Origin of the sequence: Yersinia thracica (assembly GCF_902170565.1) — a bacterium.
Lineage (GTDB): Bacteria > Pseudomonadota > Gammaproteobacteria > Enterobacterales > Enterobacteriaceae > Yersinia > Yersinia thracica.
This window is the reverse complement of record NZ_CABHXX010000120.1, coordinates 1-50394: the sequence shown is the minus strand read 5'-3', so window position 1 is coordinate 50394 and position 50394 is coordinate 1. Positions and strand designations below refer to the sequence as shown.

Genomic DNA, 50394 nt, shown 5'->3' with positions numbered 1-50394 from the left:
CTCCCAGTGTAATTATCATCTTCATAAATAGTCACTTGAGTATCTGGTGGTAGCTTTATAGAACTAATACTGTCATTAAATGTATTAACAATATGATACCTCCGGTCGGCAGGGTCGCTGGCATGATAAAGATCTAAACTCTCATTACCGGACAAACAAAACGAGTTACCAGAAAACGCATCAAGTTCATAAAAACACGCGGCGCTTCTGACCTTAAAGGAACTAATATCATCATCTAAATCTGCCCAGCGTGGGGATGACAATGACTCTACATTATCTTTCAATGTATATGTTCTACCAGAAAAGTTAATATCTTTAAAAACAGAAACAACCAATCCATGAGAAACAGAAATTGATGAGATACGATCATTCCACTTAATAGGTAAATCATTAATAGCATTACCCTCTGTAGTACAAAGAGATTCACCCTGATAATATTCATCAATGAAAAAACAAACTTTTGGATTATCAGAAAACACATCAAAACTTAATATTGAAACTAACGAAAATAATGTGAGCGAGAATTTTTTTCTTATCATATTTCCTCCAACATTTTATTTATTATAATTAATGAATATCAACCAATTACAACAAACACTTTGATGAAATTAAACATATGATTATTTAAAAGTTTCATATGGAAGTAACTTCAAACATATTACAATAAAATAAAATTAGTCATTAATATAATTTTTATTACAAACATATTATTTTCGTAAAATAGATGGGAATAGATGAAATTAGATTATTATTTAACGTCATAGGTATAAGGCTAATCCAACCTAAATACCAAATTACTCACCTGCCCACTTTCATCTAATATATTAAGCTGATAACGGCCCGGTGTTGTTAATGTTTGTATCCACGACTGATTATTCTCTGTCACTGCCACCTGCTCCCCATTGAGGAACCACCATCTTTGTCCACGCCCACCTTGCGCTTCTAAGCGAAGGTCGAGACGATTTTGGCCCGGCAATCGCTTCACAACCGCACCATCACGTATACCTAAAACCAACAATGGTGCCGCCTCAATATCACCTTGTGGCGGACATTCACTGCTGGCCGCAGGGAGTCTTTGGCTACGGCGCTCTGCCAGCGGTAGCCAGGGTTCAAGCGGCAACGGCCAAAGCGTTAATTGTGCTGACTTAGCACCAGGGCAATCTGCCGCAACTCGTTTACCTTGAGGATTTAACCACACACGGAGTTGGCTACCCTGCATATTTTCCTGACCAGGTGCAGCCAGGGTTGGGGGCAAAGTGCCGTCAAGAACCCAGCTTTGCCGCCGCTGTCGACAGTTGCTATCACCCGCAGCGAGCGGTTGCCCACCCGGCCAGCAAATCTCTTCGCGGCTAACAGAAGATGGGCGGGGATCAAGAGGCAACTGGCGACCATTTTGCTGTAACCCCGTCATCAGTAAGTTATTGACCTGATTGAGAATAGGGATGGCAGTGGCGTAACCAAACTGCCCGGCAACCGGTGTGCCATCTGGCCGACCGACCCACACGCCAATAGTATAACGCGCGTTAATACCTATCGCCCAAGCATCACGATAGCCATAGCTGGTGCCAGTTTTCCATGCCAGCGGCACAGTGGCCGGTAAAATATCATCCGGTAATGGCCGGGCTTCCCCCGCCATGATTCGCCGAGTAATCCATGCCGCGCCCGCTGAAAATAACCGCCGTTCCTGCACCTGCTGTTGGGGTTCGAAGCGCAAACTGGCTGCCATTCCGCCGCGCGCAAAAGCACTGTATGCCGCGACCAACTGATCCAGCCGTGACCCCGTTCCTCCCAGAATCACCGCCAAACTGGGTTCACTGTGCAGCGGAAAACGTAAGTTCAAACCGCCATTACGCAAATTAGCCGTAAAACGTTTCGGGCCATAGGCTTCCAGTAATTGCACCGCCGGTAGATTTAATGAGCGCACTAATGCCTCACTGGCACTGACCGGGCCGTGGAATCCGGTATCAAAATTGCCGGGGCGATAATCACCAAAGCGGCGCGGCACATCTTGCAGCAATGATTCTGCATGGATCAGGCCATCATCCAAGGCCATCGCGTAGAGAAATGGCTTCAGTGTGGACCCCGGCGAGCGCCAGGCGCTGACCATATCCACATGGCCGAAGCGGCGGTCGTCTTGAAAATCGACCGAGCCGAGGTAAGCACGCACTTTCATGTTGCTGTGCTCCACCACCAGCAATCCCAATGACGTTTTCTCGGGAAGTTGATGACGCCAACCGGCGGCCATATCTTCCAATTGCCGCTGTAAACCGGCATCCACTGTGGTTTGAATCACTTCCCGCTGATTGCCCGTGGTCAAGCGCCGAGCCAATAATGGCGCTAATTGCGGCACCTGACGCGGGGCCAGCCAGATATCTTCTTGTTTTATATCAGCCACTTGTTTCGCCGACCACACCTGGTAATCCGCCAATCGGCTTAAGACTTTATCGCGTGCAACTTTAGCGCGCAGTGGATAGCGATCCGGGCGCAAACGGCTCGGTGCTTGCGGCAACGCGGCCAATAATGCCGCTTCTGCGGGGGTTAATTCAGAGGGCGGTTTGCCCAAATATGTCCAACTGGCCGCGCCAATTCCTTGCAGGGTGCCGCCGAAAGGGGCGCGATTAAGGTAGATTTCGAGAATTTGGTCTTTAGAAAAGTGCCATTCCAACTGAAATGTTCGCCAAACTTGGCGCAGTTTACCGGCTAACGTGCGGGGATGTGGGTCGATTAAGCGGGCAACTTGCATAGATACTGTGCTGCCGCCGGAAAGAATCTTACCTGCACGTAAATCCTGCCAGGCAGCGCGGGCCAGCGCCAATGGGTTCACACCCGGATGAGCATAAAACCAGCGGTCTTCAAAGGTCAGCAGCGCTTGCAGATAATAAGGAGAAACCTGTGGCAGTGTGACCGGATAGCGCCACACCCCGTCAGTATCGGCAAAGCGCCATAACGGCGTGCCATCTTCGGCGGTGACCACTCGCGCGATTTGTACTTCGGTCAGCGGAAGTGGCCAGCGTTTATCCGCCAGCCACAATAGGGCCGGAAACAGCACAACAATAAGCGCCAGCAGCCAAAATTTACGGCAATGACGGGAAAAGCCTGTTTTTAGCATCAAGACTATTTCGCTCCCCTTTTACCGGTGCCGCAAAAGGGGAGTAAGTGTTTACTTCACTATTTCGAGCTGCGACACCGTGCTGCCCAGCGCTCGCCAGTCCGGAACATACATAGATTCTACCTGTGGCGCAGGCACCTGATAGACTCCCGGTGTTACCGCTCGCGCCAGATATAGCAAGGTGGTGTGGCGGTATCCATCGACATTGACTGCAGCAACATAGCGGTCATCGCGGAATTCCTGATGTTTAATATCCGACTGCTGCATATCTTGCAGCAACTCCGTCACACTGCTGGCGCTCTCCCCCAGACTGGCACTGCTGTCGCCCAAGTTTTGGTTTTCCAATTCCAAACCGGCGGGCAGCAAATCGACCACCAGCGCATCTGGCACCCGTTTATCGGCCCAGACATCTAAATGCACCAAAACTAACTCGCCACTTTTCAACTGTGATAAGCGCAGCGGCTGACCATCAAGCCCCATATAACTGCGGGTGATATGTAAATTATTGCTGAATGGCGCGGGCGTTTGCTGCGGATATCCCACAATATCCACGCGGCTATACACAGCAACATCGCCACGGTTTTGTAACTGCATTCCGCTCGCCAGCTGTTGCGCCGACCAGTTTTGGTTCAATGCCGTGCTTTGCGTCAATGCCGCTACCTGCTCGATCGGCTCAACTTGCGGCGCTATCGCCACCTGCCACGGTGTTTCCGCCCCATTCATCAATGTGCGTCCCGCGAGGAATATAGCATTGCTCTCCTGCGTGGACAGGTAGTTGCGGCTGGTCAGCACATCAGACAGTGCCAATAGCCGGGTATCACGCGCTTCCGGCAGTAAATTATTGTCGGTTAACAGAGCTAAAATCAGCGCATCATCGCGCAGCGAACTGCCGTAGTCTTCCAGCCAATAATCTTTATCACTGCGGCTGGTGTTTAGCCCTTGGGTAATGGCCTCTTTAGCCCGTGGCATATCCCCCATCAGTTTCAGCGCCACGCCCAGTTGCACCAACGGCAAACCGGAGCGCGCATCATTGCTGCGGCTATACAATTGGCGCAAAGCCCCCAATGAGGCTTGCTGCTGTTGGGCCAATACCAAGCCCGCGTAGGCCTGAACCGCAAAACGAGTATGTTTAGTTTGTTCGCTGTAACGAATTTCAATTTGGCTCGGATCTTGTAAATAGCGCTGCAAACGATTATTCGCCGCAGTGAGCGCCGCCACCGGCACACTATAACCTTGCTGGCTGGCGCGATAGAGGAAGTCAGTGGCATAAGCCGTCAGCCAAAATTCTTCCGGGCTATTATTGCTCCATAAGCCGAAACCGCCGTTATAGCGCTGCATACTGAGCAGATGCTCGATACCGACATCAATACTTTTGCGCCGTTTTTCATCACTGTCGGCCTTAATACCCAGCGCCGTCAATTGAGCATAATTACTGTACAAAGAGGGATATAGCCCGCTGACTGTTTGTTCCAAACAGCCATAAGGGTAAGCATATAACTCGCTGATATAACGCGCTAAATTGAGCGGTGGCCGGCTGCTTATCAGCAATTTCCCTTGCAAGGTTTCAGCGGCCAGCCCGGCGGTGGCCTCTGCTGGCAAGTTCCAGCTATCACCACTGTGCAACACATTGGCGAAATGGCGAGTCTGAGCCGGATAGGCGGGCCGCACCCCAATTTTCCAATGATGCTGGTAATCCGGCCGTTTTTCATTCGGTAAAACCATTCCGGTGATGGTCAGGCCGATATCACCCTGCCCAAAGCCATTCAAGGCCCGCACCGGGATCAGCACTGTTTTGCGCTCACCATTGGCCAGCGAGATAGATTGGTTTTGTGCGCCATTGAGTGCCAATAAATCGCTGGCGGCCCATTGAAGTGACAAAGTTTGAGGTTGGCCGGATAAATTACTCACATCCAATGCCAGTTGGGTACTGTCCCCGCCAGCCAGGAAGCGCGGGGTGGCGAGTTGGGCAATCAGTGGGGCCGCGACCACCACTTTAGCTTCCGCTTTACCGAAATCTTCTTCGCTCCAGGCTTGTGCCATCAGGCGCAGTTCGCCGTTAAAATCAGGGATAGCCAGTTCAATGGTGCCCTCACCCTGTGCGTTTAAGGTCACCGGCTGGGCCTGTTGCGCTACAATAGTGACTTCCGTAATAGGCTTTTTACCACCACGGGAAAGCGCATCTTCGTCATCCCCATCCCCACCAAAACGCAGGCTCGCCAGCCGCCCCTGCCCTTCAATTAATTGCCCATAAACATCATATTGATCAGCACTGTAGCGTTTGCGGCCAAAGAAAGCGTCATAGGGATCTGGCGTAACGTAATCCGTGATATTGAGAATTCCGCTGTCAACCGCTGACAGCAACACTTGCACTTTTTCAGGTAACGGCGCACCGGTGCCGCTGGCTTTCACCTTGACCGTCAAGGTCTGATTCGGGCGAATACGCTCAGGTGATTCCAGCTCTAGCGCCAGTTTGCGGGTTTCATCCACCAGCGGCAGATGCAGCAAACCAATGGCGCGTTTTGGGGTCGCCTGCTGTGACTTATCACCGGGACGAATGACTGTCGCACTAAGATATAAATCATGGCGATTCCACTCTTTGTTAATCGGCACTTCAACCTCAGCGCCCCCCGCCGGAATGGTCACTTCCTGCCACCACAATGGGCCGTCACTGGATTCCACCAGCAAATAACCGTTACCGGCAGCCGGTGCTTCAATGTGTAATTTTACTTTTTCGCCCGGCCGATAAGCCGGTTTATCCAGTGTCAGCTTGACTTGATCGGGCCGAATCGCGCCACTGCCGCCGGTATTATCCTGCCAGCTATACCCTGCCCAGAAGCGGGAGCTACTGACTAATTCATTATCTGGATGACTCACCTCAATCCGATATGCGCCCCACTCCACTGGGAAGCTGACCTTGGCGCTGCCGTCGGCGGGAATATTCACCGACTGTTCTGCCAATGTCAGATCTTTTTTATCATACAATGACTGCCAGCCATCACTTTCCGACCACTGCCAATAGTAATCACGGCGCTCACGCACCAGTTTGACTTTCAAACCATTGACCGCCAGTTTTTCCCCCTCGGCATTGGCATAAACAATGTCGAAATCAGCGGTGGTGTCTTGATCAACCATGGCCTGCGATTTATAGCTGTCACTGCGGTAATCATAAACTTGCTGCTTGTTGAACAAGGGGCGAATCCCCACCAGCGCATCAGCTGGCCACAATGCTTGCTCAGCGCGCCGTGTGACGGGCCGCCCGCCGGATTCCAGCAAACTGGCCTGTAAAATCAGTTTCAGCGGCGATTGTGCATTCTGCCAACTGTTATCGACTTCAATGTCAGTTTGGCCATCACTGTCGAGTGTGGTATCAAACTCATCCAAGGTGCGCGAGAGATTTTCTTCAATAACTGAACCGAATTCAAAACCGGGCAATGATGCTACCGCTTCCCGCAGTGGGCGCAGGAATAATTGCCCTTGCAGCCGGTTACCGGATGCCGGAGCGCCATAAAGATAGCGGCCAGTGATGGCAAAGCTCGCTTCGCTGTCGGTGGCAATGGGTTCTTTATGGGTGGCAATCTCAAGTGCCATGCGCTCTGGCAGGAAATCTTCGACTTTAAATTTATACAGGCGCGGCTGGTTATCGCCCAGATTCATGCGCAGTGACCATTCACCGGTGGGGCCGCCTTGTGGAATGGCGTATTGATATTGATACAAACCGGCTTGCGGCTGCCAGACAAAGCTGCGCACCACTTGATTATCGGGCTTGAGAATATCGACTTTAACCGGCTGGGTGGTCAGAGGTTTACCATCAGCATCACGCAGTAACCCATTGACAATTAACGTTTCTCCGGGGCGATAAAGGTCTCGCGGACCAAAAGCAAAAAACTGCTTCTGGAAACCTTCCGGCCCGGCGATATCAAACTCGGCCAGATCCAGCGCCGGTGTATTGAGGTCAATCAAGCTGGTTTGGCCGTTTTGCGAAGCCAGCAGCAACTTGGCCTTAGCATTCTTCTCCAACTGCGCATGGCCCTGGACGTCAGTTTCAACCTGCCCCAGCACTTGGCCTTTTTCATCCAGCAATTGCAGTTGCACCCCTTTCAAGGCCGCCCCGCCTGCTAATGCTTGGGTAAAGACATCCATCCGGTCATGGTAGCTGTGCAGCGAAACACCAATATCACTCAGGGTAAATAAGGTGGCGGCATTGGTGTAGCTGTAACGCCCGGCTTGTTGCATCACCGCCAAATAAACACCGGATTCTTGCAGCGGCTTGATTTCGGCTAATGGAAGCATCAGCTTTTCGCGGGTATTGGCAGCAGGATTGAGGTCAAAACGGCCGGTATAGACTAGATCGGCCATTTTCAGTAATTCGTCCGATTCCCAATTCGACAGCGCGCTGCGGTATTGCCATGCGGCGAGGAAATTAGCCAGGCTACTTTGCTTAATGCGGAAAAAGTTAACATCAATGCTATCAACATTGAGCGCCATCACCGGCAAGCCCTGTGCCAATTTACCCGGCAATAAAGAACCTTTACTGGCAAACCCGACACTCGGCTTGATATCGCGGGTGGTGATTTGCTGTTGCTGTTGTTTGCCCAGCTCAGTACCGCCAATCCCTTTCAAGCTGCTGTCGACAGTCAGTAGCAATTTACGCTCAGGTTTAAGATGGCGTAAGCGCAGCTCCATCAGGTTATCAGACAGCTCCCAGGCCCCGTCGATTTTGCCGCTAACAGTATCAACCAAATGCACCAAAGAGGAGAAATCTTGCTTGGGATCCAATGGCTGCGAGAAAGTCAGCACCATAGCACTGGCACCATCGAGTTGTAACTCAGAGGCGTCCAGTAAGGTTAGCGGCTGACCCACATGCTGTTTTGTCAGCTCCGCCAACTTATTGGCATCATCTAGTTTGCTCACCGCAGCTTTGGCTGCCGGTCCACGGGTCTGTGTGGTGACCGGAGCCGATGGAGCGGCAACATCTTTATTTTTGTCCCCGTCATCACAGCCCGCTAATAGCAGCACGCCACTTAAGAACAGGGCACTGCCCAATAAAGCCGCCTGACACTGTTTGATTCCCGACATTAACCGCTGCAAACCGTTGTGATTCATATCTCTCTCCCTGGTTGATAGCCAGATTATAGCATTCACCTGAAAGGGAATATAGACAGATAAACCGACCGCTTTTATATAGGAAATATTCTCTGTTTTTATAGAATATGTTTTAGATAAAAATAAGAAAATAAGCGCAAATGAACAAAAACCCTATTTAATACTTTTTTAATAAAAAATTAAATAAATAAAAACACCAAACAACCACCCGAGAAATGAAATATTTTATCACTTATAAAACAATATGTTATCAGTAGCTCACCCGAAAATAAATAAAACACCAAATGAAATAAATATAAAAAAATGAATTTAATATTTTAATAAATAGGCAGAACCCCTTCAGATCATTATATTTCAGCCAACATTTTGTCGTTATTAAAAAGCTTTAGTACGTATCTGTAAAAATTAACCTATAAATAGGAACTTATAAAACCATGAGTCATCACAACACACTTAATACGCGTTTATTACCATTATCGATTTTGATTTCTTCGCTGGTGTCAGGTGGGGCAGTAGCCGCATCAACAACAGAATTTACGCCCGGTGCAACTCCAGGTATCGCGAATGGCGGGAGTTTTCTGGTAACAGATAACATCGTCGTCGGCGCACCTGAAGAAAAAAGTATCTTTGCAAAACTAAGTGACTACCTGACAGCTGGTTTCATTACTCAGGAGCAGAAAGAAAAGTGGCAAGAAAATTTAGAAAAGTTGGACGAGAAGAAAACAGCGGCGGCAAATGCGCAAAAGGCCGTTGATTTAGCAACAGAGGCAAATAAAAAAGCGATTCAAAACGTTGCTGATGTGGAGAAACTAAAAGCGGCTGTCGACAAAGATGTCGCTGCAAAAGCAACAGCGATACAAAATCTAGAGAGCACTTTATCTACAAAAAACAGTGAAAAAACCAGCGCCATTACTGCTTTGGGGTTAGTACCTGACGATGCAGATATTGCAACACAAGTCACTGATCGGGTTACTAAGTCAGAAAAAGAGCTTGAAGAAAAAAATAACGTTCTAATCGAGAAAACAACAGCGGCTGAAGCAGCGGATGAAGAAAAAACGCAGCATGAAGCAAAAATTAAAAAATTTGATGAGCAGATTACTAAGCTAGATAAAGAATTAACTGATGCTAATGACAATAAAACCAATGTTTTAGTAGCCGCTGTTAATGCTGCCAAGGACAATAAAGACACCGCAGAAGCTGATAAGAATGCAGACATTGGTAAAGCCAAGGAGAAGCATGAGAGCACCAAAGGTAACCTTAGCAACTCAGATGACTCAATAAAAAACACAGCAATAGCGGATCAAAAAGCCTATAACGATTTAGCCAAAGCCTTTGAGGATGCGATTGCGGCGGCTGAGAAAGCAGTTGCAGATAAAGATGTTGAAATAAACGGTCTAACCACTCAAAAAACGACTGTTGAGGCTGAAAAATCCATCGTTAATAATGAGAAATCGGCTCTAGCAGATGCAGTCGCCCAAGCAACAAAAGCTAAAAATGATGCACAAGGTGCAGCTGCTACTGCAAAGGATGCTGTCACTAAAGCCGAAGCAGCAGATAAAGCTATCAAGGCGGCTGAAGCTGCTCAACAAGCGGTAACTGAAGCACAGGCTGAGAAGCAGAAGTTAACTGAGCAGTTTGATCTTATTGTGACAACTCTTCCTAAGGCAGAACAGGCCAAAATCGACGCGGACACTGACCTGACAGCCAAAAACAATGAATTGGCTACCGCCCAAGACGCGGTTAAAGATCTAGTCGATAATACCCTTGCTACTGAGCTGCCAGCTGTCGATAAAACTATCGCCCAAAGTGAATCAGGTACTGTTGCTGCAAAGACTCTCGCGATCAATACCAAAGTAGCCGGCGGTACGCAAGATGTGGAAAAAGATGGCAAGATCATTGGCAGCATGGTTAGCGAAGACGGCAGCGTAAACCTGGTTGTTGGCGCACAAGCTCACGATACTGTGGTCAATAAAGGCACCATTAACAACAATGGTGGTGAAGATTTCGGTTCAATCATCAATGATGGCGGCCAGCTGATACTGGCAGGGACAACGACAAAAGATGCAAATGGCGCTGATGTCATAAATATCGCTGTATCCCAAGACGCGAAAATCCTTGAAGGCGGTACTGTAACGGTTGGCAAAGATGCCGAAATTAATAATCTTAGCAGCACAAAAGGGACGGTTGCGCTGAAAGACGGCGCTAAAGCCTTTAAAACCGCTATTGATGGTGGCACGCTGACTATCGAAAAAGGGGCTAATGCGCAATATACTTCACTGATTGATGCCCATCTGGAGTTGATCGAGGGAGCAACGGCTGACAACACAAATGTGGGTGTGGATGCCGAATTTGTTCTTAAAGACGGTGCACAAACCAAGAGCACTAAGGTAGAAGGTGACGGTAAATTTACACTTGAAGATGGCTCGTCAGCCACCGGTACTATGGTATTCAATGGCACAGTAACTGTTAACGACAATGCCAAGATCGACAATACACTGCTTAGTACCCATGATGCGATCCTGGATCTTAAAGCAGGTGCCATAGCCACTAACACCCAGTTAACAGAGGCGACATTAGACTTAATCGCCGGTGCAACAGCGGATAATACCAAACTGACGGAGTTCTCAACCTTTACCCTGCAAGATGGTGCAGAAACCAAAGGTACTCTGATTAATTCAAATAGTCAGTTTATTGTTAATGACAATGCAACGGCCAGCAGCACTACCTTGAATTCCGGTGAATTTAGGGTTAATGGCACAGGCGCTGCCAAAGACACCACCGTGGATGGCGGCAAATTTATTGTTAATGGCACAGCCAATAACACCACCGTGACAGGCGGTAAATTTGCAGTTAATAAAGGTGCAACGGCCAACGCTACCACCTTGAATTCTGGCGAATTTAGTGTTGCTGGCACAGCCAAAGACTCCACCGTTAATGGCGGCAAATTTGTAGTTAATAAAGATGCAATCGCCGACATCACCACCTTGAATTCCGGCGACTTTATTGTTAATGGCACAGCCAATAACACCACCGTTAAAGGCGGCAAATTTGCAGTTAATAAAGATGCAATGGCCGACATCACCATCTTGAATTCCGGCGACTTTATTGTTAATGGCACAGCCAAAGACACCACGGTTAAAGGCGGCAAATTTAATCTGATGGCGCGTGCACAAGCACATAAGCTGATGGTTGAAAATGGTAGCGCCCTAATTTCAGGTCATTTGGTGGATGCGACATTCAATGGCGGCACCGTCATTTTTGATAAAAACGCAAACATTGGCGGCACCGTCATTTTTGATAAAAACGCAAACATTGGCGGCACCGTCATTTTTGATAAAAACGCAAACATTGACGGTACTATTAATGCCAATAAAGACAGCATTATCAACCTGCATGAGGGTGTGAAAACCGCAAAAGCAGACCTGATCCTGGCGGGCAAAATGGAACTGATTGCCGCAGATATCGCACAAATTACCGCTAAATCAGCAGGCCGTGCCGCCTTTGCCGGCAGTGCTGGACAACCGGCTCAATTCGCCTTTAAAAATGTGAAATTGGCGGGTGGTAACATTGATATGAGCAAGTCTAATGCTCAACTGACCATGGCATCGCTAGCGGGCAAAGGTAGCTTTAAGCTGGGTTCAACACTCAATAACCATGCGGATGCGCCACTGAAAGTTAGCGGCAATGCTGATGGTAGTTTTGATATTCAAATCGATGCCAGCGGTACTCAACCAGCCAACCTAAATGTCGTTGATGTTAAAGGGCAAAATACTGCCAAATTCGCTCTGTCCAATGGGCCGGTAGACTTGGGTAACTATAAGCATTCACTGGTCAGTGATGGCAAAGGTGGCTTTAAACTGGCTGCGGATAAAATAGCCCCGACACCAAGTACTGCCGGTATTATGGCCGTCGCCAATACCATGCCGGTTATCTTTAACGCAGAATTGAGTTCTATTCAGAATCGTTTGGATAAACAAACAACTGCGGCTAACGAAAGTGGTGTGTGGTTAACTTACCTGAATGACAGTTACGATGTGAAAGGCACCGCAACTGACTTCAATCAGAAGTTAAGCGGCGTGACTTTAGGTGGCGACAAAGCCATTGAATTGGGTAACGCGGTGTTGAGTATGGGTGGGTTCGCCAGCCATACTAGCTCTAATATCAAATCTGATTACCAGAGCAGCGGCAGTGTGGAAAGTAATTCATTGGGTGCTTATGCTCAACTTCTGTCCAATAGCGGTTATTACTTTAACAGCGTATTGAAAACTAACCAGTTTAAACAGAATCTGAGTGTGACTTCGCAAGGCAAGAGTGCCACTGGCGCAGCTAACTTCTCCGGTATGGGGCTGGCAGTAAAAGCGGGTAAACATATCACTTTTGATACGATGTATGTTTCCCCTTATGTGGCCCTGAACACCTTTAGCTCGGGTAAAAACCAATACAAATTGTCTAACGGCATGGAAGCACAAAGCCAAGGCACACGTTCTACCACCGGTACTTTGGGTATGAACACCGGCTATCGTTTTGTGTTGAATAACGGTGCAGAAATCAAGCCTTATGCAATTTTCTCGGTAGACCATGACCTGATGGCAAGTAACAAGGTGATGATTAACAAAGAGATATTTGATAATAGCCTGAAAGGGACTCGTGCTAACGCTGGTGTTGGTGTCAATGTGAATCTGACATCTAACCTGTCTATCGGCTCAGAAGTTAAAGTTTCTAAAGGTAAAAACATTGCCACCCCAATGACCATTAATATGGGCGTTGCTTACACTTTCTAAATGGCGCAGTAGTTTCTTCATGTAGCAATGATGATTATCTGTCATAAAAAGGGAGCCAAATTGGCTCCCTTTTCTTATTAATGGCTGGTCGAAGGAATGATATTCCTTAGCCAACTGCCCCATCTGCGCTGGTAAAATGCTTGGGTATGTGTCATCAGGTAATGGCTTACCCCCCGCTCCTTCTCATTCACCACGCAAAAATCTACCGGGCCATCATCCGGCGCATGGTCACTGGCAACATTACCGGCCTCTTGAATCAGTTGGTCAATCTCATCATCTGTGCCATCCACTTCCAGCCCAACCAATAAGTTAGGTTTATCATCCACACTCTTATCATGCATCAGCGCCAAGAAAGCACGCCGCACGGGTTTACGCTGGCTAAACAGCTGGATCAGGGCATCTACCATCGCCGCAGGATATTCTTCCGGCTGCCCCAACAGAATTTGGCTCTCTTTATCCACCACCATTTCGGCTGGTTGGGCTAAACCGCCATTTTCCAGTAGCATCGCCACTTCTTGTGGCCAAAACTCTTTACCGTGCTCTGATTTTGGGTTCAAAAACAGGTGTGCGCCTTGGGTCATTTCAAATAACACCCGCGCTGGCATGGCGACAAAAGGCTGTTTGGGGTGATTAACTGACAGTTTTTCACTGTCAATCGGTTGATCTTCGGCGATATCCAGCGCTTGCTGGAGCACCTCTACCGAGGTAAAGAAGGGAATGACCGATTCGCCATCCTGCTTTTCCCAATGCAGAATATTCACCCCATCGCCTGTTGTGAAGGCCATCTCACCCTCTTCATCGCCCTGCTCTGACCCGTCCACCAGCACCAAAACTGTGGCATCCAACAGTGTGCGGAAAAAAGCGGTACGATGAATTGATTCCGTCGCCGCCAGTTTCAGCAAAGACTCCAGACTTTGGTCTTCATCATGATGGTGGTTTCCGTGGCTATCAACAGCAGGGGGTTGTGGCAAACTCATGCTCTACTCCAAAAAACATCTTGCTAGGATAAATGGGAGGGTGGATAGGTAGAAGAGTAAAGTGTCCGCGCCAGGGATGGCGCGGAACAAGCCCCCAGGGAAGGGTTTACGGCGGCTTTACGATCTGCCTATTCTCACTCCTCGGCACATCAACTTCTTATTTTGCTTTCGCCAACAGCAAGTTAGCAATAGTACGAACACCCAGACCTGTAGCACCGGCAGACCACTGATCAACCGCACCTTTACGGTAAGTCGCAGAGCAGTCAATGTGCAGCCAACCTTGCTGATAGTCTTTCACGAAATGCGACAAAAATGCTGCGGCAGTGCTGGCACCCGCACTGTAGGCTGCCCCCGCGACATTATTCAACTCAGCAAAGTTGGATGGCAGTTGGCTGCGATGGAATTCAGCTAATGGCAAGCGCCAGAAAGGCTCATGCTCACTTTGCGCACTGCTCAACAACTCTTGGGCCAATTCATCATCAAAACTAAATAGCGCATGGTAATCATTACCCAGCGCCGTTTTTGCCGCGCCGGTCAAAGTGGCAGCATCAATAATCAGCGGTGCATTCTGCTCTGAAGCATCAATCAGACCATCAGCCAACACTAAACGCCCTTCAGCATCAGTATTCATGATTTCGACGGTCTTGCCATTGCGATAGCGAATGATATCACCCAGCTTAAAGGCATTACCGCTAACCATATTATCCGCACAACACAAATACAGTTTCACCCGCTGTTTCAAACCACGGGCTGCTGCTAATGCCAATGCGCCCGTGACTGTCGCGGCACCGCCCATATCGGACTTCATAGAGTCCATAAATGCGCTCTGTTTCAGGCTGTAACCGCCTGAATCAAAAGTAATACCTTTGCCAACCAAACACGCCATCACTGGCGCATCTGGATTACCGGTTGGGTTATAGTCCAAAGCCAGCAATACCGGCGCACGATCAGAGCCACGACCAACAGTGTAAATCCCAGCATAGCCCTGCTCGCGCAGATCTTCGCCTTTGGTAATGCGGTAGCTGACAGCATCGCATGATACTGCGCACAGTAAATCAATCGCGTTTTTAGCCAGTTGTTCTGGCCCTAAATCTTCTGCTGGCGCATTAATCGTATCGCGCACCCAATCAATAATTTTTAGCCGTTGTTTCAGCTCGGTTTTTTCGTTCTCTGGCAGTTCTGCCCACGCCACACTGCGCTGCCCTTTTGGCCCACGGAAACCTTGCCAAAATGCCCAGCTTTGCTCCAGACCCCAGCCCTCACCGGCTAGTTTTACCTGTTTGATACCTTGCCCATCTATTTTGCGAGCGGCACGTTGAATGGTACCTAATTTGCCATTACCGGTCAGATGAATCGTTATCCCCTCAGCATCGGTGCTGAGTAACGCTTTCTCACCCCAGCGTGCGTCAGCTGGGTTATTTGATAGGGATACTTGCATTATTTCTGTCATGACAACCTCTTCATTATTATTTTTTGCTGTTATTCAGCTAGTTATACGCGGCCCTGTGTTAGCCACGGCGGATCAAAACGTTCTACTCTAAAAAATACGGTCTGCTATACAGTAACAGATAGAAAAAAGGGCCGCTCGTGCGACCCTCAGGTATTTATTCAAACTCATCTAACCAGACCAGCAGGATGGCTTCCAGCACTTTTTCATTTGATCCTTGCGGATCGTCATCGAAATCTTCTAAGTCACAGATCCATTGGTGCATATCGGTGAAACGCACTGTTTTCGGATCCGTGTCCGGGAACTGGTCGTAAAGCGCTTCGCCAATCTCGCGAGTATCTTGCCACGTTAAGCTCATTATCAGTGTTCCCGTGCATGGTTAATGGTATAACGCGGGATCTCGACCACCAGATCTTCGTCCGTCACTGTCGCCTGACAGCTCAGACGGCTTTCCGGCTCCAGGCCCCAAGCTTTATCCAGCATATCATCTTCCAGCTCACTGCTTTCCGGCAGCGAATCAAACCCTTCGCGCACAATACAGTGACAAGTGGTGCAAGCGCAGGATTTCTCACAGGCATGCTCGATGTCGATTCCATTGCGCAAGGCGACGTCCAGTATGGTCTCACCTTGGATTGCTTCCAGTACTGCACCATCCGGGCAAAGGTCTTTATGGGGCAGAAATACTATTTTGGGCATGATTAAACCTCATCCACTGAATGGCCAGCCAAAGCACGGCGAATAGAAGCATCCATCCGGCGCGCGGCAAAATCTTGCGTTTGTGCATCTAACGCTTTTATCGCAGCTTCGATTGCGTGCGGGTCAGTGCCCTGCATCTGCTGCTGTAATGCCGCCATCGCCTGAGCGATAGCAGTACTTTCTTGCTCACTGAGTAGTGCTGCGTCTTGTGCCAATGCGCCTTGTAAACTTTCCAACACGCGGGAGGCTTCGACCTGTTGTTCCGCCAGCTTACGTGCGCCAATATCACTGTGCGCGTTCGCCATCGAATCTTTAATCATATTGGCAATTTCATCATCAGACAGCCCATAAGAGGGCTTCACCTGAATCGATGCCTCCACGCCAGTGGATTTTTCCATCGCCGTGACACTCAATAAACCGTCCGCATCCACCTGGAAAGTCACACGAATATGCGCGCCCCCCGCTGGCAGCGGCGGTAAACCACGTAAACTAAAGCGGGCGAGAGAACGGCAATCTTGCACCAGTTCACGTTCACCTTGCAGCACGTGAATCATCATCCCGCTTTGGCCGTCTTTAAAGGTGGTGAATTCTTGCGCGCGGGCGACTGGAATGGTGGTATTGCGCGGAATGATTTTCTCCACTAAACCGCCCATAGTTTCCAGCCCTAATGACAGCGGGATAACATCAAGCAGCAGCATGTCACTGTCGGGTTTATTTCCCACCAGAATGTCTGCTTGGATCGCCGCGCCAATGGCGACCACTTTATCCGGGTCAATTGAAGTCAGTGGCGTGCGGCCAAAAAATTGCCCAACCTGCTCGCGCACCAAAGGTACACGGGTCGAACCACCGACCATCACCACTTCCAACACTTCATCGGCCGTGACGCCTGCATCTTTTAGCGCACGGCGACAGGCCATCAATGTGCGTTTAACTAATGACGCTATCAGGGACTCAAACTGCTGACGGGTGATTTGCCCTTGCCAGCCAGCCACAGAGACATCAGCAACCTCAGCATCACTCAAGGCAATCTTAGCCGCGATGGCCGCATCCAATAATTGCCGCTGGACACCATGGTCATCACGGGAATCAATACTAGCTTGCTCACGCAGCCAATCTGCTAATAGGTGGTCAAAGTCATCGCCCCCCAGTGCCGAGTCACCGCCAGTGGCCAGCACTTCAAACACACCGCGGCTCAAGCGCAAGATAGAGATATCAAATGTCCCACCGCCCAAGTCATAAACGGCGATCACCCCTTCCTGACCTGAATCCAGACCATAGGCGATAGCCGCAGCGGTCGGCTCATTAAGCAAACGCAACACATGCAACCCCGCCAGACGAGCTGCGTCTTTGGTGCCCTGCCGCTGAGCATCATCAAAATAAGCGGGGACAGTAATGACCACGCCGTCCAACTCCCCTTCCAAGACCGCCTGTGCCCGTTGCGCCAACGTTTTGAGAATATCCGCAGACACTTGCACCGGATTAACCAACCCGCTAGCAGTCTGGATCATCGGCAAACCGTTCTCACTGGATTGGAATTGGTAAGGCAGATTAGGGTAGCGCTGCACAATATCGGCCAAAGAACGGCCCATCATGCGTTTAATTGAACTGATGGTATTGACCGGGTCCAATGCGGCTAAATTGCGCGCATTCCAGCCGACATCAATACCATTTTGTTGATAGTGAACCACTGAGGGCAAAAGATCCCGCAGTTGTTCATCTGCCAGCGTTTGCGCTTTACCGCTGCGCACTGTCGCTACCAGTGAGTTGGTGGTGCCTAAATCTATCCCTGCGGCCAACCGACGTTGATGCGGTGCAGCGGTTAAACCAGGCTCACTAATTTGTAATAAGGCCATGTTGAGCTTCCATCAATCTATAAAACTTTAGCGACACACTCTAATAAGAAGTAGCTAGGCATTGCAGTCATCAATACATTGATTTTTTTATTTATTATTATCAATTAGATACAATTTTATTGCCCTATTAGGTTCTCAGGAAAAGTCATCAAACAGGCGATCTTCTAGCTGTTCAACCTGCTGTCCTAACTTATCCAGAAAACGTAATTTTCTAACCGTATCAGCGGTTTGTTCCCACTGTTGTTGATCCAATTGCTCGACCATCAGTTGGCTGCGTGTTTTCGTCATCAGTGCCAAACGGCGACTGAATGCAGCAAGTTGCGCCTCAGCCTCCGGGTGGCGCTCGATAGCATCAAGCTCTTCCCGCAGCTCCAATTGCTCCATCAGAAACGCGGTATCGCGCATAGTATGCTGTTCGTTGCCTAAATCAAAACCCTGCAAAGATAGCATATACTCAGCCCGTTTTAACGGGTGCTTGAGGGTTTGGTAGGCATCATTGATGGTCGCGGCTTGTTGCAATGAGGCCAAACGCTCGCGTTCAGGCTGATTTGCAAAACGGTCAGGATGGAATTGGCGTTGCAATTCTTGATAGCGGGTTGTGAGTTGGTTGCCGTCAATCAGGTACTGAGCCGGCAGCCCGAATAATGTGAAGTAATCCATAGCATGCTCTGGAAGTTGTCGTCATGGCTGGGCTGAGATCGAATATAGCTCCCTTTAAAATAAGCGCTATATCAAGCATCAAGTTCCTGAGACAGGAACAAAAACTGGGGTCAGACGTTAAAGCTTTCACCACATCCGCACTCATTGGAGACATTCGGATTGTTGAATTTAAAGCCTTCGTTCAGACCTTCTTTGACGAAATCCAGCTCGGTGCCGTCAAGATAGACCATGCTTTTGCCGTCGATGATCACTTTCACACCTTTGTCTTCAAAAACGATATCGTCATCGTTCATTTCATCAACAAATTCCAGGACATATGCCATACCGGAGCAGCCCGACGTCCGTACGCCTAAGCGCAGACCTAAGCCCTTACCACGGTGATTTAAAAAGGCGCTGACCCGTTGTGCAGCACTGTCGCTGATTGATATCGACATACAACAACCTCAAATCAAAGAACCAGCCGGCACTAAAGTTTGCACCAAAGTGAAAGACAAGCTGGTTATTAATAACCTATTTTACAACTACTTGGCAGTATGTTTGCTTTTGTAGTCGGCGATAGCTGCTTTAATGGCATCTTCAGCCAAAATTGAGCAGTGAATTTTGACTGGCGGTAACTCCAGCTCTTCTGCGATCTGAGTATTCTTGATCGCTTCAGCTTGCTCGAGAGACTTACCTTTCATCCATTCAGTTACCAGAGAGCTGGAGGCAATAGCAGAGCCGCAGCCATAAGTTTTGAAACGCGCATCTTCAATAATGCCAGCGTCGTTAACTTTAATCTGCAACTTCATGACATCACCACAAGCGGGTGCGCCAACCATTCCGCTACCAATGGTAGGATCTGCGTTGTCGAATGACCCGACGTTACGTGGGTTTTCGTAGTGATCGATTACTTTTTCGCTGTAAGCCATGTGATTACTCCTGAGTCTTAAAGTCTGGAATTAATGGTGAGACCATTCAATGCTGCTGATATCCACGCCCTGCTTGAACATATCCCACAACGGAGACAAGTCACGCAGACGACCAATGGATTTACGCACCAGCGCAATGGCGTAGTCGATCTCTTCTTCGGTGGTGAAACGCCCCAGAGAGAAACGAATTGAACTGTGAGCCAGTTCGTCGTTCATCCCAAGCGCACGCAACACGTAAGAAGGTTCCAGACTCGCGGAAGTACAGGCTGAACCCGATGAAACAGCCAAATCTTTCAGTGCCATGATGAGCGACTCACCTTCAACATAGTTGAAACTGATGTTCAGAATGCCAGGTGCGCCATTCTCTAAATCGCCATTCAGGTAAACTTCTTCGATATCTTTGAGACCATTCCACAACCGCAGACGCAGTGAACGCAGCCGCGCAGCTTCGCTTTCCATCTCTTCTTTGGCGATACGGTAAGCTTCACCCATACCCGCTATCTGATGAACGGGTAAAGTCCCTGAACGCATACCGCGTTCATGACCGCCACCGTGCTGCTGTGCTTCAATGCGAATACGGGGTTTACGACGAACAAATAGTGCGCCAATGCCCATCGGACCATAAACTTTATGGGCAGAGAAAGACATTAAATCGACTTTCAGTTTGCTCAGATCGATAGGTAATTTACCGACGCTTTGTGTCGCATCAACATGGAAAATGATCCCGCGACTACGGCACATTTCGCCGATTGCCGCGATATCCTGCACCACACCGATTTCATTATTCACGTGCATGATAGAAACCAGAATGGTGTCTTCACGCATGGCGGCTTCAAGCTGATTCAGGTCGATAATACCGTTAGACTGCGGTGCCAGATAAGTCACTTCGAAGCCTTCACGCTCCAACTGCCGACATGTATCCAACACAGCTTTATGTTCGGTCTTACAGGTGATGATGTGCTTGCCTTTCTTCTGGTAGAAATTAGCAGCACCTTTAATCGCAAGGTTATCGGACTCAGTTGCACCGGAGGTGAAGACTATCTCGCGAGGGTCAGCACCTACCAATGCAGCAATATCATTACGTGCAATATCAACAGCTTCTTCTGCTTGCCAGCCAAACTTATGAGAACGAGAGGCGGGGTTACCAAAAATACCGTCCAGAGTCAGATACTGCATCATTTTTTCAGCGACACGAGGGTCTACTGGGGTCGTTGCTGCATAATCCAGATAGATCGGTGTCTTTATTTTTGATTCGGTCATTGCTCTTATGCTCCGTACATCACTTCCAAAACGTAAAATTCCGCAGATTCTGCTTATGCGCGCAGATTGACGTTAATCGTCTCTTGCGGTCGGCCATTGGCCGTACGGCGCGTATCGTTATTTTGACGATCCGCAACCTCAAGAATATCTTGGTTATTAACCAGTTCTGCCAATGTGATGTTGTTGAGGAAGCTGCTAATGCGCTCGCTCAAATCACGCCACAAAGTATGAGTCAGGCAACGATCACCACCCTGACAACCTTCTTTACCCTGGCAGCGGGTGGCATCGACAGATTCGTCAACGGCAGTGATAACCGCACCGACCGCGATTGCTGATGCATCTTTACCCAGCAGGTAACCGCCACCTGGACCACGAACGCTGGCGACTAAGCCATTTTTGCGTAACCGTGAAAAAAGCTGTTCCAAGTAGGATAATGAAATCCCCTGACGTTCAGAAATGTCGGCCAGAGGAACTGGCCCGTCATGGGAATGTAATGCTACATCAAGCATAGCGGTCACGGCATAACGGCCTTTGGATGTCAGTCTCATAGCTAAAATTACCTGTTGGTGAGAACAAGCCAGAACTTTGACATACCCGAGTGTTTCAGTCAACTATTTAACCTAGTAAATCGCTCAAGTATTATTTAACAATTCCATTTTCAATAATATGGAACAGTTTCTATAATAACCGATTGATATAAGGCATTAATTTTTGTTGTTATGCTCGCTGACATCAGCACCACGCTGTGGGTATTTATCTTGTTTCTCAATGGATGTCAGCATCCCACGCAGAATATTCAGCTCTTGAGCTTCCGGGCGCGCACGGGTAAACAGGCGACGCAACTTGCTCATAATCTGCCCCGGATGGGCCTGGCGAATAAAGCCAGTATGAGACAAAACCTGCTCCAGATGCAGATAGAAACGCTCCAGATCATCCACTAATGGATAAGGAGCTTCCTCTTCTTCTACTATTGGTGCTGCTGCTTGCTGGCGGTCAAGAAAAGCCACTCGTACTTCATAAGCTAAAATTTGCACCGCCATGGCCAGATTCAATGAACTGTATTCTGGGTTCGCCGGGATTGCCACATGATAATGGCACTTTTGTAGCTCATCATTCGTCAAGCCTACCCGCTCACGGCCAAACACCAGTGCTACCGGCGCATGTTCAGCTTCACGTGCGCTGCGCACGCCACATTCACGCGGCTCTAGCATAGGCCAAGGCAAGGTGCGCGAACGGGCGCTAGTACCGACCACCAAGTTGCATCCCGCCAGCGCTTCATCCAGGGTTTCCACGATGGTGGCATTGCCAATCACATCACTGGCACCCGCAGACAATGCAATGGCCTGCGAATCCGGTTTGACCAAAGGATTGACCAGATACAAATTGGTTAATCCCATTGTTTTCATGGCCCTGGCTGTCGAACCCATATTGCCGGTGTGTGAGGTTTCAACCAAAACGATACGAATATTGTGTAACATACAAACTCTGAAGATAACGGGGAATCGGCATATCTTAACACAGACATATACCCAAGCTACTTTGAGATTCAGGTAGGCGGCAACTGAGTGAATCCCCAGGAACTTAGATAACTAAGTGACTGGGGTGAGCAAGGGCAGCCAACACCCCTGCATCTTGAAGTGCGGCGGGTATAGGCATTTATCCGATCCCCTGCTATACTACGCGCCGTTTCTCGTTCTTTAACATCCTAGTGGAAGATACCCATGCATCCGATGCTGACTATCGCCATACGCGCTGCGCGTAAGGCCGGTAACCTGATTGCCAAAAATTATGAAACTCCGGACGCTGTCGAAGCGAGCCAGAAAGGCAGTAATGACTTTGTTACCAATGTTGACCGCGATTCAGAGAGTCTGATCGTTGACGTTATCCGTAAATCTTACCCAAAACACACCATTATTGGTGAAGAATGCGGTGAGTTGCTCGGCGAAGACTATGATGTACAATGGGTTATTGATCCACTGGATGGCACTACCAACTTCATCAAGCGTCTCCCTCACTTCGCAGTATCTATCGCCGTACGCATCAAAGGCCGTACCGAAGTTGCCGTGGTTTATGACCCAATGCGTAACGAACTGTTTACAGCTACCCGTGGTCAAGGCGCTCAGTTAAACGGCTACCGTCTGCGTGGCACCAATGCCAAAGATTTAGACGGCACTATTCTGGCAACCGGCTTCCCATTCAAAGTGAAACAACATGCTCCCGCTTATCTGCGCGTTGTGGGTAAACTGTTTGAACAGTGTGCTGATTTTCGTCGCACCGGTTCAGCGGCACTGGACTTGGCTTATGTCGCCGCAGGCCGTGTTGATGGTTTCTTTGAAATTGGCTTGAAGCCTTGGGATTTTGCTGGCGGCGAACTGTTAGTCCGTGAGTCTGGCGGTGTGGTAACTGACTTTGCAGGCGGCCATAACCACTTCAGCTCCGGCAATATCGTGGCCGGTAATCCGCGCGTGGTAAAAGGTATTCTTCAGTCTATAGTTCAGGCCGAAGTGAGTGATGCCCTGAAGCGTTAACTTAACAATTGTCTATACCCGAAGTTATTGGCGTTACAGCCAGGCGGCAAGCAAACGAATCCCGATGAGCTTACATAAGTAAGTGATTCGGGTGAATGAGCGCAGCCAACAAAGCTGTAGCATCAAGAACGAAGGGAATTAGCGCCCGAATGGCCTGACTCCGCCGATAAAGTCCGGTTGGCTGGAAAGATAAAGCAGAGCACCGGCAAACAGCAGAATAATTCCGCCGGTTAATGCCAAGGTCGCCCAAGCTATCGCCCCCCATGCTGCGGGTGCCCGCTTGCGGCTTAAATGCACCGCCAGCCGCCGCGCATAGTGAACAAATAGCGCCAGTAACGAGATGGTCAATGAGGTGCCGATGGCCATCGCAATAGCTGACAAAATACCCCACCAGTAAACGCCAATGACTTTAGCAAACAACAACACCATAATTGCACCGGAGCATGGCCGCATGCCCATCGCCAAAACAATCGCCAGACGAGTGCGCCAATCATTACCCGCTTGCAGTTCTTGAGAACTGGGCATATGGCGATGCCCACAGCCGCAATTATCGCTATGAACATGGTCAGCGCTCAATGGCTGTAGGCGCTGAATCCTGATTTTCTGCGGCCTTAATAATTTCACTTGATGATAAAGCCGCTTTATTGCACGGAAACACAATAAAACGCCGAGCGCGATAACCAACAGAAAACTACCTTTCTCCAGCCAAAAACTGCTTTGGTGCAAATAGCGGGAGGAGAGTTGCAATATGCCCAACAGCACAGTAACCAGCAAGATAGCGACGCCGCCTTGCAATATCGACGCCGCAAATGTCAGTTTCAAACTGTTTTTAAGTTGTGCCGGGTGGGTGGCAAGATAAGTCACTATCACCACTTTGCCATGCCCCGGCCCTACAGCATGTAGCACGCCGTAAATCAGGCTGAACATCATCAGCGCTAAACCGGCCTGATGCGGATTGGCTTTCACCTGTTGCAGTAACTGGGCCATCTGCTGATGCATACTTTTTTGCCAACCTACTGTTTTAAATAGCAGTTCCGGCCAATAAAACCATGCCACCTGCGCGGCAGCGGCCAGCAACACTAAAAACAGCACCAGTGGCCATAAATTTATTAGCCAATGTTTTGGCCGCGACACAGTGGCGAGACCTACTGGCATTGCACGGTGACCCGTTGGGCGAATTGTTTACCAAGTTCCATATCTTCTCCTGGTGAATCACTTTTATCCAAAGACAGTGCGTAAGCTTGTAATGATGCATTGGGATTGGGCGTGAATAAGGTCAATTTGCAGCTTTTTGCCATTTCAGCCGACAACCTTACCGCCTTATTGCCGTCATAAGTCATATCCACAAAATAAGTAGGGTCGTAAGTCGAGATAATAAAAGGCTTTCCGACCAGCGGCTGCGGTTCGGCCAAGGGCAAAATAAATTCTAAAACCGCCTGATGGCCCTTGCGCGACAAATGATATTCTGTCGGTAAATTTTTATATTTCACCGGCTTACCATCACGGTAGATATCAGTGAAATAGTGCTGCCCCAGCACATTCGCCATCACTTCAGCCGCCAGTTTCTTCCAGATTTCTGAGTCACTTTTGGCATTTTCTGCGTCATATAACAGATCCGCGGAAGTTATTTCATCCATCGTCCATACCATTTTTATTCCCACCAACGCCTGTTTTTCACTGACGAAACTGGCATCCATATCGATAAAACTATGAGGATGGGCCAGAGCCAGTTGGCTGTAAATCAGAGCGCCCCCCGTTAACAGCAAGGTAATCAGTCGGTTAACTACGCCAAGTTTGTTATAACATAACATATACTGCATTCATCAATCCTTGGAAATCCCACGATAACTGTAATGTAAGTTGTAAGTCGATGTAAAAGCTCCCAGCCCTAACCCACTGAATGAATCTCTTTTGCTATGCTTAAGCATGATGAATAACAACACATCCATCACGGAAGGTTATATGCACTTGGACACGTCTTCTGTGCCGCTGTTATCCAGTCAACCACTGTCCGGGCAACAACGCCGCTGCCATATGTTACTGATGCTCTTCATGCCCGCAAGCAGGGTACAACTGGAGGCTATCAGCCAACTCAACGGCGTCGAGCAGCCCACTACCCGGCAAGATATAGCCGAGGTTACCCATGAAATCCAGTGTTTCTACCATTTGCAACTGAGGGCCAATGCCGATGACAGCTGTTTGATTCAGGGCAGTCGGCTCGACAAAAGGCTGTGTTTAATCCACTGGCTGCGCCGAGGTGTTCGCTATTGCCCTGAGTTTATTGAGCACTATTTTGCCCCTAGTTTATATCATGCCCTCTCATGGGATAATCGGCTGATTTCAGAGGATTTACCCAACATAATCGCCCAATGTGAACCCTATCTGAACCGCCATATCAATGAAAAAGATCGCCAGTTTTTGCAACTGTATTTAGCTTATTGTGCTTGGGAAAATCGACAGCATGCCCTGCCAGAGTTATCCCCCACCCAGCAACAGTGGCTAGCACGTAAACCCGCGCTGGCAGCTGCTGACAGCTTATTTCATTCATTTAATCCGCTGCTGGGCGACCCGCTCAATAAAATCGAACGCGACGTGCTGATCCTGATGCTGACCATGATTAAGGCGCACAATTATCATGGTTCTCAATCAGCGGAAGATTCACGTCTGAATAAGGCCATCGACCAGTTAGTCATGCATTTTCAACAATTTTCCGGTATGACACTGAGCAGCAATGAGCTGTTGATGAGCCAGCTTTTTGCCCATCTCGCCCCAGCTATTGAGCGCTGTTATTTCAATATCGGCATTGATAATTCATCACTGGAAGAAGTTAACCGCCAATATCCCCGGCTGCTACGAACCACTCAGCAAGCGTTGGTGGCGTTCGAGCAAGAATATCAGATTCAATTCTCTGCCGACGAGGTGGCCCTGATAGCCATTAGTTTTGGTGCCTGGTTGATGCAGGGAAATGCATTACAGGAAAAGCAGATTTTGTTACTGACGCGGAATAATTCAGAGTTAGAACAACAAGTTGAACAGCAAATTCGCGAGTTAACTCTGTTGCCTTTGCATATTAAGTATTTGCCCTATGATGTGTACTTACGATCCGGTGCTCCCGCCGGGACTGCGGTGGTGCTGACCCCTTATGCCGTGGGACGGCCTGAATCAACCCCTCCGCTGATTCAGGTATTATTACCCATGAGCGCGCAACAAAATCAGCAGTTACGCCGCCTATTAGATTTATCCTAACGGGCGAGATCTTCCGGGTTTGCCACCACCCGAGGGCGAATAAACAGTACCGGAATCACTATCAATGCCATCACCCAGAAAACACCGCCCTGATAATGTTCGAACAGGAAACCCGAGATAATAGTCATCACCGCAATTCCCCCGCCCATCGCCAGTGCAGAATAAACCGACTGCAAACGAATCACATCCGCCCCGCGCCGGGCGGCAATAAAGCGCATCGCCGCCAAATGGCAAACAGTAAATGAGCCACAATGCAGGATTTGAATCAGAATAAGCCACGACAAATCCGTGGTGGAAGCCATTAGGCTCCAGCGGATAATGCCACTCACAGCGGAAAGCAATAACAGGCTACGGACAGTCCAGCGACGGAAAAGGACATTACTGAATGCAAATACCAGGATTTCGGCCACCACCCCCAAAGACCATAAATAGCCAATGGTTGCGGCAGAATAACCGGCCTCTTGCCAGTAAATAGAACTGAAACTGTAATATCCGGCATGGGCGCCTTGCAAGAGAGTCACACACAGCAAAAAACGCCATACCTGCGGCTCAGAGAGCAACACTTTCCAGTCGGTGGCGGCCACATTGCGGTGTTTAACCTCGCCCTGCGGCATCACACTCGGTTTCAGCAATGCTCCCAGTAACATGGCTGAAATGCCAAACAGCAAGCTGTAAAGAATCGCCGGATGACCCCAAACCGAGACCAACTTGCCGGTCAATGCGGAACCAATAACAAAAGCCAGTGACCCCCATAGCCGGACTTTGCCATAATCCATGGTTATCTGTTTTTGCCAGGTCGCCGCCAGCGCATCGGTCAGTGGCACTAATGGGCCAAAAAATAGGTTAAAACCGGCAATAATCACCATTAGCCAAGCCCAGCCATTGCCAAACCAAAAACCCACGGCGAAAGCCAATGTCAGAAGCGCCAGAATGCGGATTGCAGTCACCAGATGGGATGGGTCTTTAACACTGGGGGCAATAATCAAGCTGCCGAGAAAGCGCGAAATTAATCCAGCGCCCAGCAAAATACCAATGGTTTCAGGCGGTATCCCTTCCCCTTGTAACCAAATGCCCCAGAAAGGCAGGAAAATCCCATAAGAAAAGAAATAAGTGAAATAACTGAGCGACAGCCAACGTGTTGATTGCAATACCATGAATCCCTCCGAGGTCAGCCGGTCACTGTGACAGAGGCCCCGCCTGCTAGCAACTTTGTCATTAGGTAAACATGTAATTTGAGATTAGGTTCACATTTACGTGATGTTAATAACAAAAAACCCGCATTACGCGGGTTTTTATTAGAAAAATTTAATCGGCCGAAATTATGCGTAAACCGGGAAACGGGCGCAGATAGCCAAAACTTTCTGTTTGATACGTTCGATAGTGGCTTCATCGGTGATGTTATCCAACACATCACACATCCAGCCAGCCAGCTCGCGAGATTCTTCTTCTTTGAAACCACGGCGCGTAATAGCCGGGCTGCCGATACGCACACCGGAAGTGACAAACGGGCTTTTCGGATCGTTTGGCACGCTGTTTTTGTTCACGGTGATATTGGCACGACCCAAAGCAGCATCGGCATCTTTACCGGTGATGTCTTTATCTACCAAATCAAGCAAGAACAGGTGGTTATCTGTGCCGCCAGAAACCACTTTGTAACCGCGTTCCAGGAAGACCGCCACCATAGCTTTCGCGTTCTTAGCCACTTGTTGCTGATAAACCTTGAACTCAGGTTCCATAGCTTCTTTCAGCGCAACCGCTTTGCCCGCAATAACGTGCATCAGTGGGCCGCCCTGGTTCGCTGGGAATACAGACGAGTTCAATTTTTTATACAGATCTTCATCACCGCCTTTCGCCAAAATCAAACCGCCGCGTGGGCCAGCCAGTGTTTTGTGCGTAGTGGTGGTCACGACGTGTGCATGTGGAACGGGGTTAGGATAAACACCCGCAGCCACCAAACCAGCGACGTGCGCCATATCGACAAAGAACCATGCGCCGATGCTATCAGCGATTTCGCGCATTTTTGCCCAATCAACAATACCGGAATAGGCAGAGAAGCCGCCGATGATCATTTTTGGTTTATGAATTTCGGCCTGACGCGCCATATCTTCATAATCAATTTTGCCAGATTCGTCGATACCATAAGGAACGATATTGTACAGTTTACCGGAGAAGTTAACCGGTGAACCGTGGGTCAAGTGGCCGCCGTGTGCCAGATTCATCCCCAGAACAGTGTCGCCGGGTTGCAGCAATGCAGAGTAAACCGCGACGTTCGCCTGAGAACCAGAATGCGGCTGCACGTTGGCGTAATCAGCACCAAACAACTCTTTGGCACGATCAATCGCCAGTTGCTCAACAATATCGACATACTCACAGCCACCGTAGTAACGCTTGCCCGGATAGCCTTCAGCATATTTATTCGTCAACTGAGAACCTTGTGCTTGCATAACACGCGGGCTGGTGTAGTTCTCAGAGGCAATCAGCTCGATGTGCTCTTCCTGGCGCACCACTTCTTGCTCCATTGCACGCCATAGATCTGCATCATAATCGGCAATGTTCATTTCACGCTTTAACATCCGGCTCTCCTGACTTAGCTAACAAAATAGACCTGGTGGACTGCCCTTCTGGGCTTTATGACACAGTGTAAACTGTTTCCCCCCCGTTAAGATAGGTCTTGACAGAGGTTTTTACGCAAACGATTGGCTCCAGACTGCGTAAGGCTTTGACCTGTTCAGACTTCATTCAATGCAACGGAATTATACTCATATTCATTATGTGATTTTTTCACATTCTGTGAACTGACACTACGGAGTCATCTCTGATAAGGGCAATGTGCATTTACAAATTACAGGGCATTCTATAAGATGCATTTAAAATACATGTATTGATTTACACACTAATAACACCCAAGTCATCGGCATTTCAGTCAGGACGCAGGGGATAAATCTTTAAGGAGCACCGCATGCTGGATAACCACACTATCGCCACTGTTAAATCCACCATTCCATTACTGGCCGCCACCGGCCCCAAGCTCACGGCACATTTCTATGACCGTATGTTCGAGCATAATCCTGAACTCAAGCACATTTTCAATATGAGCAATCAGTTTAATGGCGATCAACGCGAAGCCCTGTTCAACGCCATTTGCGCTTATGCGGCAAATCTTGACAATCTGGCCGCTTTATTGCCCGCAGTTGAACGTATTGCCCAGAAACACACCAGTCTAAACATTCAGCCCGAGCATTATTCAATAGTCGGCCATCATCTTATAAACACACTGGATGAGCTGCTCTCACCGGGCCAGGAAGTGTTAGATGCCTGGGGTAAAGCTTATGGGGTGCTGGCTGAGGTGTTTATTACGCGGGAAAGCCAGATTTATCAACAGGGTGAGTCTGCAACCGGTGGCTGGCGAACCTTGCGCCGTTTCCGCATCATCAAAAAAGAGATGCAGAGCGACGTGATTTGCAGCTTTTTATTAGCACCAGAAGACGGTGGCCGGGTGCTGGATTTCAAACCGGGCCAATATTTGGGAGTCTATATCGAAGATGAGTGGCTTGAATATCAGGAAATCCGCCAATATTCCCTGACTGCTGCCCCTAACGGAAAAACCTACCGCATTGCGGTAAAACGCGAAGAGCAAGGAACGGTTTCAAACTATTTGCACCGTGAATTGAATGAAGGAGACAGTGTTCGCATCGCCCCTCCTCGTGGTGATTTTTTCCTGGATATTACGCCGGAGACACCTGTGGCGCTGATTTCTGCCGGTGTGGGCCAAACCCCAATGTTAAGTATGCTCAATACCCTGCATAAACAGCAGCATTCCGCGCCGATACATTGGTTACATGCGGCTGAAAATGGGCGAGTTCATGCTTTTGCCGAGGAAGTCGCCGCGATAGCAGAAAATATGCCCAATATCAGCCGCCATGTGTGGTATCGCGAACCAACGGAGCAGGATAAGCACGGGGAAAATTATCACAGCGAAGGGTTGATGGATCTCAGTTCACACCAGTGGCTGGCAGCCGATCCTAACCGACATTATTACTTCTGCGGCCCACTCGCTTTTATGCAATTCGCCGGCCGCCAACTATTAGCGCAAGGGGTGGCATCCGAGCACATTCATTATGAGTGTTTTGGCCCGCATAAAGTTATTTAAACATTGAATTTTATTTAATTTCACAGGGGATGCTCTCAGTGATCCCCTGTATATCCGTTATAAAAAAAACCTCTATACCCGTCATCTTTCAAGCTGCATGCGCGTTGGCTACGTTCAATCACCCGAATCACTCCTTGAGGCTCACCCTGCGGGCCAGCGCAAGCGCTGTTCAAAATGGTTTACAACCAATTTGTCTCTCGTTTGCCGCCTTCCTGCAACTCGAATTATTTAGGGTATACTTATCGATTTTAAATGTGGTAGAACGTGATTTAGATCTCATATATCCTAATTTAATATTGCCACGATGAGACATTCGGATGAATGTCTAAATATTCATATAACTGAAAATTAATAGTGTGGCTAACTTTGTCCCTCACTATTCATTGCCCTGTCATTCGGGGTGAATTAAGGCTGAATTGATCTACCATGAGCAAGAAATTCATAAAAAAAGAAGGATTGGCATTGGTATCCATGGCGCGCTATCTAATTGGTGAGTGCCCTGGCAATCGGCTTAAAACTATTGATGAGTTATCCGATAATTTCGGTATCTCCGTCGGCGTAGTACAGCATGCCTTAAAAGTGCTGGAAGCGGATGGCGCTATTATTGTTGAACGCCGTGGCCGTAATGGAACCTTACTGGTTGATCTGAATATGCCGCTGTTACTGCAACAAGCGGATCTGGGCAATATGGTGTGCGCCATGCCACTGCCTTACACCAAGCTTTATGAAGGTTTGGCCAGTGGTTTAAGAGAGCAATTTACCTTACTTCCCCTTTATTTTGCCCATATGCGTGGGGCAGAAGTGCGAATTGAATGCCTGATAGACGGCATTTATGACATGGCGGTGGTTTCGCATCTGGCAGCTAAAAGTTATCTCGATCAAGGAAAAGTCGCACTGGCGTTGAATTTGGGCAATGGTTCTTATGTGGATGGTCACCAACTTATTTGCCGCCGTGGTGAGCAGCATAAAATTCGTAGAGTCGGGTTAGATCCGCGTTCACCTGACCAATGTTTGCTGACTGAAATTAAATTTGCCGGGCAACCTATCGAATTAGTCGAATTACCTTATAGCGACTGTATCGCACATATAAATCGTGGTGATATTGACGCCGCCATTTGGAATCTGGCAGATAATATTCCCCATGAGGATTTACAGGCAATAAAGCTGCAAGGCGATGAGCGCTATATTCAAGCCTCGCAAGCCGTTATTCTTATCCGGCCCGATAATCACCCCATCAAATTACTGCTGGAAAAAGGGATTAATGAAACATTGCTGCTTAACCACCAGCGAGCTGTACAGCACGGCGAGATAGTACCTCGCTACTAATCATATCAATCTGGCAGAAAGCCAAGCTATTTTCAGGAGGCCACTCTTTGAAGATTTGTATTGATGCACGTCTTAATATTTTGTGTCAGTCCGGGGTTATTGATAGTGACATTGGCCAAGGATTAGACCAGGTTATCAACCGCTTAGAGTATTTTTGGCAATTGCCAGTGCAGAGTGAGCAAGGTGTTATGGCGATCACTCATATGGCGAATGCATTAATGCGTACCCGCCATGGTGAAGAGATCCACCCGCTGGATCCTGCAATATTAGCGGAAATTATCCAAAGTGAAGAAATTCACTATATCCGGGAGATAAATCAGGATTTGTTGGCCTATTTTTCCCTAAAACCCGCAGAAAATGAAATTGGATATTTACTCGCTAACCTTTACGGTTTATATCTTTCTAGTGACACGCCCCTGCTGCGTTAAAGCATATTGGTGGGGGTGATGTGCGGAAATACAACACCAGGGTCTTTTTCATTATAAATATTCAAAATAATAATAATTTAACAGCCATCATTATGCAGGGCGATCCAAAGAGGAACATAAAAAAACCCATTAAAACAATATGATAGACTCATTTATACGGCTATTTCATTCTGGCACCAGGGAAAATTTCAGCCCAATAGTCATTGTTATCGAGGTGGAACAAACTAAAGCCAATAACTTTGGCTTTAGAGATAAAAAAAGCCCGTATCGTTTTGTGACGATCGGGCTTTCTTATTAGATAACTGACTGAAGTTAAATAGCTTCTTCGTCTTGTTCGCCGGTACGAATACGCACTACACGGGAGACATCAAAGACAAAAATTTTGCCGTCGCCAATCTTACCGGTCTGAGCCGTTTGCATAATGGCTTCTACGCAGGTATCCACGATATCGTCAGCAACAACAATTTCGATTTTTACTTTTGGCAAGAAATCCACCATATATTCAGCGCCACGGTACAACTCGGTATGCCCTTTCTGGCGGCCAAAACCTTTTACTTCTGTCACCGTCATCCCGGTAATACCGACTTCAGCCAGTGCCTCACGGACATCATCGAGTTTGAATGGCTTAATAATCGCGTCAATTTTTTTCATGGTGAATCCCTGTTTTACCAATTCTTGCGGCCAAAGCCTGATGTAATCGGATAACGTCTATCTTTACCAAAGTTGCGGGCAGTAATACGCGGCCCGACAGCAGACTGACGCCGTTTATATTCGTTGATATCTACCAGGCGGATGACTTTACGCACGATAGTTTCATCAAAACCGTCAGCAACCAAATCGGCAACTGACTTATCTTGCTCGACATACCCTTCGAGAATGGCGTCCAAAATATCATAAGGTGGCAGGCTATCCTCATCTTTCTGATCAGGTGCCAGCTCCGCTGACGGCGGCCGGGTAATCACCCGCTGCGGAATCACGTATGAAACGGTATTACGATATTCGGATAATTTAAATACCAGCGTTTTGGGCACATCTTTCAGCACATCAAAACCGCCCGCCATATCACCGTACAATGTGGCGTAACCGACCGCCATTTCGCTTTTGTTACCGGTAGTTAACACGATGCTGCGGCGTTTGTTTGACAAGGCCATTAGTACCACCCCACGGCAGCGCGCCTGAAGATTCTCTTCAGTTGTATCGCGCTTGCTGCCAGCAAACATCGGTGACAATTGTCCCATAAAAGCATCGAACATCGGCTCGATAGAGAGCACATCAAATTCGATACCCAAAATTTCGGCTTCTTCTTTGGCATCAGCAATACTGATATCGGCGGTGTAACGGAACGGCATCATCAATGCCTGAACCTTATCTTTGCCCAGCGCGTCCACAGCAATCGCCAGTGTTAATGCTGAGTCAATCCCGCCCGATAGGCCGAGAACCGCGCCATTGAAACCGTTTTTATTCACGTAATCACGCACCGCCAAAACCAATGCCTCATAGACCTGGGCCAATGGCGGTAACTCTGCGGCAGGTGCGGTCATCGGCACCACTTCGCACTCATTGAACTGCAATAAAGTGGTTTGCTCAGCAAATGCCGCCAAACGGTGGGTCATATTGCCGGCGGCATCGAACACCTTGGAACAGCCATCAAAAATCAGTTCATCCTGACCACCGATTTGGTTGAGATACACCAGTGGTAAACCAGTGCGCTGGCAGTGAGCCGCCATCAGCGTTTTGCGGATATAGGGTTTTTCCCGGTTGTACGGAGAGGCATTGATAGACAACACAATTTCTGCACCCGCGGCTTTAACCGCATCGACCGGGCCATCAAACCATAAATCTTCACAAATCAGCAGGCCAAGACGATAGCCTTTCAGCTCCACGACACAACTTTGATGACCGGCTGAAAAATAGCGTTTTTCGTCGAAGACACCGTAGTTGGGTAATTGCTGTTTGAAATAGCGCCCCTGCAATTTACCGTCAGCGAACAGTGATAGCGCGTTATACAGCTCACCCTGTTCGCGCCATGGGTGCCCAACCAACACCGCCGTCTGCTGCGTTGCCGCCTGCAAGCGATTTAATTGCGCTTCACAGCGTTGGTAGAAATCATCACGATACAGCAGATCTTCTGGCGGATAACCGGACAAAGCCAGCTCGGAGAACATGACTAAATCAGCTCCCGCCTTTTGCTGCTCATGTAAAGTCTGCAACATGCGTTCAGTATTGCCTTCGATATCGCCGACCAGCCAATTTAACTGGGCTAATGCAATGGAAAGTGATCTGCTCATTAGGATTTAAACTCGGTTGTCAGTGTTGTCATTGATTAACAACAGTTATTCTTTAAAATCGTTGGCATCCAGCTCATGGCGTGACAACAATTTATAAAACTCGGTACGGTTACGCCCCGCCATCCTTGCAGCCTGAGTTACATTACCTTTAGTGATTTGTAGCAGTTTACGCAAATAATTCAATTCGAATTGATTGCGAGCCTCAACAAAGGTTGGTAACGCCGTGTTTTCGCCTTCCAATGCCTGTTCAACCAGCGCCTCACTGATAACAGGCGCAGAGGTTAATGCCACGCATTGCTCAATCACGTTGACCAACTGGCGCACATTACCCGGCCAACTGGCGGTCATGAGCCGTTTCATAGCATCGGTTGAGAAGCTACGAACAAAGGGTTTATGGCGTTTCGCTGATTCACGTAACAAATGGTTAGCTAACAGCGGAATATCTTCTGAGCGCTCATGCAGCGCGGGGATCTTGAGATTCACTACATTCAAACGATAGTAGAGATCTTCACGAAATTCATTTTTTGCCATTGCTTTGGGCAAATCACGGTGAGTCGCTGAAATGATCCGCACATCAATACTTAAATCACGGTTACTGCCCAATGGGCGCACTTTGCGCTCCTGCAAGACTCGCAGCAATTTCACCTGCAAAGACAGCGGCATATCGCCGATTTCATCTAAGAACAGTGTCCCGCCTTCAGCGGCCTGAAATAGCCCTTCGCGGCTACTGACTGCACCAGTAAACGCGCCTTTGGCATGGCCGAATAACTCGGATTCCAGTAACTGCTCTGGCAATGCACCACAGTTGATGGCGATAAAAGCCTTTTTCGCCCGTGGGCTGGCAGCATGAATAGCTTGCGCCAAGACTTCTTTACCGGTGCCGCTTTGCCCATTGATCAACACACTGACATCCGATTGCGCCACCATTTTGGCTTGCTCTAGCAAGCGCAACATCACTGGGCTGCGGGTGACTATCTCTTCACGCCAGGTATCATCACCGGCAGGAATAGAAAGTTCTAGCGCTGCATCAATTGCTTTATATAAAGCATCGCGATCAACCGGCTTGGTCAGGAAGCTGAACACTCCCTGCTGAGTGGCGGCCACAGCATCAGGAATGGAACCGTGGGCGGTCAGAATAATCACCGGCATACCCGGTTGATGCTTCTGAATTTCAGCAAATAGCGCCATACCATCCATTTCGTCCATGCGCAAATCACTGATAACCAAATCAATTTTCTCACGCATTAACAAACGCAATGCTTCCTGCCCGCTTTCGGCGGTGGTGACATTAAAACCTTCACTGGTTAAACGCATCCCCAACAACTTCAGTAAGCTGGGGTCGTCATCAACCAGCAGTAGATTGGCCGGTTTGCGTGGCGTCATGAGATTCCTTATTCGTCGCAGGTGGAACGTCAGTTGGGGGGACAACTGGCGGTGTATAAGTATCAGCCGGTTTTTCTCCCGGTTGCGGCGCAGGTTTATTGTCTGCTGGTGACTCTGTTGGCTTGTTTTCAACCGGGCCAGGCGCAGCTGGCTTAGTTTCAGACGGTTTAGCTTCAACTGGCTTAGTTTCAGCCGGCTTGGCTTCAGCCGGTTTAACTTCAGTCGGCTTGGCTTCAGTCGGCTTGGTTTTGGCCGGTTTAACGTCCGTAGGCTTAGTTTCAACCGGTTTGACTGGCTCTACTTTTGGCTGAGAATCAGCCTCGGCTGGCTTAAGTGCCGCTGCGGCGGCAGCTTTGCTATCCGCATCAGTTTCCGGGATCTCATTTTGCATTTGCTTACGTGATGAAAGCTGCCGTTCAATATCGGTTAGATTTTCCAGTTTGCGGGTGGTATCCAATAAATTATATTGCAACCGAACCTGGCTTTCTCTCAGACGGTCAATTTGCGCGTCGGACTCCTCTTGCAAGCGCTGATAACGCGTGCGCTCTTCAGCCAGAGAAATGCGCAGCACCTGCTGCTCTCGCCACAATTGAATTAGTGGGCGCACAGCGCCGGGGAAGCTTTGAGTATAACTGTTTAAGCGCTCAACCACCTGACGGCGCTCAGCAATTGAAGGCTCAGAGCTGCTCACCAAAATACCCTGCTTAAAGGCGGCTGACCACGTGACGACCGGTAAAGACGCGGCTAATGCTCGTGCTTGAGTTGACCCCAAGCGCTCAGCACAATCCATCGCCCGCAGCCAATAAAGGGAGTTTTCCAGTGTCTCTTTATCATCAAAACTCCACAGCACATCGCAGGGTAGAGTTCGATAATCAATGATTTTCGTTTCCGGTATCACCATCTGAACGGCTTGGGAAAAACGGCCAACGGTCGAATTATCAGTACATCCCGTGAGTAATAGCGGGGCCAGCAACAAAGCTCGCCAAAAAATACCCGAGCCAGATTTACCCACCAGCTTGTTGGCAGTAGTTGATGTCTGACATGACAAAAAGACGGTCTTTTTCATTATGTTGCGCATAGACCATTTGTACATTATTTATTCATTCTCGGCGGTTAATGGCAATTCAACACGGAAGCAGACTGCTGCGTAATCCACTGACACCAATTGCAAGTCACCCTGCATACGTTTGATGCAGTCCTGAGCAATACTCAACCCCAGCCCGCTGCCTTTGACAGCCCCTTTTCGCTGATGGCTTCCCTGGAAAAAAGGCTCAAATATCATTGTTTCTTCAGATACCGGGATCGAGGCCCCAGTATTGGCAATATCAATTTGCACGCGGTTATTCACCTGACGGCTACGAATCCAAATGGTACCGGATTCCTCACCATAGTGCACCGCATTGGAGTAGAGATTATCTAATACCCGCATCAATAGTGTTGGGTCTGCCCAACAAATGTCCGCTTTCAGATCCGTCTCAGTGCGAATCATCTTAGCTCGTGCCGGTAAGCTATGGGCCGAAATTACATCTTCGACCATTTCTACCAGTTCAACATTTTCAAGCTCACCAGGGCCATCGGCCAGTTTACGGTTATAGTCCAATAATTGTTCAATTAATAATTGTAAATGGCGGCTACTATTATCAAGGATAGCCACCACTTCTTTCTGATCTTGAGTCAGCGGGCCTGCAACCTCATCAGCTAACAATTCGGTACCTTCGCGCATACTGGCCAGCGGCGTTTTCAACTCATGGGAGATATGGCGTAAAAACTCATGGCGTTGTGATTCAAGCCAGGCTAAACGTTCGCTGAGCCAAATAATACGCTGTGCCAGAGAGCGCAACTCGCGCGGCCCCTTAAACAGCGCGGTATTGCCCAGTGGCCGCCCTTCCCCCAGCCGATTAATCATTCGCTCGATGCCCTTAACCGGCCCGATAATCATGCGGGTGAATAACACCACTAACAGCACACTGACTAAAAACAGTAGCAGGGATTGCCAACCAAAAAATTGGCCGCGTTCGGCAATATCTTTTTGTAACTGCTGCCCACGGGAGAAGATTACATCCCGGGTCGCCTGCACCATTTCGGCATTCGATCGGGAGAATTGCTCTAATAAAGTTGAAGCATTTTGCTCTGGGCCGCTATTTTTACATTGGATATCAGAAAGTTGGGTCAGCAACCCACGCAACGTCTGGTAATAGCGGGCATCGGGCAGAATCGGGGCGTGGGTATCCAGCATTTGAGCGTACTGTTTACGCTGATGCTGATAAAGCTTAGCTAGCGTTGCATCATCTAACACGCAGTATTGACGATAGCTGCGCTCCATTTCGAGCGCCACACTAGTCATCGCTTCACTGCGGCGAGCATCAGCCAACGTAGTGCGATTAATGTCAGCCGCTTGGGTGCTCAGATGGTCAAGACTTTGATAAGCCTGATATGCCAGCACCAATAAAGGGAGCAGCACCAACAGAAATGCCATGAGTACCAATTGCCGTAAAGAACGGGGGAACAAACGCCATCTTTTCAACGAAATCATCTCATTACCTATCATTCTGTTGTGATGCTAACTGACTCAGCCAGGATTACAATGCCTGTGGCCCAATTTATGCGGGCATGTCCGCAACTTATCCGTTTGGTTGGAACTTGTTCGCTTGATTAAAGTAAAAAAAAAGCACTTAGCGTGAGCAAAGTGCTTTTAATTAAGGCTGCTTATCTATTATCGTCAAAATCATCATCAGGCCTGCTTTTATCGTCAGTTGCCGTGAAAACGGGAAGCTTTACCGTATCTTTGACCCTAATATGCCCTAAATAATTCGAGTTGCAGGAAGGCGGCCAATACACATGCAGCTTGCAGTATGACGGGTATAGATGTGACAACGGGGCAATAAATTGCCCCGTTGCAGAATATGTGGATGCCCTTAAACATCGTCTCCAGTTTGATGAAGCCGAGGCAATCATCGGGAGGATGAGACGAATAGCATCCAGACATGTCCAATATTGATGAACTACTCATCACAGTAGGACATAGGCGGCGCCTCACTCAACGTGTCGTCCGATGTTTGATATGTGCATTCACACAATATCGGTGTAGGTGGACGATAGGCACCAGTCTTTGGCATCATTCGGTGGCTTATGAAGTGCATATTCCGCTTTACGGCGGGACTATCATAAAGAGGTGAATGAGCAACTGATATTAACAATGCAGCTTGCGTGCCAGGTTTTTTAAAATAATATTAACTTATTGATATAATTTATAAAAAAATTTAAACATCAACTTATCGTCCTACTATTGCTAATCAAATCGAGTGATTCAATCGCGTTTTGTCGCTATTACCCGACACTTAATCTACACATAAATAAAAATCATATAAATCAATATGATAAATGTCTCCTTTTTGAGACAGGATCCAGGGCCATTGTCGCGATTTGCCGACATTATTTATTAAATCATTAGTAATCAATCAGTTAATTATTTTAGACACCCAGTAATATTATTTATTTCTCCGTTCAATCCCAGCCGTTCACCACAACTCTGCAAACTGCGGCATAAAATCACCATGGAGTTATAAATTATGAGATTTAATCACCGAAATGAATGAGTCACGCTAATGCTCTGGCTCTGGTATCTAATGAGAAGATCGCCAAAGTACAGAAGACAAAAATACCGGTAGCAGCTCATACCTATATAAGGGCTTCACAGGCACTGACTGCGAAGTTTTACTGATCTTTCATTAGAAAGGTACTCACATGAAAATTATCCCTACCACATTCACTAGCGCCATGGGCTTCATAATAATTTGCTTGAATGCTAACGCCATCAAGCCACCACTTGAGGTTATGAATGTAACAACAAAATTAATTAAACCGGCGAGTAGTTTCATGATGGCTGGATATATGTCCCCCCCCACCTTTGAAGTCAATAATATAAAAGATAGCTATACATTGTTGGAAGGAAAAGCAAAAGTTAAATTCAATATAAGCACAAATGAATATATCAATTACTCCGCTCATATTAGAAAAGGCAATATTTTATATGGTGAAACCTCCGGATACATTAACCATTCATCAGAAAATATTACCCTTTTAACGGATGAGGTTAATAGTGGATATTACGAATTAGTTGTAGAGGCTTATAATAATGCCCAAGATTCATCACAACAAATATTTAATATTAGATTAGAGTAATAAGATAAAAATTTGCATTGTATAAAAGTAAAAAAGGGCATCAACCTGATGCCCTTTTCTATTAAGTCAATTTAGCCCAATTGCTTACGAGCATTACGGAACATACGCATCCATGGGCTATCTTCACCCCACTCTTGTGGATGCCATGAGTTACTGACAGTGCGGAAGACGCGTTCTGGATGCGGCATCATGACGGTGGCCCGCCCACTGATACTGGTTACCGCCGTAATACCATGCGCTGAACCATTAGGGTTAGCCGGATACTGCTCGGTGACCGCACCTTGGTTGTTCACAAAGCGTAATGCCACCAAATTGCTCTGTTCCAATAGGGCCAGATGCGCAGCATCACGCACTTCAACCCGCCCTTCACCGTGTGAAACCGCGATTGGCATGCGAGAGCCGGCCATATCCTGCATAAACAGGGATGGGCTATTTGCTACTTCAACCAGACTGAATCGCGCTTCAAAACGGTCCGATAAGTTGCGAACAAACCGTGGCCAGTGCGCAGCGCCCGGAATAAGTTCACGCAGATTAGACATCATCTGGCAGCCGTTACACACCCCCAGCGCCAGTGTTTCTGGGCGATGGAAGAAAGCTTCGAACTCATCACGCACGCGGTCATTGAACAGAATGGACTTCGCCCAACCTTCGCCTGCGCCCAATACATCGCCGTAAGAGAAACCGCCACAAGCGACTAAAGTCTGGAAAGATTGCAAATCAGTGCGTCCCGCCAGTAAATCACTCATATGCACGTCAACAGCATCAAAACCGGCACGGTGGAAAGCAGCGGCCATCTCAACGTGGGAGTTAACCCCCTGCTCACGCAGCACCGCAACTTTTGGTCGCGTCTGTTTGATAATATAAGGTGCGGCGATATCTTCAGCGGGATCAAAGGTCAGTTTCACATTCAGGCCAGGGTCGTGCTCATCCTGTTTAGCTTGATGCTCTTGATCGGCGCAATCTGGGTTATCGCGCAGGCGCTGCATCTGCCAAGTGGTTTCAGCCCACCACAAGCGCAGGGTGCTGCGTTTTTCGCTGTAAACCACTTCAGTAGCGCGGTGGATGTCAAAAACATCCCCCTCAACAGCACGGCCCAGATAATGGACACAGTTTGTCAGGCCATGGTCTGCCAGCACTTTCTCCACTGCGACTTTCTGCTCGGCACACACCTGAATCACCGCCCCCAACTCCTCGTTAAACAAGGCGGCCAGCGCATCGTCACCCAAGGATTGAATATCAACTTGCACACCACAATGACCGGCAAAGGCCATTTCGGCTAATGTCACTAACAGGCCGCCGTCAGAGCGGTCGTGATAAGCCAACAATGCTTGATCGGCGACCAAACGCTGCATCGCGTTGAAGAAGCCCGCCAGTTGTTGCACATCACGGACATCCGCCGGTTTATCCCCTAACTGACGATAAACCTGAGTCAACGCCGTGGCCCCCAGTGCATTATGTCCCGCGCCCAAATCAATCAGCAGCAGCGCATTGTCACCTTGGTCAGTCCGCAACTGCGGAGTCACTGTGTGACGGACATCTTCGACACGAGCAAAAGCAGTAATCACCAATGATAGCGGCGAAGTCATTTCGCGCTGTTCATCCCCTTCCTGCCAGCGAGTTTTCATCGACATAGAGTCTTTGCCCACCGGGATGGTAATTTCCAGCGCCGGGCATAACTCTTCACCCACGGCGCGCACCGCTTCATACAAACCGGCATCTTCACCGGGGTGACCGGCGGCGGACATCCAGTTAGCTGACAGTTTAATGCGCTTGAGTTCGCCAATTTGGGTCGCGGCAATATTGGTCAATGCTTCGCCAACCGCTAAGCGGGCAGAAGCGGCAAAATCCAGCAAAGCCACTGGCGCACGTTCGCCCAGTGACATCGCCTCGCCATAGTAGCTGTCCAGACTGGCGCTGGTTACTGCACAATCAGCCACCGGAATCTGCCACGGGCCGACCATCTGATCACGGGTGACCATGCCGGTCACGGTGCGGTCGCCAATGGTGATCAGGAAGGTTTTCTCTGCTACCGCCGGTAAATGCATCACACGTTTTACCGCATCAGCAATGCTGATTTCAGCCCGTTGCAAAGCCTCACCCTGCGCCTGTAGGCGGGTGACATCACGCAGCATTTTCGGTGTGTTACCTAACAGCACATCCAACGGCATATCAATGGGTTGATTATCGAAATGGCGGTCATTCAAAGTCAGATGTTTTTCTTCAGTCGCTTCGCCGATGACAGCATATGGCGCGCGTTCACGGCGGCAGATTTCATCAAACTGTGCCATCTGCGCAGGAGCAATGGCCATGACATAGCGCTCCTGAGATTCATTACACCACACTTCCAGCGGGCTCATGCCCGGCTCGTCGTTAAGAATGTCACGCAGTTCAAAGCGGCCACCACGGCCACCGTCACTCACCAGTTCTGGCATGGCGTTGGACAAACCACCGGCACCGACGTCATGAATAAACAGGATGGGGTTGTGGTCGCCCAACTGCCAGCAGCGGTCGATCACTTCCTGACAGCGGCGTTCCATTTCTGGGTTATCGCGCTGTACCGAAGCAAAATCCAGATCCGCATCAGATTGACCAGAGGCCATGGAGGACGCAGCACCTCCGCCCAAACCGATATTCATTGCTGGGCCACCAAGCACCACCAGCTTAGCACCCACGGTGATTTCGCCTTTCTGCACATGGTTAGCACGGATATTGCCAATGCCGCCCGCCAACATAATCGGCTTATGATAGCCACGTAGCTCCGTGCCGTTATGGCTATTTACGCGCTCTTCATAGGTACGGAAGTAGCCCAGCAGCGCCGGACGACCAAATTCATTGTTAAACGCCGCGCCGCCCAATGGGCCTTCGGTCATGATATCCAGCGCGGTAACAATGCGCTCTGGTTTACCGAAATTCTCTTCCCATGGCTGTTCAAAACCGGGGATACGCAAGTTAGACACAGAGAAGCCCACCAAACCGGCTTTCGGTTTAGCACCGCGCCCGGTGGCCCCCTCATCACGAATTTCCCCGCCCGAGCCGGTAGCAGCACCCGGCCATGGTGAAATCGCCGTCGGGTGGTTGTGAGTTTCAACTTTCATCAGGATATGCGCCTCTTCCTGATGGTAGCCATAAACGCCATTTTCTGGCGCGGCAAAGAAGCGCCCGACCTGAGAACCTTCCATTACCGCAGCATTGTCTTTATAGGCCGACAGCACGTAATCTGGGGTGTGTTCAAAGGTATTTTTGATCATCTTAAACAGCGATTTAGGCTGATCAACGCCATCAATTTTCCAATCCGCATTAAAAATCTTATGGCGGCAATGCTCAGAGTTTGCCTGAGCAAACATATACAGCTCGATATCTGTCGGGTTGCGCCCAAGGCCAGTAAACGCGGCCAACAGATAATCAATTTCATCCGGAGCCAGTGCCAGGCCCAATTTAATATTGGCCTGATCCAGTGCACTACGGCCCTGCGTCAAGATATCCACCCGTTGTACCGGGGCGGGCTGATGGTGAGAGAACAGTTGCTCGGCTTGCTGCAAATCAGTGAAGACCGTTTCCATCATGCGGTCATGCAGTAATACTGACAATTGCTGCCATTGGTTTTCACTCAGATTCTGGCCTTGTATATAGAAGGCCAGACCGCGCTCCAGGCGCAAAACCTGTGGCAGTGCACAATTATGTGCAATATCAGTCGCTTTGGAAGACCACGGAGAAATCGTCCCCGGTCTTGGCGTCACCAATAATAAACGCCCTTCTGGCGCATGTTCGGGGAGAGATGGACCATACTTAAGCAGCCGCTGGAGTCTGGCGTGTTCCTCAGCACTCAAGGGGGCGCTAACATCAGCAAAGTGAACATATTCGGCGTAGACATCATCTACCGGCAGATGAGCATCCTGGCAGCGGGACAGCAGTTTGGTAATTCGAAAAGCCGACAAAGCGGGCGAACCACGCAGTATTTCCATAATCTAAGTTTCTCTCTCTTCGAAGCGACTGGGACAGCACTTCATTGGGCGCAGCATGCATTGGCGCAAAACAGGGGAAAACGCGCGCCATTATAGTGAATCTAAGCCGCCGACGAAACCGTTTGCGTAGCTATTATTCATAATTACGTCAGAAAACTTTGTTAGAGATATACATTGAATACCGGATCAATAAGCTCGCAATAAAGTTGCACACTGACGAATTATTACGCAAAATGCCGCTCTACTGGGGATTTAACCATGTCGAATTATGCTTCAAAATACACATATAAAGAGCGCTGCCGAGAGATAACTATTTGACGCGCATAAAATTAAATTACTTTGTCATCGGGGTAGTTGCCTTGCTTCTGGCTCTTGCGTTGTGGCCCAATATTCCGTGGCGCAATGGGCAAGAAGGGCAACTGGACCGTATAAAAGCCCGTGGTGAACTGCGAGTTAGCACCATAAGTTCACCCTTGATCTACTCAACCGGAAAAGATGGCCCTTCCGGTCTCGACTATGAGCTGGCACAACGGTTTGCTGATTATCTGGGAGTTAAGCTGGTGATGACTCCCCAACATAATATCAACGACTTATTTGATGCTTTAGACAGTGACGATGCCGACCTCATTGCTGCCGGGCTGATTTATAACCGCGAACGTCTTAATCGGGCGCGCACTGGCCCTGCCTACTATTCCGTGTCGCAACAATTAGTCTACCGCTTGGGTTCACCGCGGCCAAAATCATTCAGTGACCTGAAAGGCCAACTGATTGTTGCCTCCGGCTCGGCCCATATGACCACCTTGAAACAGCTTAAACAGACCAAATATCCAGATCTGAACTGGGGATCGTCGGTTGATCGCTCCGGTAAAGAATTACTGGAGCAAGTCGCGGATGGCAAGCTCGACTATACCCTTGGGGATTCTGTCACTATTGCTCTGCTGCAACGTATTCACCCACAATTGGCCGTGGCTTTTGACGTCACAGATGAAGAGCCGGTGACCTGGTATTTCCAACAAAGTCATGATGATAGCCTGTATGCGGCAATGCTTGATTTCTACAGTGAGATGGTAGAAGACGGTAGTCTGGCGCGTCTGGAGGAAAAATATCTCGGCCATGTCGGCAGTTTTGATTATGTCGACACCAAAACATTCCTCTCCGCTATTGATAATGTGCTGCCCTCTTTCCAGCCCTTATTTGAAAAGCACGCCGGTGAAATCGACTGGAAATTACTGGCCGCGATCGCCTATCAAGAATCTCATTGGAATCCACAAGCAACCTCCCCCACCGGGGTGCGCGGCCTAATGATGCTCACACGGGCCACCGCCGGTAGCTTGGGAGTGAAAGACCGGGTTGATCCCGAAGAGAGTATCAAAGGCGGCTCGGTTTACTTACAACGGCTGATGCAGAAAGTGCCGGAGACCATCCCAGAAGATGAGCGAATTTGGTTCGCACTGGCGTCATATAATATGGGTTATGGCCATATGCTTGATGCCCGCAAGCTGACCAAAAAACAAAATGGTAATCCAGACAGTTGGGGGGATGTAAAAATGCGGCTACCCATGTTGAGCCAAAAGCGCTACTACCCGAGCACCACCTATGGCTATGCCCGCGGTCACGAGGCCTATAACTACGTCGAAAACATCCGCCGCTATCAGGTCAGTCTGGAGGGATATTTGCAGGAAAGGGAGAAAAAAGCCGCTCAACATGCCGCAATTGAAGCCGAACTGGGTAAAGCTTATCCGGTTGTTGGCCCCGGCTGGTCAATCAATAATTAATATACTCTTCTTACTTGAAGTTGCAGGGGTGTTAGCGGCTCTCACTCATCCGAATCACTTACTTGAGTAAGCTCATCGGAATTAATGAGCCTCATCCTTGAGGCTCACCCTACGGGCTAGCATAAATGCTGTTCAAATCGGTTCCCGACCAATTTGTCCTTCGTTTGCTGCCTACCTGCAATTCCAATGACTTTGAGTATGGCTTATGTATCAGTTGCGGCGCGTTTCAAGGCTTTCTGTTGTTCGCGCCGCCAGCGGAAAAAGGCGCTCAATTGGTGGGAGCAAGCATCGGCCAGCACGCCCGCCGTTATCTCTATCTGATGGTTCATTCCAGGGTGGCGTAAAATATCCACCCATGATCCCGCCGCACCGGTTTTCAGATCATTAGCGCCATAGACCAGCCGGCGAATGCGGCTGTGTACCATAGCACCGGCGCACATCACACAGGGTTCCAGAGTGACATATAAAGTCGCGTCTATCAGACGATAATTCTGCACTGCTTGCCCCCCCTGGCGTAGCGCCATGATTTCAGCATGTGCGGTGGGGTCGTTATCACTAATAGAGCGGTTCCAGCCCTCGCCAATTATCTGATTATCCAGCACTAATACTGCGCCCACCGGAACTTCGCCCTCGGCTTGCGCACGCAACGCCAATGCTAATGCCCGCTGCATCCAGTACTCATCACTGTATTCAGTTGGCGAATCACATTCAGAAGACAAATTATTATCAGTAGACACATTAACCTCTCTGGCACTTTTGCGGCGTGCATTATACACAGCAATCACTATCGCCACTAAATTCACTATAAAGTAGCTCAACATATAATGATCAGTTAATGTTCCGACAAGGTAAGAATCATTCCTGACATAAATGATATGCAACTATATAGGGAAGCCAGAGCAATGAAACTCAGCAAGAAAAATGCGGCAATTGTGCGCAAAACCCTTGATGGATGGGCCAAAGAAAGTGTTATTCCCGCTGAAGAACATCAGCGTTTGTTGGCCACTATTGAGGTTCAACCTTTCGACTGGCGCAGGCTAGCGGGTTATGCTTTCCTTGCTGCACTGGCCTCACTGGTCATCGCGATTGGCAGCTTGATGGCTGATACTTTCCTATTAGCCTGGATCAGCCAATTTTTCCGCTTTGATCCTCCGGTTCGGGTGGCGGTCACCAGCCTCTTAGCGGCAGCCTTTTACGGCTGGGGGTTTCACCGCCGCCGACAAGACGCCAGCAAAATCTATAGCAATGAGGCCGTGTTGTTCCTCGGTGTCATTTTTACTGCCGCTGCTATCGGCCAACTTGGCGTATGGCTAGATAATGGCAGTGGCCGCATCTCGGTATTATTGTTGCTCGGCACCCTGATTTACGCTGCGGTCGGCTGGTTTGGCCGCGCGCCCCTCGTCTGGCTATTTGCCTTGCTGTCACTGGGTAATGCGTTTGGTGCAGAAACCGGCTATATGTCCGGTTGGGGCGCTTACTGGCTGGGAATGAGCTACCCAACCCGCTTTATCGCCTTTGGTTTACTGCTGTGCGCCAGTGCATTGGCATTACAACCGCAGCTGGCGGCACGTCGGCTGGACAGGGTTTCGCAGGCTATGGGGCTGCTTTACCTATTTATTGCCCTGTGGCTATTGTCTATTTTTGGCAATTACGGCGATATCGACCATTGGTATCAAATACGCCAGATTGAACTGCTCCATTGGAGTTTATTATTTGCTCTCGCGGCCATGGCGGCCATCTGGCTGGGGTTAAAGCGCGATGACGCCATGTTACGCGGCTTTGGCCTGACATTTTTGGCCATCAACTTATATACCCGTTTCTTTGAATTTTTCTGGGATGCAATGCCGAAAACTATTTTCTTCCTGTTGCTCGGCATCAGTTTGTGGTTACTGGGGCGGCATGCTGAGCGGATCTGGCGGGTCGGTCACCATGAAAATGATGTGATTCACTAGAGAAATGTGATGAATAACTTCACTGGGCTTTGACACCCACTGCGGCTTACTCTAGCTGTAACTCATTCTAACTGTTGTAATTCGCCGGTTTTACTGACCCGCCAGCGGTGTTCGCAAAAATGCAGCAGCGGATTATCCTGTTTACTGTCACTGTAACCGCTGTGGAGCTTCAGTGGCGACCCCAAGCGCTGTTCTAATTGCAGCACTTTTTCTGGCCCTAAACAGCGCAGTGGCAACACCCAGCCGCCATTGCGCCGCGCCATACGGCTCCCCACCAGTCGTAAATGATGAATAAAATCTGAATCGTGATAAACCTGCTCGACCAGCCGTTGTGGTGAACCGGTAATCAACCACACCTGAGTATCGTTGCTCTCGATATATTGGCGCAAGCGCATCATAACCACCGGAAACTCAGTCACTTTTTGGCGAAAATCATCCACAAAGCGCAATTCCAGATCCTTCAGATGGGCTTCCGATCGGCCAAAAGTGAGCGCCCACAGCAATAAACTTATTGGCCAACGAGCACAACGCCCGCCCGCCAATAACCCCAATCCAATAACCGGCAGTAATGGAATGACCAACAATATATTCAGTGGCAAATGGCGCAGCAGAAAACGCAAAAAACTGCCAAACATATCCTGTTGATGCAAAGTGCCATCTAAATCAAAGAAGACAACCCGTTTGACACTTTCCGCTGGCGGTTCAGTCGTGTCAGTTTGCTCGGCGCTCAAAACCTTTGTCATTGAAATTCCATAGATTTAATCGATAATTTAATCAATGAGAATAGGGGCAATAGGGTGACAATCGCCCCATGCAAATCAGCCTCACAATGCAGCGCGTAAATATCCATTATGCCGCTGTAAATCCTGATGAGCTTGCTCCGCACTGACACCTTTTAAAATCATCAAAATAGCCGGTTTGACTTCAAATTCAGTTTGCGACAATGCATTTTCTGCCTCTGCGCGGCTGGCTCCGGTAGCTTCAACCACAATACGGCACGCACGATCAACTAATTTCACATTGGTCGCTTTTACATCCACCATCAGGTTTTGATAGACCTTGCCAAGCTTCACCATCGCGCCAGTGGATAACATATTTAACACTAATTTTTGTGCCGTGCCCGATTTCATACGGGTCGAGCCGGTCAGAGCCTCTGGCCCGACGACCGGCGAAATCGCGATTAGTGCTTCTTGCGCGATAGGGGAATCGGGATTACAGGAAATGGCCGCAGTGGGGCAGCCAAGCTGGCGGGCATACCGCAACGCGCCAATGACATAGGGGGTGCGGCCCGAGGCGGCCAGCCCGACCACCATATCCGTCGAGGTCAACTGTAAATTTTGCAAATCCCGCTCGCCGAGTGACATATCATCCTCAGCGCCCTCCACCGCTTTGAGTAACGCGCCGGGGCCACCAGCAATTAAGCCGATGACCATACCCTGCGGCACCCCAAAGGTCGGTGGGCATTCCGAGGCATCTAACACGCCAAGCCGCCCGCTGGTACCGGCCCCCAGATAAATCAACCGACCTCCGGCCTGTAAAGCTTTAGCCGCTAAATCTACCGCGCGAGCAATGTTGGGTATCACCAAACGGATCGCCGCCGCCACTTTACGGTCTTCATCATTAATGCGGGTTAGCATCTCCAAAGTGGAGAGTTTATCCAAATCCATCGTGGCCGGATTGCGACTTTCAGAAATCAAAGCGCCTAAATTCATGATTTTTTCCTTACTAATATAGCGTTAGCCGCACACATAAAAATCATATCATTTAAAAAATGTCTTATCGTGACTTATCATAATCAAGTTTTAATCTTTTTTCTTATTTTAGCTTCCCTATTTATCTTCTCTCCGGAGTTTTGGTCATAATATCTTGTCGGCCATATTTCTGATGGATGAATATCCAAAAAATCTGCAATGATATACTCGCCTTTAGGCCAAGGTCTTTTTAGCGCATTAGTCAGCGTACTTGAGCTTAAACCCGAATTTCGTGAGACCGCAGAGAGAGAAGATCCTTTTTTGCGTATCGCCGCTATTATATCCGCTGGATGCCAGTCCGATATTTCTTTGATCATAAAAAACTCCTTTTAATATACCCCCATACACAAAAGTTAATTTAACAGACAGTTAATAATAAAAAATCGCCACCAAAATTTTGATGCCAAATATCTCCATCAACCTATTGTGAGTATTATACGCATATAGATAAACGATAGTAATGGTACTAAGGTACAATCTAGGACTGTACTTTAAAATGTAACGTTATTTATAATTAAAATAAATACTATATTAATAGAAAAATTACAAACTCACTTTCCATATGAAATTTATGCATATTAAATATCATTATTATGGCATATATGTTTTGAATATTTATTACTCTAAAT

The 50394-nt window shown here is 48.6% G+C and carries 37 protein-coding genes; 9 read left to right on the top strand and 28 right to left on the bottom strand.

The annotated features are described in order from the left end of the window. The 3 genes from FTA91_RS16660 to FTA91_RS16650 form a co-directional block, all read right to left on the bottom strand. The coding region (locus tag FTA91_RS16660; protein WP_235896871.1) for a peptidase inhibitor family I36 protein at positions 1-539 on the bottom strand (539 nt) is incomplete at its 3' end. A 233-nt stretch (positions 540-772) separates the two neighbouring features. After that, positions 773-3109 carry a peptidoglycan glycosyltransferase PbpC gene (gene pbpC, locus FTA91_RS16655; RefSeq protein ID WP_174635231.1) on the bottom strand — a complete coding sequence of 779 codons (2337 nt, stop codon included), beginning with the start codon at positions 3107-3109 and terminating at the stop codon, positions 773-775. Positions 3110-3160: 51 nt separating this feature from the next. Then, entirely contained in the window at positions 3161-8212 is a 5052-nt protein-coding gene (locus FTA91_RS16650; protein ID WP_145536099.1) for an alpha-2-macroglobulin family protein, read from the bottom strand. A 434-nt stretch (positions 8213-8646) separates the two neighbouring features. Between FTA91_RS16650 and FTA91_RS20355 the strand changes: the two genes are divergently transcribed. Beyond that, entirely contained in the window at positions 8647-12993 is a 4347-nt protein-coding gene (locus FTA91_RS20355; RefSeq protein WP_235896870.1) for an autotransporter outer membrane beta-barrel domain-containing protein, read from the top strand. A 77-nt stretch (positions 12994-13070) separates the two neighbouring features. Here FTA91_RS20355 and sseB read toward each other — a convergent pair whose 3' ends face one another. The 11 genes from sseB to trmJ form a co-directional block, all read right to left on the bottom strand. After that, on the bottom strand, positions 13071-13970 hold the full coding sequence (sseB, locus tag FTA91_RS16640; protein ID WP_050115811.1) for an enhanced serine sensitivity protein SseB: 900 nt from the start codon (positions 13968-13970) through the stop codon (positions 13071-13073). A gap of 157 nt (positions 13971-14127) precedes the next feature. Beyond that, positions 14128-15420 (bottom strand): aminopeptidase PepB, encoded by a 1293-nt coding sequence (gene pepB, locus FTA91_RS16635; RefSeq protein WP_174635012.1) that lies wholly within the window; start codon positions 15418-15420, stop codon positions 14128-14130. Between the two features lie 154 nt (positions 15421-15574). Further along, positions 15575-15775 carry a Fe-S cluster assembly protein IscX gene (gene iscX / locus FTA91_RS16630; protein ID WP_004702435.1) on the bottom strand — a complete coding sequence of 67 codons (201 nt, stop codon included), beginning with the start codon at positions 15773-15775 and terminating at the stop codon, positions 15575-15577. Between the two features lie 2 nt (positions 15776-15777). Beyond that, positions 15778-16113: an ISC system 2Fe-2S type ferredoxin gene (gene fdx, locus FTA91_RS16625; protein ID WP_032821288.1), complete on the bottom strand. Its 336-nt coding sequence runs from the start codon at positions 16111-16113 to the stop codon at positions 15778-15780. Positions 16114-16115: 2 nt separating this feature from the next. Beyond that, complete coding sequence (gene hscA, locus FTA91_RS16620; protein WP_145536101.1) at positions 16116-17966, bottom strand: Fe-S protein assembly chaperone HscA; 1851 nt, start codon at positions 17964-17966, stop codon at positions 16116-16118. A gap of 135 nt (positions 17967-18101) precedes the next feature. Continuing rightward, the gene (gene hscB, locus FTA91_RS16615) at positions 18102-18626 is read right to left on the bottom strand and encodes a co-chaperone HscB (RefSeq protein WP_050115809.1); all 525 of its coding nucleotides are present in this window, start codon (positions 18624-18626) and stop codon (positions 18102-18104) included. Between the two features lie 110 nt (positions 18627-18736). Continuing rightward, positions 18737-19060 (bottom strand): iron-sulfur cluster assembly protein IscA, encoded by a 324-nt coding sequence (gene iscA / locus FTA91_RS16605; RefSeq protein WP_004393580.1) that lies wholly within the window; start codon positions 19058-19060, stop codon positions 18737-18739. Between the two features lie 87 nt (positions 19061-19147). Next, positions 19148-19534, bottom strand: a complete 387-nt coding sequence (iscU, locus tag FTA91_RS16600) for a Fe-S cluster assembly scaffold IscU (RefSeq protein ID WP_004393581.1) — start codon at positions 19532-19534, stop codon at positions 19148-19150. 30 nt (positions 19535-19564) lie between these two features. Next, on the bottom strand, positions 19565-20779 hold the full coding sequence (locus tag FTA91_RS16595; protein WP_050115834.1) for an IscS subfamily cysteine desulfurase: 1215 nt from the start codon (positions 20777-20779) through the stop codon (positions 19565-19567). Between the two features lie 68 nt (positions 20780-20847). Next, positions 20848-21342: a Fe-S cluster assembly transcriptional regulator IscR gene (iscR, locus tag FTA91_RS16590; RefSeq protein WP_004393583.1), complete on the bottom strand. Its 495-nt coding sequence runs from the start codon at positions 21340-21342 to the stop codon at positions 20848-20850. Positions 21343-21498: 156 nt separating this feature from the next. Continuing rightward, positions 21499-22272: a tRNA (cytosine(32)/uridine(32)-2'-O)-methyltransferase TrmJ gene (gene trmJ / locus FTA91_RS16585; RefSeq protein WP_050115808.1), complete on the bottom strand. Its 774-nt coding sequence runs from the start codon at positions 22270-22272 to the stop codon at positions 21499-21501. Positions 22273-22515: 243 nt separating this feature from the next. On the opposite strand from trmJ, the gene suhB reads away from it, so the two are divergent. After that, positions 22516-23322 (top strand): inositol-1-monophosphatase, encoded by an 807-nt coding sequence (suhB, locus tag FTA91_RS16580; RefSeq protein ID WP_004393585.1) that lies wholly within the window; start codon positions 22516-22518, stop codon positions 23320-23322. 138 nt (positions 23323-23460) lie between these two features. Here suhB and FTA91_RS16575 read toward each other — a convergent pair whose 3' ends face one another. Together FTA91_RS16575 and FTA91_RS16570 are read right to left on the bottom strand one after the other, a co-directional pair. Beyond that, positions 23461-24477: a nickel/cobalt transporter gene (locus FTA91_RS16575; RefSeq protein WP_050115806.1), complete on the bottom strand. Its 1017-nt coding sequence runs from the start codon at positions 24475-24477 to the stop codon at positions 23461-23463. Next, positions 24468-25142, bottom strand: a complete 675-nt coding sequence (locus FTA91_RS16570; protein ID WP_145536104.1) for a DUF1007 family protein — start codon at positions 25140-25142, stop codon at positions 24468-24470. Before FTA91_RS16570 ends, FTA91_RS16575 begins: the two co-directional genes overlap by 10 nt. A 142-nt stretch (positions 25143-25284) precedes the next feature. Between FTA91_RS16570 and csiE the strand changes: the two genes are divergently transcribed. Beyond that, positions 25285-26568, top strand: a complete 1284-nt coding sequence (csiE, locus tag FTA91_RS16565; protein WP_145583643.1) for a stationary phase inducible protein CsiE — start codon at positions 25285-25287, stop codon at positions 26566-26568. Here the strand turns inward: csiE and FTA91_RS16560 are convergent. Then, on the bottom strand, positions 26565-27722 hold the full coding sequence (locus FTA91_RS16560) for a 3-phenylpropionate MFS transporter (protein WP_145536106.1): 1158 nt from the start codon (positions 27720-27722) through the stop codon (positions 26565-26567). The two genes, csiE and FTA91_RS16560, sit on opposite strands and share 4 nt — an antisense overlap. A 165-nt stretch (positions 27723-27887) precedes the next feature. Continuing rightward, entirely contained in the window at positions 27888-29141 is a 1254-nt protein-coding gene (glyA, locus tag FTA91_RS16555) for a serine hydroxymethyltransferase (RefSeq protein ID WP_050115802.1), read from the bottom strand. A 386-nt stretch (positions 29142-29527) separates the two neighbouring features. On the opposite strand from glyA, the gene hmpA reads away from it, so the two are divergent. The 3 genes from hmpA (at position 29528) to FTA91_RS16540 (ending at position 32472) form a co-directional block, all read left to right on the top strand. After that, on the top strand, positions 29528-30718 hold the full coding sequence (hmpA, locus tag FTA91_RS16550; RefSeq protein ID WP_145583641.1) for an NO-inducible flavohemoprotein: 1191 nt from the start codon (positions 29528-29530) through the stop codon (positions 30716-30718). A gap of 426 nt (positions 30719-31144) precedes the next feature. Further along, positions 31145-32044, top strand: a complete 900-nt coding sequence (yhfZ, locus tag FTA91_RS16545; protein ID WP_050115800.1) for a GntR family transcriptional regulator YhfZ — start codon at positions 31145-31147, stop codon at positions 32042-32044. Positions 32045-32091: 47 nt separating this feature from the next. Beyond that, on the top strand, positions 32092-32472 hold the full coding sequence (locus FTA91_RS16540) for a PRD domain-containing protein (RefSeq protein ID WP_050115799.1): 381 nt from the start codon (positions 32092-32094) through the stop codon (positions 32470-32472). A gap of 312 nt (positions 32473-32784) precedes the next feature. Here the strand turns inward: FTA91_RS16540 and glnB are convergent, their stop codons facing one another. Genes glnB through FTA91_RS16515 form a run of 5 tightly spaced genes read right to left on the bottom strand, consistent with a single transcriptional unit; the run spans position 32785 to position 38676 of the window. Then, complete coding sequence (glnB, locus tag FTA91_RS16535; RefSeq protein ID WP_002231018.1) at positions 32785-33123, bottom strand: nitrogen regulatory protein P-II; 339 nt, start codon at positions 33121-33123, stop codon at positions 32785-32787. 14 nt (positions 33124-33137) lie between these two features. Next, a complete protein-coding gene (locus FTA91_RS16530) occupies positions 33138-34760 on the bottom strand; it encodes an NAD+ synthase (RefSeq protein WP_050115798.1) in 1623 nt (540 codons plus the stop codon). 45 nt (positions 34761-34805) lie between these two features. After that, positions 34806-36143 carry a two-component system response regulator GlrR gene (glrR, locus tag FTA91_RS16525; protein WP_005159455.1) on the bottom strand — a complete coding sequence of 446 codons (1338 nt, stop codon included), beginning with the start codon at positions 36141-36143 and terminating at the stop codon, positions 34806-34808. Beyond that, a complete protein-coding gene (gene qseG, locus FTA91_RS16520) occupies positions 36106-37209 on the bottom strand; it encodes a two-component system QseEF-associated lipoprotein QseG (protein ID WP_145536108.1) in 1104 nt (367 codons plus the stop codon). The genes glrR and qseG overlap by 38 nt, the downstream gene beginning before the upstream one ends. Positions 37210-37239: 30 nt before the next feature. Then, the gene (locus tag FTA91_RS16515) at positions 37240-38676 is read right to left on the bottom strand and encodes a sensor histidine kinase (RefSeq protein WP_050115796.1); all 1437 of its coding nucleotides are present in this window, start codon (positions 38674-38676) and stop codon (positions 37240-37242) included. 1211 nt (positions 38677-39887) lie between these two features. On the opposite strand from FTA91_RS16515, the gene FTA91_RS16510 reads away from it, so the two are divergent. Then, positions 39888-40325, top strand: a complete 438-nt coding sequence (locus tag FTA91_RS16510) for a hypothetical protein (protein ID WP_145583638.1) — start codon at positions 39888-39890, stop codon at positions 40323-40325. A gap of 71 nt (positions 40326-40396) precedes the next feature. Here FTA91_RS16510 and purL read toward each other — a convergent pair whose 3' ends face one another. After that, positions 40397-44287, bottom strand: coding sequence for a phosphoribosylformylglycinamidine synthase (gene purL / locus FTA91_RS16505; RefSeq protein ID WP_145583636.1), 3891 nt, complete (start codon positions 44285-44287; stop codon positions 40397-40399). Between the two features lie 314 nt (positions 44288-44601). On the opposite strand from purL, the gene mltF reads away from it, so the two are divergent. Next, positions 44602-46062, top strand: coding sequence for a membrane-bound lytic murein transglycosylase MltF (gene mltF, locus FTA91_RS16500; protein WP_145583634.1), 1461 nt, complete (start codon positions 44602-44604; stop codon positions 46060-46062). Between the two features lie 203 nt (positions 46063-46265). On the opposite strand, the gene tadA is transcribed toward mltF, so the two are convergent. Beyond that, on the bottom strand, positions 46266-46838 hold the full coding sequence (gene tadA / locus FTA91_RS16495; RefSeq protein ID WP_050115833.1) for a tRNA adenosine(34) deaminase TadA: 573 nt from the start codon (positions 46836-46838) through the stop codon (positions 46266-46268). 126 nt (positions 46839-46964) lie between these two features. On the opposite strand from tadA, the gene FTA91_RS16490 reads away from it, so the two are divergent. Next, entirely contained in the window at positions 46965-48014 is a 1050-nt protein-coding gene (locus tag FTA91_RS16490) for a hypothetical protein (RefSeq protein ID WP_050115792.1), read from the top strand. 62 nt (positions 48015-48076) lie between these two features. Here the strand turns inward: FTA91_RS16490 and yfhb are convergent, their stop codons facing one another. The 3 genes from yfhb to FTA91_RS16475 all read right to left on the bottom strand — a co-directional run bounded on the left by yfhb (position 48077) and on the right by FTA91_RS16475 (position 50082). Continuing rightward, a complete protein-coding gene (gene yfhb / locus FTA91_RS16485) occupies positions 48077-48757 on the bottom strand; it encodes a phosphatidylglycerophosphatase C (RefSeq protein WP_050115791.1) in 681 nt (226 codons plus the stop codon). Positions 48758-48838: 81 nt separating this feature from the next. Continuing rightward, positions 48839-49726, bottom strand: coding sequence for an N-acetylmuramic acid 6-phosphate etherase (murQ, locus tag FTA91_RS16480; protein ID WP_145536112.1), 888 nt, complete (start codon positions 49724-49726; stop codon positions 48839-48841). A gap of 83 nt (positions 49727-49809) precedes the next feature. Beyond that, complete coding sequence (locus tag FTA91_RS16475; protein ID WP_145536113.1) at positions 49810-50082, bottom strand: helix-turn-helix domain-containing protein; 273 nt, start codon at positions 50080-50082, stop codon at positions 49810-49812. Positions 50083-50394 lie beyond the last annotated feature (312 nt).

Coding starts and splice junctions, on each gene's coding strand:
- pbpC (WP_174635231.1), bottom strand. CDS start 3,109: ATGCTAAAAACAGGCTTTTCCCGTCATTGCCGTAAATTTTGGCTGCTG.
- FTA91_RS16650 (WP_145536099.1), bottom strand. CDS start 8,212: ATGAATCACAACGGTTTGCAGCGGTTAATGTCGGGAATCAAACAGTGT.
- FTA91_RS20355 (WP_235896870.1), top strand. CDS start 8,647: ATGAGTCATCACAACACACTTAATACGCGTTTATTACCATTATCGATT.
- sseB (WP_050115811.1), bottom strand. CDS start 13,970: ATGAGTTTGCCACAACCCCCTGCTGTTGATAGCCACGGAAACCACCAT.
- pepB (WP_174635012.1), bottom strand. CDS start 15,420: ATGACAGAAATAATGCAAGTATCCCTATCAAATAACCCAGCTGACGCA.
- iscX (WP_004702435.1), bottom strand. CDS start 15,775: ATGAGCTTAACGTGGCAAGATACTCGCGAGATTGGCGAAGCGCTTTAC.
- fdx (WP_032821288.1), bottom strand. CDS start 16,113: ATGCCCAAAATAGTATTTCTGCCCCATAAAGACCTTTGCCCGGATGGT.
- hscA (WP_145536101.1), bottom strand. CDS start 17,966: ATGGCCTTATTACAAATTAGTGAGCCTGGTTTAACCGCTGCACCGCAT.
- hscB (WP_050115809.1), bottom strand. CDS start 18,626: ATGGATTACTTCACATTATTCGGGCTGCCGGCTCAGTACCTGATTGAC.
- iscA (WP_004393580.1), bottom strand. CDS start 19,060: ATGTCGATATCAATCAGCGACAGTGCTGCACAACGGGTCAGCGCCTTT.
- iscU (WP_004393581.1), bottom strand. CDS start 19,534: ATGGCTTACAGCGAAAAAGTAATCGATCACTACGAAAACCCACGTAAC.
- iscR (WP_004393583.1), bottom strand. CDS start 21,342: ATGAGACTGACATCCAAAGGCCGTTATGCCGTGACCGCTATGCTTGAT.
- trmJ (WP_050115808.1), bottom strand. CDS start 22,272: ATGTTACACAATATTCGTATCGTTTTGGTTGAAACCTCACACACCGGC.
- suhB (WP_004393585.1), top strand. CDS start 22,516: ATGCATCCGATGCTGACTATCGCCATACGCGCTGCGCGTAAGGCCGGT.
- FTA91_RS16575 (WP_050115806.1), bottom strand. CDS start 24,477: ATGCCAGTAGGTCTCGCCACTGTGTCGCGGCCAAAACATTGGCTAATA.
- FTA91_RS16570 (WP_145536104.1), bottom strand. CDS start 25,142: ATGCAGTATATGTTATGTTATAACAAACTTGGCGTAGTTAACCGACTG.
- csiE (WP_145583643.1), top strand. CDS start 25,285: ATGCACTTGGACACGTCTTCTGTGCCGCTGTTATCCAGTCAACCACTG.
- FTA91_RS16560 (WP_145536106.1), bottom strand. CDS start 27,722: ATGGTATTGCAATCAACACGTTGGCTGTCGCTCAGTTATTTCACTTAT.
- glyA (WP_050115802.1), bottom strand. CDS start 29,141: ATGTTAAAGCGTGAAATGAACATTGCCGATTATGATGCAGATCTATGG.
- hmpA (WP_145583641.1), top strand. CDS start 29,528: ATGCTGGATAACCACACTATCGCCACTGTTAAATCCACCATTCCATTA.
- yhfZ (WP_050115800.1), top strand. CDS start 31,145: ATGAGCAAGAAATTCATAAAAAAAGAAGGATTGGCATTGGTATCCATG.
- glnB (WP_002231018.1), bottom strand. CDS start 33,123: ATGAAAAAAATTGACGCGATTATTAAGCCATTCAAACTCGATGATGTC.
- FTA91_RS16530 (WP_050115798.1), bottom strand. CDS start 34,760: ATGAGCAGATCACTTTCCATTGCATTAGCCCAGTTAAATTGGCTGGTC.
- glrR (WP_005159455.1), bottom strand. CDS start 36,143: ATGACGCCACGCAAACCGGCCAATCTACTGCTGGTTGATGACGACCCC.
- qseG (WP_145536108.1), bottom strand. CDS start 37,209: ATGAAAAAGACCGTCTTTTTGTCATGTCAGACATCAACTACTGCCAAC.
- FTA91_RS16515 (WP_050115796.1), bottom strand. CDS start 38,676: ATGATTTCGTTGAAAAGATGGCGTTTGTTCCCCCGTTCTTTACGGCAA.
- FTA91_RS16510 (WP_145583638.1), top strand. CDS start 39,888: ATGAAAATTATCCCTACCACATTCACTAGCGCCATGGGCTTCATAATA.
- purL (WP_145583636.1), bottom strand. CDS start 44,287: ATGGAAATACTGCGTGGTTCGCCCGCTTTGTCGGCTTTTCGAATTACC.
- FTA91_RS16490 (WP_050115792.1), top strand. CDS start 46,965: ATGAAACTCAGCAAGAAAAATGCGGCAATTGTGCGCAAAACCCTTGAT.
- yfhb (WP_050115791.1), bottom strand. CDS start 48,757: ATGACAAAGGTTTTGAGCGCCGAGCAAACTGACACGACTGAACCGCCA.
- murQ (WP_145536112.1), bottom strand. CDS start 49,726: ATGAATTTAGGCGCTTTGATTTCTGAAAGTCGCAATCCGGCCACGATG.
- FTA91_RS16475 (WP_145536113.1), bottom strand. CDS start 50,082: ATGATCAAAGAAATATCGGACTGGCATCCAGCGGATATAATAGCGGCG.